The sequence below is a fragment of the Streptomyces sp. NEAU-W12 genome, from assembly GCF_026242095.1.
In the GTDB taxonomy this organism is placed as follows: Bacteria; Actinomycetota; Actinomycetes; order Streptomycetales; family Streptomycetaceae; genus Streptomyces.
The window spans coordinates 114,144-170,521 of sequence record NZ_JAPJDM010000020.1 but is presented as its reverse complement, the minus strand read 5'-3'; the positions used below and the strand labels follow the sequence as shown (position 1 = coordinate 170,521).

Annotated in this window: 53 protein-coding genes, 1 tRNA gene and 2 pseudogenes; 41 read left to right on the top strand and 15 right to left on the bottom strand. The window is 69.6% G+C overall.

Features of this window, described 5'->3' with window-relative positions; genetic code table 11:
* The 4 genes and pseudogenes from ORI94_RS24710 to ORI94_RS24695 all read left to right on the top strand — a co-directional run.
* Positions 1-114: pseudogene (locus tag ORI94_RS24710) on the top strand (IS5/IS1182 family transposase); the annotation flags it as partial.
* An 828-nt stretch (positions 115-942) separates the two neighbouring features.
* Complete coding sequence (locus ORI94_RS24705; RefSeq protein WP_266079431.1) at positions 943-1,635, top strand: hypothetical protein; 693 nt, start codon at positions 943-945, stop codon at positions 1,633-1,635.
* A 184-nt stretch (positions 1,636-1,819) separates the two neighbouring features.
* Positions 1,820-2,011, top strand: coding sequence for an excisionase family DNA-binding protein (locus ORI94_RS24700; protein WP_266079428.1), 192 nt, complete (start codon positions 1,820-1,822; stop codon positions 2,009-2,011).
* The gene (locus tag ORI94_RS24695; protein ID WP_266079426.1) at positions 2,011-3,144 is read left to right on the top strand and encodes a tyrosine-type recombinase/integrase; all 1,134 of its coding nucleotides are present in this window, start codon (positions 2,011-2,013) and stop codon (positions 3,142-3,144) included. Before ORI94_RS24700 ends, ORI94_RS24695 begins: the two co-directional genes overlap by 1 nt.
* Before the next feature lie 74 nt (positions 3,145-3,218).
* On the opposite strand, the gene ORI94_RS24690 is transcribed toward ORI94_RS24695, so the two are convergent.
* Positions 3,219-4,439 carry a lipase family protein gene (locus ORI94_RS24690; protein WP_266079424.1) on the bottom strand — a complete coding sequence of 407 codons (1,221 nt, stop codon included), beginning with the start codon at positions 4,437-4,439 and terminating at the stop codon, positions 3,219-3,221.
* A 597-nt stretch (positions 4,440-5,036) separates the two neighbouring features.
* On the opposite strand from ORI94_RS24690, the gene ORI94_RS24685 reads away from it, so the two are divergent.
* The 3 genes and pseudogenes from ORI94_RS24685 to ORI94_RS24675 form a co-directional block, all read left to right on the top strand.
* Positions 5,037-5,405: a type II toxin-antitoxin system RelE/ParE family toxin gene (locus tag ORI94_RS24685; protein WP_266079422.1), complete on the top strand. Its 369-nt coding sequence runs from the start codon at positions 5,037-5,039 to the stop codon at positions 5,403-5,405.
* Positions 5,405-5,728, top strand: coding sequence for a helix-turn-helix domain-containing protein (locus ORI94_RS24680; RefSeq protein ID WP_055593799.1), 324 nt, complete (start codon positions 5,405-5,407; stop codon positions 5,726-5,728). The genes ORI94_RS24685 and ORI94_RS24680 overlap by 1 nt, the downstream gene beginning before the upstream one ends.
* A gap of 75 nt (positions 5,729-5,803) precedes the next feature.
* Positions 5,804-6,636 (top strand): annotated as a pseudogene (locus ORI94_RS24675) (IS30 family transposase); the annotation flags it as partial.
* A gap of 887 nt (positions 6,637-7,523) precedes the next feature.
* Here ORI94_RS24675 and ORI94_RS24670 read toward each other — a convergent pair.
* Positions 7,524-8,315 (bottom strand): hypothetical protein, encoded by a 792-nt coding sequence (locus ORI94_RS24670; protein WP_266079418.1) that lies wholly within the window; start codon positions 8,313-8,315, stop codon positions 7,524-7,526.
* Positions 8,312-9,169: a hypothetical protein gene (locus tag ORI94_RS24665; protein ID WP_266079416.1), complete on the bottom strand. Its 858-nt coding sequence runs from the start codon at positions 9,167-9,169 to the stop codon at positions 8,312-8,314. Before ORI94_RS24665 ends, ORI94_RS24670 begins: the two co-directional genes overlap by 4 nt.
* Before the next feature lie 216 nt (positions 9,170-9,385).
* On the opposite strand from ORI94_RS24665, the gene ORI94_RS24660 reads away from it, so the two are divergent.
* The 3 genes from ORI94_RS24660 to ORI94_RS24650 all read left to right on the top strand — a co-directional run bounded on the left by ORI94_RS24660 (position 9,386) and on the right by ORI94_RS24650 (position 12,437).
* Entirely contained in the window at positions 9,386-9,571 is a 186-nt protein-coding gene (locus tag ORI94_RS24660) for a hypothetical protein (protein WP_266079414.1), read from the top strand.
* A 104-nt stretch (positions 9,572-9,675) separates the two neighbouring features.
* Positions 9,676-10,572: a hypothetical protein gene (locus tag ORI94_RS24655; protein WP_266079412.1), complete on the top strand. Its 897-nt coding sequence runs from the start codon at positions 9,676-9,678 to the stop codon at positions 10,570-10,572.
* Positions 10,569-12,437, top strand: a complete 1,869-nt coding sequence (locus ORI94_RS24650; RefSeq protein WP_266079410.1) for a sacsin N-terminal ATP-binding-like domain-containing protein — start codon at positions 10,569-10,571, stop codon at positions 12,435-12,437. The genes ORI94_RS24655 and ORI94_RS24650 overlap by 4 nt, the downstream gene beginning before the upstream one ends.
* Before the next feature lie 108 nt (positions 12,438-12,545).
* Here the strand turns inward: ORI94_RS24650 and ORI94_RS24645 are convergent, their stop codons facing one another.
* From ORI94_RS24645 to ORI94_RS24635, 3 genes are all read right to left on the bottom strand, one after another.
* A complete protein-coding gene (locus ORI94_RS24645; protein WP_266079408.1) occupies positions 12,546-12,992 on the bottom strand; it encodes a hypothetical protein in 447 nt (148 codons plus the stop codon).
* Entirely contained in the window at positions 12,989-13,255 is a 267-nt protein-coding gene (locus ORI94_RS24640; RefSeq protein WP_215213688.1) for a hypothetical protein, read from the bottom strand. Before ORI94_RS24640 ends, ORI94_RS24645 begins: the two co-directional genes overlap by 4 nt.
* A gap of 204 nt (positions 13,256-13,459) precedes the next feature.
* Positions 13,460-13,532, bottom strand: a tRNA-Arg gene (locus ORI94_RS24635).
* Positions 13,533-13,985: 453 nt separating this feature from the next.
* On the opposite strand from ORI94_RS24635, the gene ORI94_RS24630 reads away from it, so the two are divergent.
* A complete protein-coding gene (locus ORI94_RS24630) occupies positions 13,986-14,207 on the top strand; it encodes a transposase (RefSeq protein WP_266079402.1) in 222 nt (73 codons plus the stop codon).
* 58 nt (positions 14,208-14,265) lie between these two features.
* On the opposite strand, the gene ORI94_RS24625 is transcribed toward ORI94_RS24630, so the two are convergent.
* Positions 14,266-15,117, bottom strand: coding sequence for a helix-turn-helix transcriptional regulator (locus ORI94_RS24625; RefSeq protein WP_266079400.1), 852 nt, complete (start codon positions 15,115-15,117; stop codon positions 14,266-14,268).
* Positions 15,118-15,378: 261 nt separating this feature from the next.
* Here ORI94_RS24625 and ORI94_RS24620 point away from each other — a divergent pair, with 261 nt between their 5' ends.
* Positions 15,379-15,708, top strand: coding sequence for an EthD domain-containing protein (locus tag ORI94_RS24620; protein WP_266079398.1), 330 nt, complete (start codon positions 15,379-15,381; stop codon positions 15,706-15,708).
* Positions 15,709-16,148: 440 nt separating this feature from the next.
* On the opposite strand, the gene ORI94_RS24615 is transcribed toward ORI94_RS24620, so the two are convergent.
* Genes ORI94_RS24615 through ORI94_RS24605 form a run of 3 tightly spaced genes read right to left on the bottom strand, consistent with a single transcriptional unit; the run spans position 16,149 to position 18,974 of the window.
* The gene (locus ORI94_RS24615; RefSeq protein ID WP_266079396.1) at positions 16,149-17,378 is read right to left on the bottom strand and encodes an MFS transporter; all 1,230 of its coding nucleotides are present in this window, start codon (positions 17,376-17,378) and stop codon (positions 16,149-16,151) included.
* Positions 17,375-18,772, bottom strand: coding sequence for an NAD(P)-binding domain-containing protein (locus tag ORI94_RS24610; protein ID WP_266079394.1), 1,398 nt, complete (start codon positions 18,770-18,772; stop codon positions 17,375-17,377). Before ORI94_RS24610 ends, ORI94_RS24615 begins: the two co-directional genes overlap by 4 nt.
* 31 nt (positions 18,773-18,803) lie before the next feature.
* A complete protein-coding gene (locus tag ORI94_RS24605) occupies positions 18,804-18,974 on the bottom strand; it encodes a hypothetical protein (protein WP_266079392.1) in 171 nt (56 codons plus the stop codon).
* Positions 18,975-19,048: 74 nt separating this feature from the next.
* Between ORI94_RS24605 and ORI94_RS24600 the strand changes: the two genes are divergently transcribed.
* A complete protein-coding gene (locus ORI94_RS24600; protein ID WP_266079390.1) occupies positions 19,049-19,423 on the top strand; it encodes an ArsR/SmtB family transcription factor in 375 nt (124 codons plus the stop codon).
* 24 nt (positions 19,424-19,447) lie between these two features.
* Here the strand turns inward: ORI94_RS24600 and ORI94_RS24595 are convergent, their stop codons facing one another.
* Complete coding sequence (locus ORI94_RS24595; protein ID WP_266079388.1) at positions 19,448-19,756, bottom strand: ArsR/SmtB family transcription factor; 309 nt, start codon at positions 19,754-19,756, stop codon at positions 19,448-19,450.
* Between the two features lie 224 nt (positions 19,757-19,980).
* Here ORI94_RS24595 and ORI94_RS35600 point away from each other — a divergent pair, with 224 nt between their 5' ends.
* The 10 genes from ORI94_RS35600 (at position 19,981) to ORI94_RS24545 (ending at position 30,513) form a co-directional block, all read left to right on the top strand.
* Positions 19,981-20,316 (top strand): hypothetical protein, encoded by a 336-nt coding sequence (locus ORI94_RS35600; protein WP_416237885.1) that lies wholly within the window; start codon positions 19,981-19,983, stop codon positions 20,314-20,316.
* Positions 20,317-21,527: 1,211 nt separating this feature from the next.
* Positions 21,528-21,923 carry a peptidase inhibitor family I36 protein gene (locus ORI94_RS24585; protein WP_266079386.1) on the top strand — a complete coding sequence of 132 codons (396 nt, stop codon included), beginning with the start codon at positions 21,528-21,530 and terminating at the stop codon, positions 21,921-21,923.
* A 54-nt stretch (positions 21,924-21,977) separates the two neighbouring features.
* Entirely contained in the window at positions 21,978-23,240 is a 1,263-nt protein-coding gene (locus ORI94_RS24580; RefSeq protein WP_266079384.1) for an MFS transporter, read from the top strand.
* Positions 23,241-23,247: 7 nt separating this feature from the next.
* Positions 23,248-24,423 (top strand): radical SAM protein, encoded by a 1,176-nt coding sequence (locus ORI94_RS24575; protein ID WP_266079382.1) that lies wholly within the window; start codon positions 23,248-23,250, stop codon positions 24,421-24,423.
* A gap of 6 nt (positions 24,424-24,429) precedes the next feature.
* Positions 24,430-24,705, top strand: coding sequence for an acyl carrier protein (locus ORI94_RS24570; RefSeq protein ID WP_266079380.1), 276 nt, complete (start codon positions 24,430-24,432; stop codon positions 24,703-24,705).
* On the top strand, positions 24,702-26,009 hold the full coding sequence (locus tag ORI94_RS24565) for a hypothetical protein (protein ID WP_266079378.1): 1,308 nt from the start codon (positions 24,702-24,704) through the stop codon (positions 26,007-26,009). Before ORI94_RS24570 ends, ORI94_RS24565 begins: the two co-directional genes overlap by 4 nt.
* Positions 26,006-27,022 (top strand): Gfo/Idh/MocA family protein, encoded by a 1,017-nt coding sequence (locus ORI94_RS24560; RefSeq protein ID WP_266079376.1) that lies wholly within the window; start codon positions 26,006-26,008, stop codon positions 27,020-27,022. The genes ORI94_RS24565 and ORI94_RS24560 overlap by 4 nt, the downstream gene beginning before the upstream one ends.
* Positions 27,012-28,043 (top strand): phosphotransferase family protein, encoded by a 1,032-nt coding sequence (locus ORI94_RS24555; RefSeq protein ID WP_266079374.1) that lies wholly within the window; start codon positions 27,012-27,014, stop codon positions 28,041-28,043. The genes ORI94_RS24560 and ORI94_RS24555 overlap by 11 nt, the downstream gene beginning before the upstream one ends.
* On the top strand, positions 28,040-29,137 hold the full coding sequence (locus ORI94_RS24550; protein ID WP_266079372.1) for a hypothetical protein: 1,098 nt from the start codon (positions 28,040-28,042) through the stop codon (positions 29,135-29,137). Before ORI94_RS24555 ends, ORI94_RS24550 begins: the two co-directional genes overlap by 4 nt.
* Entirely contained in the window at positions 29,125-30,513 is a 1,389-nt protein-coding gene (locus tag ORI94_RS24545; RefSeq protein ID WP_266079370.1) for a condensation domain-containing protein, read from the top strand. The genes ORI94_RS24550 and ORI94_RS24545 overlap by 13 nt, the downstream gene beginning before the upstream one ends.
* Positions 30,514-30,697: 184 nt before the next feature.
* Here ORI94_RS24545 and ORI94_RS24540 read toward each other — a convergent pair whose 3' ends face one another.
* Entirely contained in the window at positions 30,698-31,837 is a 1,140-nt protein-coding gene (locus ORI94_RS24540) for an MFS transporter (protein WP_266079368.1), read from the bottom strand.
* Positions 31,838-32,439: 602 nt separating this feature from the next.
* Between ORI94_RS24540 and ORI94_RS24535 the strand changes: the two genes are divergently transcribed.
* The 10 genes from ORI94_RS24535 (at position 32,440) to ORI94_RS24490 (ending at position 44,221) form a co-directional block, all read left to right on the top strand.
* Positions 32,440-32,706: an acyl carrier protein gene (locus tag ORI94_RS24535; protein ID WP_266079366.1), complete on the top strand. Its 267-nt coding sequence runs from the start codon at positions 32,440-32,442 to the stop codon at positions 32,704-32,706.
* 49 nt (positions 32,707-32,755) lie between these two features.
* The gene (locus ORI94_RS24530) at positions 32,756-34,051 is read left to right on the top strand and encodes a DegT/DnrJ/EryC1/StrS family aminotransferase (protein ID WP_266079364.1); all 1,296 of its coding nucleotides are present in this window, start codon (positions 32,756-32,758) and stop codon (positions 34,049-34,051) included.
* A gap of 25 nt (positions 34,052-34,076) precedes the next feature.
* Positions 34,077-35,126 carry a Gfo/Idh/MocA family protein gene (locus ORI94_RS24525; protein ID WP_266079362.1) on the top strand — a complete coding sequence of 350 codons (1,050 nt, stop codon included), beginning with the start codon at positions 34,077-34,079 and terminating at the stop codon, positions 35,124-35,126.
* A gap of 27 nt (positions 35,127-35,153) precedes the next feature.
* Positions 35,154-36,278, top strand: coding sequence for a TauD/TfdA family dioxygenase (locus ORI94_RS24520; RefSeq protein ID WP_266079361.1), 1,125 nt, complete (start codon positions 35,154-35,156; stop codon positions 36,276-36,278).
* On the top strand, positions 36,232-37,521 hold the full coding sequence (locus ORI94_RS24515; protein ID WP_266079359.1) for an argininosuccinate synthase domain-containing protein: 1,290 nt from the start codon (positions 36,232-36,234) through the stop codon (positions 37,519-37,521). Before ORI94_RS24520 ends, ORI94_RS24515 begins: the two co-directional genes overlap by 47 nt.
* The gene (locus ORI94_RS24510; RefSeq protein ID WP_266079357.1) at positions 37,502-38,206 is read left to right on the top strand and encodes a cyclase family protein; all 705 of its coding nucleotides are present in this window, start codon (positions 37,502-37,504) and stop codon (positions 38,204-38,206) included. The genes ORI94_RS24515 and ORI94_RS24510 overlap by 20 nt, the downstream gene beginning before the upstream one ends.
* Before the next feature lie 65 nt (positions 38,207-38,271).
* Positions 38,272-39,714 (top strand): AMP-binding protein, encoded by a 1,443-nt coding sequence (locus ORI94_RS24505; protein WP_266079355.1) that lies wholly within the window; start codon positions 38,272-38,274, stop codon positions 39,712-39,714.
* 84 nt (positions 39,715-39,798) lie between these two features.
* On the top strand, positions 39,799-41,901 hold the full coding sequence (locus ORI94_RS24500) for a carbamoyltransferase (protein WP_266079353.1): 2,103 nt from the start codon (positions 39,799-39,801) through the stop codon (positions 41,899-41,901).
* Positions 41,902-41,950: 49 nt separating this feature from the next.
* Positions 41,951-43,354 (top strand): condensation domain-containing protein, encoded by a 1,404-nt coding sequence (locus ORI94_RS24495; protein WP_266079351.1) that lies wholly within the window; start codon positions 41,951-41,953, stop codon positions 43,352-43,354.
* A gap of 66 nt (positions 43,355-43,420) precedes the next feature.
* The gene (locus tag ORI94_RS24490) at positions 43,421-44,221 is read left to right on the top strand and encodes a glycosyltransferase family 2 protein (protein ID WP_266079349.1); all 801 of its coding nucleotides are present in this window, start codon (positions 43,421-43,423) and stop codon (positions 44,219-44,221) included.
* Positions 44,222-44,761: 540 nt separating this feature from the next.
* Here the strand turns inward: ORI94_RS24490 and ORI94_RS24485 are convergent.
* Entirely contained in the window at positions 44,762-46,120 is a 1,359-nt protein-coding gene (locus ORI94_RS24485) for a M6 family metalloprotease domain-containing protein (RefSeq protein WP_266079347.1), read from the bottom strand.
* Positions 46,121-46,457: 337 nt separating this feature from the next.
* On the opposite strand from ORI94_RS24485, the gene ORI94_RS24480 reads away from it, so the two are divergent.
* Together ORI94_RS24480 and ORI94_RS24475 are read left to right on the top strand one after the other, a co-directional pair.
* A complete protein-coding gene (locus tag ORI94_RS24480) occupies positions 46,458-47,102 on the top strand; it encodes a TetR/AcrR family transcriptional regulator (protein ID WP_266079345.1) in 645 nt (214 codons plus the stop codon).
* Positions 47,103-47,335: 233 nt separating this feature from the next.
* Positions 47,336-48,901, top strand: a complete 1,566-nt coding sequence (locus ORI94_RS24475) for an MFS transporter (RefSeq protein WP_266079343.1) — start codon at positions 47,336-47,338, stop codon at positions 48,899-48,901.
* 90 nt (positions 48,902-48,991) lie between these two features.
* Here the strand turns inward: ORI94_RS24475 and ORI94_RS24470 are convergent, their stop codons facing one another.
* Entirely contained in the window at positions 48,992-49,537 is a 546-nt protein-coding gene (locus tag ORI94_RS24470; RefSeq protein WP_266079341.1) for a MarR family winged helix-turn-helix transcriptional regulator, read from the bottom strand.
* A 187-nt stretch (positions 49,538-49,724) separates the two neighbouring features.
* On the opposite strand from ORI94_RS24470, the gene ORI94_RS24465 reads away from it, so the two are divergent.
* Positions 49,725-50,486, top strand: a complete 762-nt coding sequence (locus tag ORI94_RS24465; protein WP_416237887.1) for a dioxygenase — start codon at positions 49,725-49,727, stop codon at positions 50,484-50,486.
* 54 nt (positions 50,487-50,540) lie between these two features.
* On the opposite strand, the gene ORI94_RS24460 is transcribed toward ORI94_RS24465, so the two are convergent.
* Entirely contained in the window at positions 50,541-51,101 is a 561-nt protein-coding gene (locus ORI94_RS24460) for a GNAT family N-acetyltransferase (RefSeq protein ID WP_266079336.1), read from the bottom strand.
* 203 nt (positions 51,102-51,304) lie between these two features.
* Here ORI94_RS24460 and ORI94_RS24455 point away from each other — a divergent pair, with 203 nt between their 5' ends.
* The 5 genes from ORI94_RS24455 to ORI94_RS24435 all read left to right on the top strand — a co-directional run.
* On the top strand, positions 51,305-52,303 hold the full coding sequence (locus ORI94_RS24455) for a sigma-70 family RNA polymerase sigma factor (protein ID WP_266079334.1): 999 nt from the start codon (positions 51,305-51,307) through the stop codon (positions 52,301-52,303).
* 449 nt (positions 52,304-52,752) lie between these two features.
* The gene (locus tag ORI94_RS24450; protein ID WP_266079443.1) at positions 52,753-53,394 is read left to right on the top strand and encodes a TetR/AcrR family transcriptional regulator; all 642 of its coding nucleotides are present in this window, start codon (positions 52,753-52,755) and stop codon (positions 53,392-53,394) included.
* A gap of 439 nt (positions 53,395-53,833) precedes the next feature.
* Entirely contained in the window at positions 53,834-54,595 is a 762-nt protein-coding gene (locus ORI94_RS24445; RefSeq protein WP_266079332.1) for a DeoR/GlpR family DNA-binding transcription regulator, read from the top strand.
* Positions 54,592-55,539: a 1-phosphofructokinase gene (gene pfkB, locus ORI94_RS24440; RefSeq protein WP_266079330.1), complete on the top strand. Its 948-nt coding sequence runs from the start codon at positions 54,592-54,594 to the stop codon at positions 55,537-55,539. Before ORI94_RS24445 ends, pfkB begins: the two co-directional genes overlap by 4 nt.
* Positions 55,540-55,729: 190 nt before the next feature.
* Positions 55,730-56,378, top strand: a 649-nt coding sequence (locus ORI94_RS24435) for a PTS sugar transporter subunit IIA (protein WP_266079328.1), incomplete at its 3' end; no start/stop codon positions are given.

Sequence of the window (56,378 nt, the reverse complement as noted above, 5' to 3'; positions counted from 1 at the left end):
TGGCTGGGCGGCTGCCGCCGTTTGCACCGCCGCTACGAACGCAAGGCCGAGCACTTCCTGGCCTTCACCGCCATCGCCTGCAGCCTCATCTGCTACCGCAGACTCTCCAAATGAGACTACTTCTTAGGAGAGAGGCTGGGAAACGAGGGCGCTGACCTGCAGCTTCGATACCTGGGCAGGCTGTCGAGGACTCGACCACGAGGGGCCCCCGTTGTCCGTGGCTGCCCCCTGCATCTGGCACGGCAGTGGCACGAACCTCAGCCGACGACAGTCAGCCACGATGGCGGGTGCGCTGACCGACCACGCACGCGTGTGCCTCGCTGTACCCCCGCCGACCTCAGCCACGCTACCGGGGATATCGTCAACCACAGTCAATTTCAACGGCCGTCCCGTGACGACGAGATTCAGCCAACTTTGTGAGGCAGCTGTCTACTGGGTTTGCCTGCGAAAACGCAAGAAGACCCTCGTTAGTTGGAGCGGGCGTGAGGCTGGTTCAAAGCCTTTGCCTCCAACATGGTCAACTTGTCCAGTGGTTTAGTCACTGCTAGAACGATGCCTCACGATCCGTATCTCGTCGGGGGACATATGAGTAACCAACCGCCTCCATCGGTACCGCCTTCACCGGACACACCCGGGCCGCCGCCGACGCTTGAGCCGCCGCCGACGCCATCCTCTCCTCCGTGGTACCGGAACTCGACCATCATCGCTGCCCTAATCCCAACTTTACTTTTCGGTTCCATAGCGGTATATCAAACCTGGTGGCAGGGGAACTCGGCGGAGACTAGTGCTAATGCCGACCAGGCAGGAAAAGAGCGCGACGAGAGAGAAGATCAAGAAAAGCGGAAGATCGCTTCTGGCCCTCTGGTCTCCGTCACTCCCGGTGAGTCGCCCTCCGTCCCATCAAATTTTGCTTTCCCGGACCGCACCTACGATATTTCCCCCGTGGAGAACGTAACCACGTGGGATGAGAAATTCAATAGCTGGCTAAAAGACAGGGGGGCGCGGCCGATCGGTCTTTACTCCGTGCGGTTCACAGTGAAGGCTCTCAAAGATGAGACCACGATCATCCAAGACTTTCGTCTCAGGGATAGAAACTGCCCTGATGGGGTCGCGAACGCGATCGATGATATTAAGAGGAAAATGCATGGCACTCTAGTCCATCCGCCCGCTGTGGGTGGCCCTGGGGAGGACGTCAAGCGAGATGTTCTTGGCTTCCAGGTCAGCCAGTATGGCGAAACCAGGGCCCGGATTATTGAGCCTGGGTACCCGAAACTCGGAGTGGTTGCACAACGAACGGAAATGGAGGTACTTTTTCGTCACCGATTTTCCTCTAAAGCGGTCACCCTGGAACAGGGCGACGCGCGAACCTTTGATATGTATTTCGTCTCTGAACTCGACTGCACCTTCGGGCTCGAAATGAATGTCACGGCGGGAAATGAGGACACTTGGATTCCGGTCAACATTTCGCCTGCTTGGAGTGAAGGGGAAGGTGCGGCTATTGCGGGTCCTGAGTCAGAGTACGACACGCTGGCTCGTCCTAAAGCTGACGGACCGGGGATGGAGTTGGCGAGAAATGCCACCGGGCAAGGAGCTGTACCCCGTCTGAACATCACTGTTGACGACGTGACGACGTGACGACGTGACGACGTGACGACGTGACGACGTGACGACGTGACGACGTGACGACGTGACGCCATAGAGCCGACTGCCCTCGGTCGCGAGGTACCTCTTCTTTGGCCTCCGGCGGCTGTTTGCTGTCCGCGCGGCACGGGCGCCGGCCGGGCTGGAGCGGGGCGGAGACAGGAGCGCAGGCCCGGCCGTGGCGCAGGTGGCCGAACTCCTCGGCGCCACGGAACGCTTTCCGCGCCGCCTGATCGCCGAGCGACGCATCGTGTTCGTCAAGGTCGGCCGACACGTCCGCATCCCGGAGAGCGCGCTGAGCGCCTTCATCGACGCCAACACGGTGCAGCCGATCGGTGACCGCCGTTGCTCCCTGCGGAGGGCCGCCTGATGGCCAACAAGAGAGGGAAGCGGCGGAACTTCGGCTCGGTTCGGCAGCTTCCGTCCGGCCGCTGGCAGGTCCGCTATCGGGACCCGGAGACGGGGCAGCTGCGTCCGGCGGAGAAGACGTACGAGACCAAGACCGATGCCCAAGTCGCCCTCACGCACATCGAGTCGGACATCGTGCGAGGGCAGTGGTCGAACCCGGACGCCGGGGCGGTGAACTTCGAGGAGTACGCCACCGCCTGGCTGCGGGACCGGAAGCTCGCCGCCCGCACCCGTGAGCGGAACGAATCGGTGATACGGCTGCACATCCTGCCCACCTTCGGAACCGGGAGCGTGGCCGACGTGACGACGGCCCGGGTGCGAAGCTGGCGCGGCAAGCTCCTCGCGGCCGGCGTCGGTGAGCCGACGGTGGTCAAGGCGTACCAACTGCTTCGCGCCCTGATGAACACGGCCGTGGACGACGAGCTGATCCGACGAAACCCGTGCCGCATCAAGGGCGCGGACTGCTACGACGTGCCCGAGCGGCCGGTTCTCACGGTGGCGGAGGTCTTCGCCGTCGCCGACTCCATCGCGCAGCGCTACCGGCTCCTTGTGCTCCTGGCGGCCTTTACCACCCTGCGGTTCGGGGAGCTGGCGGCCCTGCGGCGCCGGGACATCGACCTGGAGGGGCTGACCGTCACCGTGCGCCGCGCTCAGGCCGAGTTGCAGGACGGTCGGCTCTTCGACAAGGCGCCGAGGTCCGCGGCCGGGGTGCGCTCCGTCTCCTTCCCGGCCGAACTGCTCGACGCGGTCGCGCACCACCTGGAGTACTTCGCCGCTCCCGGCCGTGACGGACACGTCTTTGTCGGGCCGCAGGGCGGGCAGTTGCGGCGGAGCAACTTCCGCGACGACTGGGTCAAGGCCCGGAAGACCGCGGGCGTCACGGCGGAGCTGCACTTCCACGACCTTCGGCACACGGGCAACACGCTGGCCTCGACGGCCGGGGCCAGCACGCGAGAGCTGATGACGAGGATGGGTCACAGCAGCTCCCGGGCCGCGTTGATCTACCAGCACATGACCAGCGACCGGGACCGGGCCATCGCTGATCGTCTTGGTGCCATGATTCGCGAGAGTGAGGATGAGGTGCCTCCGGACTAGGACATGTCCGACAGGCGACGAACGGCACGGTCGAGTGCACCCTTCGCTCGACCGGCCGTTGCCGGTGGCGCGCTTCAGCCGTTCTTCGCCGACTCGTCGAAGAACCTGACGATCCGGGGCAGGGCTTGCCGCACCGATCCGTTGTGGTCATATTCGCCGACGTCGGTCAGCCGGTGTGCGGCGCCGTTCCTCGTCAACTGGTCGGCACAGTAGGTCGCGTGACTGATGTCGACGTCCTTGTCGCCCCGGCCGTGGAAGATCTCCACTGGTACGTTCGGCCGCCAGTCGCAGGTGTTGTCCATCGGGCGCAGTTTGTCCTTCAGGACGCCGTCGGGCTTGCGGATCCTGTTCAGGAAGTCCTCGGTGAACAGGTCCTTGGCGAACGCCGGGAGTTTGCCGACGATCTCATCGGGGGTGTGATGGCCGTCGAAGAGACCCTCCACCTCGCTGTCGTAGGGGGAGCGGAAGACGTCGCCGGGTGACGTGTAGAGGCCGTACATCTTGTTCCAGGCGGTGACGAAGTAGGCGAGGTAGATGCCGGATTTGTCGATCTTGTCGTCGGCTGCGGCGGCCTCGAAGGCCGAGAGGTTGTAGGGGCCGCTGACCGGGGCGAGTGCCCCCAGCCGGAAGTAGCGGTCGGCGCCCTCCTGCTGAAGCGCCCGGCCTACCAGCATGGTCGCGGGGCCGCCCTGCGAGAACCCGCTGACCTGGACCTTCCGCTTCAGCTCCCGGCCGCTCCGGTGGGCGAAGGTCCGAGCTGCGCGCAGGCCGTCCACCGAGGCCGCGACGGTGGCCCGAGGGTCACCGTAGGGGTGGAAGCCTTCGCCCGAGCCGAGGCCCACGTAGTCGGGTGCCGAAACGGCCCGCCCGGTCGAAGCGAACAGCAGGGCGACGAGCCGGTCGTTCGACTTCGGATTCTCCGAGGCGACGTCCTTGCGGTAGACGGTGGTGCCGTGCAGCCAGGAGACGGTGGACAGGTGGCGCGCCCCGTTCTTGGGCAGGACGACGAGCTGGCTCGCCGTCGTGGGGGCGCCCGTGCTGTCGGTGGTGCGGTAGGTGACCCGATAGGCGGTCACGCCGTAGCGAACCTGGGAGGAGTCGATCTTTTCCCGGAGTTCCCCGGCCACTTCCTCCGCTGTGAGATCGGCCGCTTGTTCAACGGAGACGACGGCCCCGCCTTGTGCCCGCTCGCTGTGGGAGCCGGCCGCCGCCGAGACCGGAGCCACCAGGGCGGACACACTGCCGAGGGCCGCCGCACCAGCCAGAATCCGGATACTTCTTCGCCGTAAAGTCATGGATGGATCATGCCCGTCGGCCGCTCCGCTGGGACATGGAGCGACCTCCCCGGACCGCAAAGGGGGAAACCCCCTCGGGGCCCGTAGGGGATACCTGATGGTGCGGGGGAGTGGACCGTATTGTTCGGCAGCGGATGGGTCGGGCCGGGGGCGAGGGCCACCAGGGCTTCGTCCGGGGGACGTCGATGGGCGGTGGTGTGCCACGCGGTCCGTCGGACACGCCCTGAGGGATGGTGCCCCAGACCTGGTAGCGCGTAGTGGCACGCGTGTGGCACGACCCCGAACACGACGAAGGGCCAGCCCGGGAGGAAACCCCTCCTGAGCCGGCCCTTCTGGCTGTGCCCCCGGCAGGATTCGAACCTGCGACACCCGCTTTAGGAGTTTTCCCTAGGCGGGGCTGTGGCCTGCGGAAACAGCGGTCTCAGGGTGCCTGACCTGGGAAAACACCCCTCCGTAGTTCTCATGTGTTCGCGAGGCTTCCCGGCCTCATGTGTGCTGAATCCGTTCCGGGCCGACTGCAGGGAGGCCTCTTGTCGCAGGTCGCGGAGGGCCGTGGAGGCTTGCGCTATGCAATTGGAGGTATATACCGTTGATTGCATGACGGAGCGGTGGGAGATCGAGATCGAACCCGAGGTGCGGGATTGGCTGGAGCTGCTTTCGTTTCGCCTCTACCGGCGGGTGGAGGACAAGACGGACCGTCTGCTGGACGAGCCGACGACGCTCGGTGAGCCGTACTCGCGGCACCTGGGCGGCAAGCTGCGTGAGCTGCGCTTCGAGCTGGACGGCGAGGCCGTGCGCATCCCGTACTGGCTCGCTCCCGGGCAGCGGATCGTTCTGCTGACGGTGTTCCGCAAGACGCGGATGCGTGAGGCGGCGGAAGTCGAGCGTGCGCACCAGGCCCAGAAGGTCTGCGAGGCCGAGCATGGTCATGCCCAGTACACCTACGAGCGGCGCAAGGAGAGCTGATGAATCACAGCACGTGGAGGACGCGCCGGGCCCGGCAGCTTGCGGGTGAGGCGGTGGAGTACGACCAGGAGTACGTCGACGCGCGGCTGGCTGGCGACCTCGGGCAGGCGGTCTACGACCGTCGGATCGAGCTCGGCCTGTCCCAGGCCGAGCTGGCCGAGCGGGCTGGGATGACGCAGCCTCAGGTGTCTCGGATGGAGGGCGGCGACACCGTGCCGACGCTTCCGCTGCTGCGTCGCTTGGCCAAGGCCCTGGATGGCACCCTGAACCTGGCCATCGACGAGGGCGACTCCCGTGTCACCTTCACCCCGCACGCCGCTTGAAACCGAACTGCCAAAAGGCCCCGGACCAAGCTTGGGTTCTAGCGATCGTCGCAACACCCCAGTTCAAGGGGTGCGATGTTCGAGATCCGCCAGACCCGGTCGGTGGCTCAGGGGCGTAGGAAGTTGACCCGTGAGCGGGAGGAATACTTCCGGCTCGTGCAGCAAGGCGTGAGTTACACGGAGGCGGCCAGGGTCGTCGGCATCAACCTCCGCACGGGAAAGCGATGGCGCAACGGCCGGAACCCCTCCGGCCGGCAGAAGGCGGCGCCACCGGCCAGACCGGTTCTGCCGCCTTCTGGTGTGTCCCGGTACCTGCGGGAAGCCGACCGGATCTACATCGCCGACCGGCTCCTGGAAAAGGCGACGATCCGGGCGATCGCCGCCGAACTGGGCCGCAGTCCCTCCACCGTCAGCCGGGAGATCCGCCGCAACCGGCATCCCGTCAACGGCCAGTACCGTCCCTTCGCCGCCCAGGCCCGCGCGGATGACCGCCGTCCCCGCCCCAAGCCCCGGAAGATCAGCCAGGACCCCGAGCTGTGGGCCGCCGTCCAGGCAGGTCTTGACGAGCGGTGGAGCCCGGAACAGATCTGTCACGCTCTGCGCAGACAGTTCCCCGACCGGCCGGAGATGCACGTGGTCCACGAAACCGTCTACCAGGCGCTCTACGTGCAAGGACGCGGAGCACTGCGCCGGGAGCTGGCCGGCGCCCTGCGCACCGGACGCGCCCGCCGCAAGCCCCATCGCCGGGCCAACTGCCGACAGCCACGCTTCACCAATCCCATGGTGATGATCAGCGACCGTCCGGCCGAGGCGGACGACCGGGCCGTGCCCGGCCACTGGGAGGCGACCTCATCATCGGCAGGAACAGCGGCTCGGCGATCGGCACCCTCGTCGAACGCAGCACCCGCCAACGGAATATCGATCATGGGCTGTTGTCTGTGCCTGGCTGGGCATATTTTGGGAGCTTGCAGGCTCGCGCCGTGTGGTGGGTGGCGCGATCGGGAGCGGCCGGTGGGGCGTACGCGTCTCCGCTTCCTGGCCGTTAGGCGCCAAGACTCGGTCAAGACGCCCCGCCCCGGGGGCTGAACGCTCCCGGGGCGGTCTACGTTGAACGCAGGGAGGCCCCCACCGATATAGCCGGTGGGGGCCTCCCTGCTCGGGCCGGCCTCCCCGCCGGGCGCCGTGCAGGTAGCCGAGAGGCGCGTCTCAGGCGCGTGGGGAGACGTGCCTGCCCCTCTCGCGAACGCCACTCTACGTGCATGTAGAACGCAGTCCAGTCCCCCGAACGGGTGATCGCGGATCATGATCACGTGGGGATGTGGCATCCATGTGGTATTCGATCATGAAGAAGGCCCCCCGTTCGAATAGAACGAGGGGCCGTTAGCCCTCTGACCTGCTGTGCAGGTGGTGCCCCCGGCAGGATTCGAACCTGCGACACCCGCTTTAGGAGTGGGATCGAATCCTTGCCAGGTGGCGCCAGACACTGCCGCACGGTGCTGTTTTCCCTGGCCGGAACGGCACGACGAGCCACTTGATCCGGCTCATGCCGCCCTGTGTCGGACCGTCCGCTCACGCATCACTCACGCGTGAGGGGTGTTCTGACCAGTGGCGGAGTGGGCACGCGCGGGTCTGTAGCCAGTCTTGTTGGGCTCACGTTCGAGGCCGAGCCCTCTGACGGCCGTCTGGGTCTCACGGTCCGCCTGGGCTGTTGTCGGCCCGCGATCGGAGTGTCAGGTTCCGCCCGTGTCGACCTCGACCCTCCCGGCCGCCCGTTCAAAGGCCAAGACTTTTTGTCTCATGCTTCCGTCCGATGGACCTGGGCGGTCACGGTTGCGGCCTCGGCCACCTGATCGGTGTGGGCCGGCGCCTCCCGAAGAGAGCTGACGGTGGCTGTGGGGTGGATCAGGGAGGTAGCGCCCGCGAGTTCGTGGAGAAGCGCTGCACGGTCCTCCGGGAGAGGGGGCTCCTGCAGTGCCCGGCACAGGACGCGACGGGCAGTCTCCGGAGCGCCCGCGCGAAGGTGCTCACGGGCGGCTTCCCGTAGGCGCGCGACCACTTCGGGATCGCCTTCGCCGGGAACCTCCAACAAGTGTCGGGCAGCGGCAGTGGCGCCGAGACCCGCCGCATAGACGACCTCCGAGGCCCTGAAGTGCATGGCGATCCGCAGAGCTGGCGGGATGGTTCGGTAGATCGTCGTGGCGATGAGTGGATGGACGAATTCGAGGCCACCACCGGGTTCGTCGCTCTCGGTGAGAACGCGAGCGCCGCGCAGTGTTTCGGCCGCCTCGGCGGCCTCCTCGGCGCCCAGCGCAGCGATGGCGGCCACGAGCTCCGCCGAGTGGGACGCACCCATGACAGCGGCGGCCCACACGTAGCGGGCGGTGGCTGTGCCGAGTTGCTCCAGCCGCTCCATCAGTCCGGAGCCGGCAGCATGAGAGGGCCGACGGCTTACGTCTGCCGAGAGGGGAGGCGCTTCGGTACGTACGTGCGGGGCCCCCAGGCTGGAGGCTTCGAGCAGGGAGGTGAAGTCGTCGTGAGCGTCGGCCGCAGCGGAATTGTCACCGGTGTCGTTCTGCCGGACGGTCATAGCGCGCCTTCCTCCCACAGTTCGAGCTGCGGTTCAAGGATCGTGCGAACTCGGGCCCGAGTACGGCTGATTCGCCTTTCCAGGGCCTTCTCCGTCAGCCCGACCTGCTCGGCGGCCTCTGCTTGGGTGTAGCCCAGGGCACGCCAGTAGAAGCCAGCCCGGACTTGGGGGTCGGGGATGTACAGAAGCGTTCGCTTGAGTGCGTCGTGGGTGGCTGCGGCGTAGTAGGGATCAGCGACCCGCTGGGCAGGGATTGTCCTTCGCATCTCGATGTGCATGTCGTGATCAGCATGGTTGCCCAGTTCGGCTTCCCGGGTCTGCTGGTTCCCGAACCAGCGCAGATAGACAGGGCGGAAGGCGCGGATCGATGCTCCGACGAAATAGGTGCTCAGACTGGCGCCTTTGTCAGGGCTCCACCTGCCCTGGACCAATCCGTACTCATGGAACAGGGCATGGCCGTTGATCACTGCCTCCGTGGCAATGCCGTGACGGTCATCCAGGGTCCACGTCGTCGTGATCAGGTTCGGGGAGATGGGACGGTGGGCGCGAGAGCACTGGTGGAAGATCTCGCCACTATTGATCCACTTCATCACGGCACGCCAGCCGTAGTCCATCCAGCGGCTGACTGCCGTCTGGTACCGCGGCCCTTCGAAGCAGTCGTCGCGCAGGACTTCGAAGAGGCGCCGGTCATTCTTCAGCCGGGCGGCCCGGCATGTGTTGTCCTCCTGCACAGGCAGATAGCCGACCAGCGTGGCTTCCAGGCCAACCAGATCGGTTTCTGGTAGTTCCTCCTCCCGTTGATCATCGTGTGGGGCGCCCTCGGAGGCGGAGTCCTCGCTGCTCTCGTCCGGCACGTTCGCTCCTTGCGTCGCTGTGGTCCACGGCTCGCCGGTTACTGCCTGCCGCACGAGGTCCTAGACGTGGCGCGCACGCCTCCCCCCGGGCCCCACCGGGGTTTCTGCCGTCGTCACCTCGATTGAGCTCATGCCGGGGGATGTGGGCGGGGCGGCCGCTACAGCATCAACGACCCGGCCTGCGGACCGGCTTTCCCTTCACTTGAGGAGCTGACGTTGAACAACGAGAACAAGCCGCTACTCAGCTTGCGGACGGCCATCATCATGCTGCTCGGCGTGCTCAGCGGACTGGGTGCGGGCACCCTGACCGTGCTGGCCGGTGGGGTTGTCGCCAGCGGCATCCTCACGGGTGGGGCCGCTTTCACCGCCGCTGTCCTTTTCTTCCACACGATCATCGCGTGAGCGAGACGGGGTGACACGTGGCCGAGTTGAGCGTCTATCGTCTGCACGTCACCCGCATATCTAGGCTGACCTGTGAAGATGCACGTGGGAGGGGCGAGTCGTCGATGGGTAAGAAGATCGAGGAACTCGAAGTGGAGGTCGACGAGTTGGCTCTGTCACTCGTCGGATGGCAGGTCGAGAACGTGCGGGCGCGGCTTGTCACGGACAGCTTCGACGACGAGCACTTTCAGGAGATCGTCGTATCGGGCACGGCGCGGTTCCTGCGTGAGGACTGGTCCGACCGTTTCAAGCGGGGCGAGGACGACGACTACCCACCCACCCTTCTCCTGGGGCTGAGCCCGGTGGACCGCCCGGAGTTGGTCAGCTACACGCATGCCCTGCTGGAGACGATCAAGAAGGCCGGGAAGCGGCCGGTGCGGTTCTCCAAGTCCAGCAGCACTTGGGAGTGCTCCAAGCCAGTCAAGCCCGAGCAGATCAGGCTCCAGGTGACCTCCTTCGACCTGAGCGAGACCGACCTCGACCTGGTCTGGCCCTCGTCGAAGACGAAGCCGCTGCCCGTCGAGCTGATCGACGAGACGGTTCATGAGGCCGTGCTGCTGAAGCCCACAACCTGTGACGCGACGATCGTCGGCAAGAAGCGCGAGGGCTCCTTGCAGATACGCCTCGGTGGGTTCGCCGAGTTCGGATCGGCCAGAGAGCTGCTGGCTGACTTCTTCGCCATGGAGCCGTGGCGGGGCGAGCTCGGCGACGATGACGACGTCGAGGACGAGTGTCCCTTCGAGGTCTCCATGCCCGGGATCTCCGTCGAGGTGCTGGACGGTGCGGACTTCCTGCTCGACAAGTGGGAGACGGCGCTGTACGGGCGGGTTCCCGTGGGGGAGGGCGCCGCGCTGCCGTCGCGTCAGCCGCGCTGGATCACCCAGTGCTCGTTCGACCTGGACGACCTGTCCGGTGAGCCGACCCGCGTCGTGGTGCGGGTGCTGGACGCGGAGGACCTGTGACCGGCCTGATGGCGGCGGTCGCCGCCTTGCAGGAGACCCTCGTACGCGAGCATGCGCAGGCACCGGGGCTCTTCCGCGAGATCGCGCGGATGGAGGAGCTGCTCGCCGACACCTACCGTGACCGGGTGCCGTACGAACTGCTCCAGAACTCCGACGACGCCGGCTCCACGTTTGTGATCGTCGAGGACCTGGGGGAGGGCCGGTTCCGCTGGAGCAATGACGGCCGGTCCCTGGACGGGGCGGACGTGGAGGCGCTGTGTCGCAGCGCCAACTCAACCAAGTCGCGCGGCGGTGACTCGATCGGGTACCGGGGCATCGGTTTCAAGTCGCTCGCGGCGATCGCGTCCCGGATCGAAGTCCGTTCGGCGGGCGTGCGTTTCGCGTTCGACAGGACGGCCGCCGCGACGCTGCTCGGTGAGCCGGGCGAGAACGCGGTGCCGCTGATCCGGATACCCGCCGAGGTGCACACAGACGCGGCCGCCGAAGGCGTGGCCTTCACCGTCCTGTGCCGGCCGGATGCCATGGGAGCACCGAGAGCGATCGACCCGCTCAGCGCGCTTTTCCTGCGTAACGTGACACGGATCCGGACGTCGAGCGCGACCGCACAACAGGACATCGTCATCGAACGGGACACCTCGCGGGTCGTGCTGCGCGTCGATGGGGACGAGGCAGCGTTCGGTCTGCTGCGGCACGGTGCGGCGACGGTGGCGGTGCCGCTCGACGCACGCGCTCTCGCCCTGACGGGCGTACGCGGCCGTCTGGCGTGCTTCCTGCCGCTCCAGGACGAGGTGGGACTGCCCGTCATCGTCTCAGGCGACATCCTCACCGATCCATCCCGCACCCACGCGGTGACGGCGGACGAGTCGACCCGCCGCGTGCTCGTCGACGCGGCCCGGGCGATCACGGACCGGCTGCGCTCGCCCGGCGACCCGGCGTTCGAGCGGCTGTGGCAGTTGGTCCTGGATGGCGAGGACCTGCGCAGCGTGATGGTCTCGACCACCGCGTCCGTCGGCAAGTTGCTCGTGACCTCGCTGAGAGAGGAGATGACCGCACGGCGGCCGTCGTTCGCCCACTCGCCACTTCCGCTGGAGCTTCAGGACGTGGCCGTCGTCTTTCCCGGTGGCGCCCCCTCGGCGCTCTACGAGCCGCGCAACCAGACCGCGGCCCGGGCGCTGAAGGCAGTACTGGGCCTGCGCAGCATCGACCTCGCCGCTGCCCTGGCCGAGGTGGACCCGGCCGTGCTGTCCGACGCGCTGCGCTCGCGGCTCGGTGAGCATTTCAAGGAACTCGCCCGCGCGCACGGCCGCAAGCTCACCGAGGCGGAGAGCAGGCTCGTACACGAGGCCGCACCGCAGGAGGAGACGCCCGCCGTCCCGGACCCGGCCGACAAAATCCGTGTGACGAAGGCGGCCCCTCCCTCCGACGGCTCTCTGGCGTCCGTACTGAAGCGATGGAGGGTGGCGGAGCTCGCCGCGAAGGAATACCTCAACCAGCTCGGTTGGACGCTGCGCGATGTCAGTGGACAGAACGTCGGCTACGACCTTGAGGGAACGGATCCGCAGGGCGGGCCCGTACGGATCGAGGTCAAGAAGGTGGACCGGCCCGATGCACGGTTCGCCATGACCAACAACGAGATGTCTCTCATGCTGATGGAACCGGGTGGCTATCTGCTCGCCATCGTGGTCGGCGACGGCCGCCACGCCCGGCTGATGCTGCTCGATCCCTCGCGGGACGACCTTCCCAAGGAGCGTGTCTGCCGCCGCTGGGACTGGGAGTTCACCGACTGGTCACGGTTCGCCGAGACGGTCGCCAGCGGTGACGGCCGGAGGCCGGACAGGGGCTACCGGCCACCGGGTTGCGCCTGAATACGTGCGGTGAATGTTGTCCGACGAGGGCGACGAGAGCATGGGACGAGGGCATGGGCTGCTTGGGGAGCCGGCGAGTGGCCGGGGTGAGGCGCGGGCGGCGTCTCGTCAGACCTTCTCGACTCGTACGGAGTGTCCCGCGAGGAGTTGAGTCATGTCGTCAGTGTCGGAGGTGAAGACGGTTGCCTGGGCTCCCCGCGCGGATTCGCGCCCGGCCACAGCTGCCAGAATGGCGTCGATGGCGTACTTGTGCCCATGCAGGCCAGCTGACTTCAGCATGTCGCGCGCCAGGGTGATCCCCTGGTCGTCCGTATGCACGACGCGGATCCGGGACAGTGTCCAGTCCCACAGTGCCTGCCTCGGCGTTTCGCGAGGGTCCCACGCCTCCAAGGTCGTGAGCGCCGACGTGACGATCGGGATGTCGAGCCGCGGAGCGGTCTTGATCAGCGCAGTCATCTCCCGATCGCCTTGGACCGCCTTGGAGAGAGCCTCGGAGTCGAACACGAAGACGCGCTGCCGCGGCCGGTGCAGCTTCGCTCGGACGGTGCGGCTCACGCGGCCTCGTCCGAATGCGATCGCTGCTCGTCATGCCAGCTGTCGATAGCGGCGATGCGGTCCAGCGCTGCTTGCTGTTCGTCGTCCGTCACGGCGCCGTGCTCCTCTTCGAGGCGTTCGGCCAACTCGCGCAGTCGGTCCATGGCGTCCTGGTGAGCGGCGGCGGCGGCGATGTAGCCGGATACCCCGCGCGCGTCGACGCGCTCCTTGATCGATTCCACCAGCTCTTCCGGCACGGTGATGGTGATCTTCCGAGTTGCCATACTTTAAGTATGTCATGTGCTGTGTGGTGTGGCCGGCCCTTCGGAGCGCAGGGAGGGAGATACTCGCCCGACGCTGACCCGGTGGGTGGCATTTCGAGAGGCCGACTCCCCGCCCGCTCACGCAAACGGCCCCGGACGAGGAGTCCGAGGCCGGCCAAAGCCCTTCCTGGGGAAGAAACCCCAGGTCAGAGCGGTAACGCGTTGTGCCCCCGGCAGGATTCGAACCTGCGACACCCGCTTTAGGAGAGCGGTGCTCTATCCCCTGAGCTACGAAGGCGGGGATCTGTCGGAAAACGTGTCTGAGAGTCTGCCGAGGTAGGCGGACGCTCAGGCTTGCTCAATGACAGGTCGTGGTGGCGGCCCGTGAGGGCGTAGCCACCGCGGTCAGTGTAGCGGGTGGTGCCAGATCCGAGGACGGAGAGATGTGTGGACCGGCTCAGGCCGCCGGCGCGTGGGTGATCTTGGCTCGGGCGACGGAGTTGCCGAGCCAGGCGTGGCCGATGTGGATCAGCAGGGCCGCATTGGCTCCGTAGGCAGGGACTGAGCGACTCTGTCGGGGATCTTGAGGTTCTGCGGACAGGGGCGTTGATGGTTCGGGATGCTCCGGCTGGTGCGGTGCAGTCCTGTCCTTGTGAGGTGACCAGTGTCCGTTCGTCCTCGGTCCGGGGTGGTAGTGCCAGAGCTCACGGCTCGGACGGCTCGTGCGAGCAATCCTCGTGGGACCACCGCCATGTGGGTACGTGATCACCTCGACGGGCTGTGGAGTGACGAGGACTTTCCGTCCTGGTATCCACGTGACGGACGCCCCGGGCTGTCGCCGGCCCAACTGGCCACGGTCTGCGTGCTGCAGTTCCTGCTCAACCTCTCCGACCGGCAGGCGGCCGAGGCGGTGCGGTGCCGGATCGACCCTCAAGATTCCCGACAGAGTCACTCACTGAGCGCCAGGCGCTGAAGAACGAGGTTGCCTGCCCCTCCACCATGGCACACGAAGATCATTCCGCGAGGACTCCTCAGCCGGACACATCCATGCGCTGTGTGCCGATGACCGACAGCAGCCGCAGCGCCTCCTGCGCGGGAGAGCCGGGCTCGACCGTGAAGAGCACGATCTGCTGGTCCCGGCCGGCGATGTCGAGGAAGGTGCAGTTGAGGGCGATGGGACCGATCAGCGGGTGATCGACGGTCTTGAGCAGGGTGGGCTCGGGGCGCACGTCGTGCGCGGCCCACAGCCGGGCGAACTCCGCGCTGCCGGCGAGGAGGTCGCCCACCAGAGTGGCCACCTCGCGGTCGTCGGGGTAGCGAGCGGCGGCGGCGCGCAGGCGCCGGACCGCGGCGCGGGCGAACGCCTCCGCGTCGAACGGGTCGTACAGCGGCCGCTCCCGCGACCGCGGTGCGAGGTAGGCACGGCGCACGAGGTTGCGCTCGCGCCGGGGTAGGGGGGAAAAGTCCTCCAGGAGGGCGGCGGCCAGATCGTTCCAGGCGATCACCTCGTAGGTCGCGGAGAGCACGATCGCCGCGGTGTGCGGCAGCCGCCGCAACAGGTCGAGGATGCTTTGCGGCACTTCGTGTGAGGGCCCGGCTGGCGGGCTGGACGGCGCGCCGGCGAGGTGGTGCAGATGGTCGCGCTCGGCGTCCGACAGGCGCAGGGCTCGGGCCAGGCCAGCGAGTACCTCGCGCGAGGGGCGCGGACCGCGGGCCTGCTCGAGGCGCGTGTAGTACTCGGTCGAAATGAACGCCAGCTGCGCCACCTCCTCGCGGCGCAGCCCCGGTGTGCGGCGGCGCGGCCCGGCGGGCAGACCCACGTCGGCAGGGATGATGTGCTCGCGCCTGCCACGCAGAAAGCCGGCCAGCTCTTGTCTGTCCATACCTCCAGTGTGCGTGGGTGCTGCGGAGCCGATCCAGGCACCGGCGGTACCTGGATCGGCTCCGCAACCCGGGCGCAGACTTGCTGCCATGGACAACGCGCAGATCACCGATACCGCAGTCCCCGCCGCCGAGGGCCTGCCGCCAACGGTGGTGTGCACCCGACCGGTCCCGGCGCGCGTATCGGCGCATTCCCTGGCTGGTGATACCGGGTCGGCGAATCATCACTCATCGAACAGAAACGGACAGGCATCATGATCAAAATGGTCCTCACCTTGAAGCGTCGCGAGGGCATGACTCATGACGAGTTCACCCACTACCAGCGGAACATCCACAGGCCGCTCCTCATGTCCATCCCGGAGGCGCAGCAGTACATCCGCCGCTTCGTGGTGTCGTATCCCGTCCCCGCGCCGAACTATCCCGAACCGGACTACGACTCGGTGGTCGAGACATGGTTCGACACGATGGACGACCTCAACGCGCTCTTCTTCTGCGAGAACTGGCTGAAGACCGTCGACCCGGACCACAAAAACTTCGTCGACCTGAACAGCTTTGGAAGCATCATCTCCAAAGAGGAGGTCGTCGTCGGCTGAGAGCCCGGCACCGAGTTCGCCACGGCCTCCACCGAGAGCCGGGCAGGACCAGTAGGCCCGGCCTGGGTGGAGGCCCGGCCCGCTGCGCTCACCGCGTCTCGTGCACCGGCTCGCGCACATCCTTGTCCAGATCACCGCGCAAGGTCACGATGCGCACGCCGTCGGCCGTGAAGAAGATGGCTGTCGAGGGATCGGGCCGGGCTGGATGACAAGCATGCGAAGCCTCTGGTGGAGACGGTTCTCTTGGTCGAAGACCCATCTATCAGAGGCTTCGTTTGTCTGTCAGCCCAACTGACTGGCTTTCATGGGAGGTTGGAAAGGGCTCACTGTCTTGTGGGGGCAGCTCTGGTCGAAGCGGGAATGCTGGGACTCGCTTGCGCGTGCGTCCGGCCGCGGTGTTCGTCGTGCCGCGTCCGTTCGTATTCCGGGGCTCGGCCCGTTCAGCGAGCGGGGCGGGGGCGTACGACCGTGCCGAGGGCGATGACGGAGGCCAGCAGGGACAGGCCGGCCAGTACGCCGAACATCTGCGGGTATCCGCCCATGGGCAGGGTGAGGGCGGCTCCGGCGAACGGTGCCAGTGCGGCGGCCGCTGTGGCGGGGGCGGCGAGGAGGCCGGACAGCCGGCCGTAGTGGCTGGTACCCCAACGGTCGGTCACCGCGGTGGCCTGGAGCAGGGTGAGGTTGCCCCGGACCGTTCCGGCCGCGACCGACAGGACGACCAGCAGGGCGTACGGGCCGGGGGCGAGCGCCAGGGCGGCCGTGGTGACACCGCCGAGTGCGATCAGGGCGCTCGTGCGGGGGGTCGGGCGAGTGCGGCGGGCGAGGGCGGCGTACAGGGTGCGGCCCAGCGTCTGGCCGGCGCCGCCGAGGCCGAGGGCCCAGGCGGCCTGGGCGGTCGTGTAGCCCCGTTCGAGCAGCAGCGGGACCAGGGCGATGACGACGGCGTACATCGCGAACGCCGAGAGGGTCAGCGCTGCGGCCAGCATCCAGAAGGGGCGGGTGCGCTCCGCCGGGGCAGACCCCTGCTCGACGTGGGCGGGCGGCGGTGGCGCATCCGGCCAGGGTGCCTTCAGGGCCAAGGCGTGCGCCGGGATCGTGATCGCGGCCAGGACCGCGGCCAGTGCCACGTAGGTCATGCGCCAGGACAGGTGGCCGGCGAGGGCAGCGGTCACGGGGGCGAAGACGGTGGAGGCGAGGCCGCCGGCGAGGGTCACGATGGTCAGGGCGCGCAGGTGGTCGGGGGCCCACCAGCGGGTGAGGGCGGCAAAGGCGGGCTGGTAGAAGGTGGCCGCCATGGCGAGTCCGGCGAGTAGCCACCCGACGGCGAAGACAGCGATGCCGGGGGCGGCTGCCACGACCAGGAGGCTCAGGGTGCCGAGCACCGAGCCGGTGGTCATGAGGGCGCGCGGCCCGCGGTGATCGAGCAGGCGGCCCACACGGATGCCGGCGAAGGCCGAGACGAGGAGTGCCGCGGAGAACGCGGCTGTGGTCATACCCGTGGACCACCCGGTGTCGGCGGTGATCTGGGGGTTCAGGACGGGGAAGGCGTAGTAGACGATGCCCCAGCTGGTGATCTGTGTCACCCCGGGGGGGGGCTGGGCGGCGCGGGCCCGCCCCCGGCCCCCTGTGCGGGGCGCGGCCCCGCTGCCGCGGGTGTTGAGGTCGGTCACGAGCCGCAGCAGCCGCCCGCCGGAGCCTCCTCGACGGTCACCGTTGCCGCCGCGGGCGCGCCGAGCCGGACGAGCTGGGGTTCCGGCGCGGCGCAGCAGCCGCCGCCGTCGGCCTGCTGGGTGTCGGGGGCGTCGAACAGGCCCGCGCCGCCGCAGACTCCGGTTTCGGGAAGGGTGAGTTCGACGCGGTCGGCGGCGTCGAGGTCGCCGGCGATGGCCGCGGCGACGGAGCGGACCTGCTCGTAGCCGGTCATGGCGAGGAAGGTCGGGGCGCGGCCGTAGGACTTCATGCCGACCAGGTAGACGCCCTGCTCGGGGTGGGACAGTTCGCGGTGGCCGTGCGGGTAGACGGTGCCGCAGGAGTGCTGGTTGGGGTCGATCAGCGGGGCCAGCTCGGCCGGGGCCTGGAGTCGCTCGTCCAGGTTCAGGCGGACCTCGGACAGGAAGGACAGGTCGGGGCGGAACCCGGTCAGCACGATCACCTCGTCCACCGGCTCCAGCCGCCGCCCGTCCTCGTCCACCAGCACCAGGCGACCGTCGCCGTCGCGCTCGAACGCCTCGGTGCGGAAGCCCGTGACCGCGTCGGCGTGGCCGTCGTCGACGGCGGCCTTCGCCGCCAGGCCCAGCGCGCCGCGGGCGGGCAGCTGGTCGGCGGTGCCGCCGCCGAAGGTGGAGCCGGAGATGCCCCGGCGCAGGATCCACACCGCGTGCGTGCCCGTGCCGTCCTCGGACTCGGCCAGGTCGGCGAGGTAGGCCAGCGCGGTGAAGGCGGAGGCGCCGGAGCCGATCACGGCGGTGCGCCTGCCCGCGTAGCGGGCGCGGACGGCGGGGTCCTTCAGGTCGGGGACGCGGTAGGTGATTTGGTCGGCCGCCGCCTTCTCGCCGAGTGCGGGCAGCCCGCTGCCGCCCGCCGGGGACGGAGTGGTCCAGGTGCCGGAGGCGTCGAGCACCGCGCGGGCGAGGATCCGCTCCTCGCGGCCGTCGGCGCGGGCGACGTGCACGACGAAGGGCTGGGCCCCGCGGTCGGCGTCGACGATCCGGTCACGGCCGGCCCGGGAGACGCCGGTGACCGTGGCGCCGGTGCGGACCCGCTCGCCGAGGGCATCGGCGAGCGGCTGCAGGTACCGCTCCGCCCAGTCGCCGCCGGACGGGTACGTCGCCGGGTCGGGCCTGGTCCAGCCGGTCGGGGCGAGGAGCTTCTCGGCGGCCGGGTCGACGACCTCGCCCCAGGTGGAGAACAGGCGTACATGGCTCCATTCGCGGACGGCCGCGCCGGCACGGTCGCCCGCTTCCAGAACGAGGGGCTCGATGCCGCGCGCGACGAGGTGGGCGGCGGCGGCGAGTCCGGCGGGGCCGGCTCCGATGACGACGACGGGGAGCTGCTGGGTGCTCATGATGCTCGGTCTCCTCGAGGGGCGAAGGGGTTCAGTGCGCGCGGGTGAAGGCGGTCAGCTGGATGTGCTGCCGGAATTCTTCCGCTCGGGCGGCGCTGCCGCTGACCCGGGCACAGGTGTCACGGAACCTGACACCGGTCGGATGGCGGGCGGCGTGGCGGGCGCGGGCTGCGGTGAGCGCGGTACGGAGAGCGGCGGTCACGACGACTCCTTGCTTCGATGTCTGTCGATGCATTGGAGCTTGCCAGCTGTATTGACGAGTGTCAACATAGGTGCATGTCGAAGTCGGAGGTTGTGGAGCTGCCCGTCCTCCAGGAGGACGGTGCGGTGCCGTGCTGCCCGCCGCTCGCGGCCAGGGAGCCGGCCCCGGCGGACGCGGAGAAGACGGCCGCCATGTTCAAGGCCCTGTCGGACCCGGTGCGTCTGCGACTGTTCTCCGAGATCGCCTCCCACCCGGGCGGGGAGGCGTGCGTGTGCGACATCTCCGACGTCGGCGTCTCCCCGCCGACCGTCTCCCACCACCTGGGAAAGCTGCGTGAGGCGGGCCTGCTGACCTCCGAGCGGCGCGGCACCCGGGTCCACTACCAGGCCGCCCCGCCCGTGGTGGCCGCCATGTCCGCCATGTCCGCCATGTTCGATCTGCGCGGCTGACCACCGTCGCCGGGACGGCGGCGGTCAGTCACCGCAGTCGGGCGAGCGGCAGCGCAGCAAGTGCTCCTTGGGTGCGTCCAGGCGGCCCGCCATGGTGGCGCCGTCGGCTCGGCAGAAGACCTGCTTGCCCTCCTTGCGGGAGAGGACCAGGCCGCCGCGGCGCAACAGGCTCAGATGCCCGGAGGCGGTCGACGGCTTGAGGCCGCACCGCTCGGCGATCTCCCCGACGGCCAGCTCACCCCCGCCCGCGAACCGGCGCATGACCAGCTGGCGCGTCTCGCTTGCCGATGCCTCGAGGAAGTCGGCCGTCGCCGGACCGACCCCCTCGCCCACGCCACCGGGCTCACCCGGATGCCCCAGCGCCCGCCCCGCTTCCTCGCCGACGACATCGACGGCCGCGCCCTGTCCGACGCGGCCGCCGCCCGGCGCCGCGCCCCCGCCGCACCGGCGTCGGCGGCACCGACGTCGGCACCGGCGGAGTCGCCTCGCTGGGTGACATCGTCGCCGTACCGCCCGTCCGCGAAGCCCGGGACGCCGGGCTGCTCAAGGCATCCCCGGTGTTCGTACGCCTCGACCGCGACGGCGCCGTATGGGCCGACGGAACGCAAGCGTCGGTGGACGTGATCATCTGGTGCACGGGCTTCCACCCTGCCCTGGCGCCCCTGGCGCCCCTGGCGCCCCTGGGGCTGCGTGGTCGACGCGGCCACATCCCCACGGCAGGCACGCGGGCCGTGGACGAACCCCGCCTGCACCTGCTCGGCTACGGCGACTGGCCCGGCCCCGCCTCCGCCACCCTCGTCGGCGTCGGACGGCCGGCACGCGACGCTGCCCGGGAGATCGCCGAACTCCTCGAAGACGCAGGCCGATCCGCGGGCTCCGGTCCACGGGTGTGAAGCCGGCCGCAGCCGCGGCTGAGCTGGATCCGGCGCCCGGTGGGATGAAGAAGATGCTCTTCGGCCTCACCGTCACGACGGACGAAGGCGGCGGCCGACGCCCGGCGACGGAGCCTCGGCGCACCCTGCCGCTGGTTTCTTGACCGCCGGTTCCGCCACCGCGCAGGCCCCCCGGGGGATGCCTCGTGTCCGTCACCGGGTGACGGTTCGTGCCGGGCCGTCCTCGAAGGCCACGGTGGGCCGGCAGTCCGGCGCGGCGTAGATCCCGTCGGTCGTTTGTCCGTCGGACGACCGGCCGCGGGGCACCGGTGATGCGGGCCGACTGTTGGTACCGGCTCGCCGGCCGCGCTCCTGCCGGCTGCGGCGAACCGGCACCGCTGTTGCCTCTCGAATCCCTCTCGAGGAATGCGCACGCCGGGGTCAAGAGGATCCGGTAGGGGGTCTCGGTCGACCCTCGTGGAATTCATCAGGCGTAACCGGAAAGCAGGCGCGCGCCGCACAAAGGAACGGTCCAGCTCTTCTGTCTCTTCTGCGTCGAGGAGGTTGTGCGGGAGTTTCCTTCAAAGGGGGCACCTCAAGCGCGGTGGGGTCGGGTAAGCCGCCGCTCGTGATGATTCACATGGCTAAGAAAGTAGGTGTCCCAACAAAATTTCACAACATCTTTCACGCCACCTTTGTCGTGGGTGATTCGTCCCTTCGGTGCGGTTTTCGGGGGGTGCGCGTCGGGGTGATCTTCGGGGCCCCGCCCGGACATCGTCCACGGCGTTGCGAAAATATCTGCAGTTCGGAGGGGGAATGGTCATGTGTGCCTCCCTCTGTCGGCGGGCGTGCGGGGGGTGTTGGCGAAGTTGACCGAGCGGCGTCATGAGAGCGCTCCCTGAGCTGATGTCTGAACACATGCAATCAACTTGGGCGTATGGCGCTTTGTTGTTCCGGTGGCATGCCGAGAGTCCTCCCCTTTCCTCCTCGGGGGTGCGCTGTTGACATGAGGAAATCGGCACGCTTCACTTTCGTGAGGTGGGAAGAAGGCGCCCGCCCTTTCCGCCGGCGGGTCACGACGGGATCTGCAGCCGACCCCGCGTGCGCCCACTTCGCGGGATCGGACATCCGGCTGCCATCGACCACTCCACTCCATTCCGAAACGGCGCGCTGCGTTTCCGCGCCGACTCGGTCGAACCGGCGGACAAACCAACGGACGAGGGAGAATCAGTATGTTCACGAACAGCATGGGCAACGGGGCGCGCTCAGGTCGTGCCCTGGTCGGCGTCGCCACTTTGGCCGGACTTCTCTGGGCCGCGCCCGGAGTGGCACACGCCGACACCGAGGAAGACCCCGGGACGGCGTGTCCCTTCAGCCGCACACTGTGCCTGTTCGACGGCGCCGACTACTCGGGAGACCGGTTCACGGTGCAGTCCCTCGACCCGTCCGCGAGCGTCTGCGTCGACCTGGTGGAGCACGGTTGGGGCGACAGGGCCCGCTCGGCCGTGAACACGGCGACGCAACCCGCTTCTCTCTACCCCAATCCGGACTGCACCGGCAGGGGAGTGAGCGTCACGGGCGCGGCGCCCTCGCTGCCGTTCCAGCCGCAGAGCGTGCGGGTCTCCTGAGCCGACGTCCCGCCCGGCCCGCGGACCCCCGGAACGAAAGGCGAACGCCCCGTCATGAGGAGAGCTCCCGGGCGTGACTTCGGACTGCGCGGGTTCGTCGTCGCCCGAGCGCTCTCCCGGGCCGGCGACGCGGTCTTCCCCATCGGGCTCGCCGCCGCCATGGTCCAGCAGGATTTCGGCGCCTCCGGCATCGGCGTGGTGATGGGTGCCTCCCTGGCGCCCGTAGTACTGCTGCTGCCGTTCGGAGGAGTGATCCTCGACCACTTCGACACCAGGACCCCCATGGTCGTCGCCGACGTGGTCCGCACCGTGCTCCAAGGGCTGCTGGCGGTACTGCTCCTGACCGGGCGTCCGTCCCTGTGGCAGATCCTGGTGCTGTCGCTGGGCTCGGGGGCGGCGCAGGCGTTCTTCCAGCCGGGAGTCGCCGGCATGCTGCGACAGCTGGCGCCGGAGCGGCTGCGGCAGGCGAACGCGACGATCCGCACGGTGGAGTCAGTGGTGTCGCTCGCCGCGCCCGCCCTGGCCGGGGTGGTCATCGCCGTCACGGACGCCGCGGTCGTCATCGTCCTGGACGCCTGCACGTTCGCCGCGAGTGCCTGGCTGATAGCCCGCATCCGGTTGAAGAGCACCGACCCTGTCGAGACCATGCCGAGAGTCTGGAAGGAACTGCGCGAGGGATGGGACGAGTTCACGGCCCGGCCGTGGCTGTGGTCCGTGGTGTCGGTCTTCTCGCTGTTCGGCCTGGTGGTGTTCGGCCCGTTCGACGTGCTGAAGGCCATCGTGCTCATCGACCGGTTCGGCGCCGCGGCCTATGCCTGGCTGATGTCGGCCTTCAGCCTGGGCGCCGTCCTCGGCGGGCTGCTCGCCCTGTGGACCGCGCCCGGCCGGCCTCTACGGACAGGGCTGCTGGCACTGCTCGGCTTCGCCCCGCTCCCGGTGGTGATCAGTTTCGACCTGCCGGTGGCCACGGTGGCAGCGGCCATGGTGGCGGGCGGCGCCGCCAACGCCTACTGGGCGGTGGTGTGGGCGACCTCGGTGCAGTCGCACGCGCCGCCGCACGCGCTGAGCCGCATCCACGCCTACGACGTGATCGGCTCCATCGGCCTCATGCCCGCGGGCCGGGCGCTCACCGGAGCGGCCACGGCCTGGACGGGCGCGGCGACCGTGCTGCTCACGTCCTCCGCGGCCCTGCTCGTGGGCTGTGCGGCGCTGCTGCTGGTCCCCGCCGTACGCACCCTGCCGGCCGTGCAGCAGCCACGGGGACGGAGCGATCCGGTCAAACCGACCGCCGGCACCCGACAAGCCCGCGAGACCTAGGAGCAGCATGCACCCCCGGACGAGCCGTACTCTCACCGCCAAGGAGTTCTCCGACATCAAGCACACGGTGTCGATCCGGTCCCAGTCGCGGGCGCGACTGCGCCGGGACGCGGGGTACGCCTCGGACGTCCCCCGCGAGGTCAGCCTGCAGCTCACCTACAAGTGCAACCTCCGCTGCACGCACTGCTACCAGTGGAACGAGCAGGGCTTCTTCCGCGACTGGGGAATCGACAAACAGCGCACCGAACTCGACCTGTCCGTCGTCGAAGACGTGCTGGAAGCCACCGCGCCGGTGCGCGGCAAGCTCTTCCTGTGGGGCGGCGAGCCCCTGATGCACAGTCGGTTCACCGAGGTGTCGCGCCTGATCGAGCGCTTCCCCCGCACCGTCAACATGTGCACCAACGGGCTGCTGTTCCAGCGCCGGACGGACGACCTGCTGCGGATCGGGCAGGACCTCAACCTGCTGGTCAGCCTGGACGGTCTCGGTGCGGATCACGAGGAACTGCGCGGCAGGGGCACGTTCGAGCGCACCACGCGCAACATCGAGACGATGCTCGACCTCAAGCGCAAGGGTGAGTTCCGTGGCGAACTCTCCCTGTCCTGCATGGTCTCGCACGTGACGGTGCACCGGATGTACGAGTTCATGGAGTGGGCCGAGGAGCTGGACGTCAACACCGTCTACTTCCAGTTCCCCTGGTACATCAGTCCCGAGGTCGCGCAGGCGATGGACTCCGTCTACCGCGAGCACTTCGCGTGGCTGTCGCCCGAGACCGGCACCGCGCGCCCCACCTGGCACTCGTACACGTACCAGCTGCCTCCCGAACTGCTGCCCGCGCTGCGCGACTCCATGGCGCGGCTGGCCGGCCGGGTCTGGCGCCCCCGGGTGCGCTACCAACCGCAGCTGGAGCCGGACGAGGTCGAGTCGTTCATCCTCGGCACCTCCCGGCCGGCGCAGCGACGCACCCGCTGCCTCGCCGTGACCAACCGGATGGAGGTGCACGCCGACGGCAACGTCAGTTCCTGCAAGTTCTTTCCGGAGTTCGTGGTGGGCAACCTCTACGAGTCCTCGACGGTGGGCCTGTGGCAGAGCGAGCGGTTCCGCCGGGTCCGGTCCGTCCTCGCCGAGACCGGCATGATGCCGGTCTGCTCCAAGTGCATCCTTCTCTACCTGAACGGAGTGTGACGCCCCATGAGCAGTGCTGCCCAGGTCACCGAGCTGGAATCCCGCGTGCGGAGCGTGCTCGCGGAGGTCCTGGCGGGCAAGGCCCTGCCGGAGCAGATCACGACGGACGCGGACATGGTCCGGGACCTCGGCCTGGACTCCCTGCAGGCCATCCAGTTCCTGCTGCGCGTCGAGGACGAGTTCGACGTCGAGCTGGACTACGAGACGCTGCGCCTTGACCACCTGAGGTCGGTGCGGTTCTTCACCACCGAGGTCCTCACGCGGCTGGTGCGCGAGCAGTGAGCCGCGCGTGCCCCTCCAGTGGCGGGGCCGTCCACTTCGGGTCCTTCGATGCCGAACGTCGCTGGCGCCCGGACGGCCTCGCGTCCCTGCCGATGCTCGCCGATCCGGCGTCCGACCGTCTCGTGGCCCACATGGACGAGGCGCTGTTCGCCGCCGCCGTCCCGGGTGATCTGCTGATCACCCGGGGGGTGGTCGGCGAGGCTCACCGCCGGGCCCTGGAAGCCGCGGGGTTCGGATGCGCGTATCGCCACGCGGGTGACCCGGACGGTACCGCCGACGTGGAGAACCGGCTCCTCACCAGCCCCGAACTCCTGCGCACCATAAGCGAGTACCGGCACCTGCGTCCCTACGCGGTCCTTCCCGCGACCGCCGAACTCGCCGCACTCACCGGGCACGCGGACGCCGCAGCGCGCGAGGAGACCGTGGTCCGGGTCAACGGCAAGGCGTGGTCCAGCCGCCTGTCCGCCCGCCATGGGATGGCGGGCGCCGGACACGTCGTCCGCTCGGCGGCGGAGCTGGACGCCGCAGTGCGGTCCGCCGCCGGCCGGGGCCATCCGGCCGTCCTCGTCAAGGACACCTACGGGGTGGCCGGCCGGGGCACCCTCGAGGTGACCTCGGACAGGCGACTGGCCAGGCTGACCAAGTACCTGCGCGGTCAGGAGGAACGGGGGCTGCGCGTCGAGCTCGTGGTGCAGCCGCGCTACGACCGCGTCGCGGACTTCTCCAGCCACCTGTACCTCGACCGTGACGGCTCCTGGCGGCTGCTCGGTGTGCAGGGCCTGGTCAACGCCGGCTACCGCCACGAGATGTCCGGGCCGGCGCCCCGCGCCCTCACGAGTGCGCTGCGGCACCCCGCCCACCCGGACGTGCTGGAGACCGTGGCCCGCGAACTGGCGGGGGAAGGGTACTTCGGCCCCGTGTGCCTGGACTCCATGGTGCTCCGGGACGGGACCTGGATCCCCGTTCTGGAGGTGAACGCCCGTATGTCCATGGGCGGTCTGAACCTTCGGCTCGACGAGCGCGTACGGGAGCACGGGCTGCGCAGCCACCTGTGGCAGGAGGACGTGGCCGTGGTGGCCGGCTTCACCGTGGACCACTTCCTGGAGGCGCTGCGCGCGGAGGGACTGCTCTACGGGGGCGGGGGCGCACCCGGCGTCCTGCCCCTGGTGGGCGGTTCGCTCGTGGCCCCCCGAGGGCGTCTGGTCTGCGCGGCCTTCTGCCCGCCGGAGTCGTTCGCTCGCCTGCGGACGCGCACCCGGTCCGCCGCCGAGTCGGCCGGCGTCGTTCTCGCGGGGGCGGCATGACCTGGGGCATCGGCCTGATCGGCGCCACCGGCATCGCCGTGCGCGCGGTGATCGCCCCGAGCCGGGAACGACGCGACATCACCGTGCGGGCCGTGGCGGCGTCCGACGGGGACCGTGCTTCGGCGTTCGGACAACGGCACGGGGTCAGGGTGCTGCCGAGCTACGAGGACGTGGTGACGGCACCGGACGTCGACATCGTCTACGTCTCGCTGCACAATTCCGCACACGCCCACTGGGCCCGGCGGGCCGTCGCCGAGGGGAGGACGGTGCTCGTCGAGAAGCCCCTGTGCCTGGGCCTCGCGGAGTGCGACGCGTTGCGGGACGCCGAACGTCTCGGTGGCGGGCAGGTTCTGGAGGCGCTTCCCACCCTCCGCCACCCCTGGCACGACGTCGTACGGCACATGCTGGACGCGGGCCGGTTCGGCCGGCTCCACGGCGTGCACAGCCGTTTCGACTTCCGGCCACCCGCCTTCGGCGGCTACCGCCTGCGGCCCGAGCTGGGCGGCGGCATCTTCCTCGACTCGGCGAGCTACTGGCTCCAGGCGCTCCAGGACACCGTCGGACTGCCTCCGTCCGGCGGCACCGGCACGGCGCGGTGCGCAGAACCCCATGGCGTCGACCACGCCTTCGAGGCGGAGCTGCCCTTGCCGGATGCGGCGACGGCCACCCTGTCGTGCTCCTTCGCCGCACGTCACACCGCTGAGCACGTCTTCGAGTTCGCCGAGGCGCGCGTGCGCGTCCGCGGTGTTCTGCTGCCCGCCGCGGGTGCGGTGCCGCTGAACGTCGCCGTGCGCACCACGACGGGCCGCACGGAGGTCACGCGCACGGAGCCGGTTTCGTACTACGAACGGCAACTCGGCCGCGTCGCCGACCTGGTGAGCGGCCGGGCCGGGCACTGGGGCGCCCAGTCCGCGGTGGCCCGGCCCAGAATCGTCACGATGGAGCACCTTCACCGGACGGCACGGCGTGAGGTCGCGCCGGTACCTTCGACAGGGAGTGCACATGAGTCCTGAGGACCTCGCCCCGGAGGCCGCCGCCCTGCTCGCGTCGGTCTCGATCACACCGGCGGACGTTGCGGAGTGCGCGCCGCTGACCGGGGGCACGTACAACTCCCTGCTGCGCGTGGTCCTCCGGGACGGCCGCCGGTGGGTCGTGAAGCGGCCGCCGTCCGCGGGAAGCGGGCCGACGGGCAGCGGTCCGACGCTGCGGTACGAGCACAATCTGCTGCACGGTGAGACCGAGTACTACGGAGCGGTGCGGGACGTTCCGGGCATACCGGTGCCCCGGCTGATCCACGCGGAGTCCGACGGCGAGCCGCCCGTCGTGTCGGGCCTCGTCATGACCGAATGCCCCGGCGTCCCGTGGCACGAGGCCGACGCGTCCCTGACGCCCGGCGAACGGGCGCGGCTGCGTGAGGAGCTGGGTGGGGCCGTCGCCCGGCTGCACACCGTGACGGGACCGGAGTTCGGTTACCCCGCCCGGCCCTTCGGCCCGCCGGCCGCCGACTGGGGGCGCACCTTCACTGCCATGACCACCGCCGTCCTGGACGACGCGGTGCGCTACGGCGCACACCTGCCCCGGCCCGTGGCACGGGTGCGTGAGGTGCTCGCCGCGGCCGCGGACGTGCTGGCCGACGTGACCCGTCCCGTCCTGGTCCACTTCGACCTGTGGCAGGGGAACCTGCTGATCGACGGCGCCCCGGGAGCCAGGACCCTCAGCGGAGTGATCGACGCGGAGCGGATGTTCTGGGGCGACCCGGTCGCCGAGTTCGTCTCCCTCGCGCTGTTCGGCGACATCGAACAGGACGACGCCTTCCTGGCCGGGTACGCGGCAGCCGGGGGGAACGCGACGTTCACCGACTCCGTACGCCTGCGTCTGCACCTGTACCGCTGCTACCTGTACCTGATCATGCTGGTGGAGGTGGTGCCCCGGCGCTGTTCCCCCGAACAGCGGGCCTGGACCCGGCAGCACGTCGGAGGCCACCTGGTGGCGGGCCTCGACGCGGTGGCCTCCGCCCTGGCCGGCCGGCCGTGATCGCGATACTGACCTCGGGGGTCGCCCTCGGCGTCCACGTACCGGGTCTGCTGCTCGCCTCCCGCCTCGGGGAACGCGGAGCGGAGGCCGTCGTGGAGGTGATCGAGCGGCTGCTTCCCGACGACCGGCTCCGCATGATCGAGGCCTCCCGCAGCCTGTTCCACCGGGACTTCCGCGCCGCCAGGGCGGGACAGCGCCTCGCCACCGACCCGGCCCGGGCCGTCGACGACGCGGCGCTCGTAGCGCTGCACCGGCGCTGGACGGGACTCGGCGTGCGGCGCGTGGTGGTGTTCTCGGGTTTCTGGCTGGGGGTGCTGGACCGTCTGTCCGTGCTGGGGCTGCGGCTGTCGGAGGTGACCATCTGCCACGTCGACTCCGTGGAGTCCCCTTCCTTCCGCCGTGCCGGCCCCGCGGCGGCCGGCACGCAGGTGGTCCGGCTCGCATCGGCGGCCGGTGGTGATCTGCCCTGCACGATCCCGGTCACGCACCGGCCACCGGTGCCGTGGGACGAACGCGACGGGCGGCTCCTCGCCCACGGCGGCGGCTGGGGCATGGGCACCTACCGGCAGCGCGCGGCGGACCTCTCCGCCGAAGGGCACGCTCTCGACCTCGTCGTCCACGAGCCGCAGGAGGCCGAGTCCGCGCCCGCGGGAACGCGCGCGTACCTGATGGACCCGTCCTGGCACCCGTGGCACGACGACGGCTACCCGCCGCTGGGCCTCCTCGCACCGGGGCAGGACCCCGGCGCGGTGGAATTCCGGCGCGGCACCGCTCACCACTCCTCCTTCGACCTGGCCCGCGAGGCGACAGCCATGGTCAGCAAGCCCGGCGGCGGTACCCTCCTGGATTCCCTGTGGTCCGCCACGCCCCTCGTCCTGCTCGAACCCTCGGGGCAGCACGAGGAGCACAACGCCCGCCTCTGGTGCGACCTGGGCTTCGGCGTCCGTTACGAGCAGTGGCGGGACGCCGGTTTCGATCCCGAGTACCTGCGGCCACGGCACGAGGCTCTGCTCGCGGCCGTCGCGGGACCGGCGCGCCCGCTCGACGTGGTGGAGGCGCTCTGCGCCCGGAAGGGATCCTCATGTACGCGATGAAACTGGTCGAAGCCGATCGCGGGACGGCGTTGCGGGCGTCCTTCACCCAGGAGGAACGGCTGTCCGCCGGGCGGCACGTGCACCTCCAGAACAACGTCCTGACGTTCGGCTGTCTCGTCGAAGGCACGCTGGACACGGGACGGCTCCGGCAGGCGTATCTGGCGCTCCGGCAACGTCATGAGAGCTTGCGCCTCGTCTTCCCCCGGCGCCCCGGGGGAGGGGCGGACGCCGCGGAGCTGCGCGCACCCGGGGACGCGGGCTTCCACGTCGTCGACGCCGGGTCCGACGACCCCGCCGTCGGCCTCCGTCGGGCCCGGGCCCTGGTCGCCGAGGCCGCCGAGGTGCCGTTCGACCTGGCGAACGGCCCGCTCGTCCGGCTGCTCTGTGTCCGGATCTCTCCGGCTCTGCACGTCGTGGGATGCGTGGTCGACCACATCGTCGTCGACGGTGAGTCCTGCCGGATCATGGCCGAGGACCTGTTCAGGCTCTACGCGGCGGATACGGCGGACACCGCCGCTCTGCCCGCCGTCGGCACACAGTTCCTCGACTTCGCCCATTCCGAGCGCCTCCACCTGCGGGGGCCGACCCTCGACAGGCTTCTGTCGTACTGGCGCCGCAAACTCGACGGAGTCGGGGCGATTCCGTCCTCCCACCTGCGTGACCCCGCCGTGGGCGACGCGGCCCGGCCGGTATCGAGCCGTCGGCTCCTGGTGCGCCGCGCCACGATCGAACCGGCGTCGTGCGGCCGGCTGCGCCAGGCCGCGCGGGGACACCGCGTGACCCTGACGGCGGTGTTCGCCGCGGCTCTGAAGGACGCCGTGCGCCGGCGCCGGCTGGCCCTCGGCATGAACCCGGACCAGGCCGGCGACGTGGCCGTCATGGGCTCGATCGGCAACCGCCACCGCGACGGCCTGCGGCACTCGGTCGGCTACTTCGCCACGCCGTGCGTTCTGCGCACCGACCTGAGGGACGCGCCACCCTTCACCGAGCTCGTACGGCGCGAGACCGGAACGCTTCTCGGCACGCTGCGGCACCAAGAGCTGCCGCACGCCCTGATGACGCGGGAACTCGACCCGGAGCGCTACGGCGTGCGCCACCGGGGCGACCTTGGCGCGGTGCCGGAGTACGTCAACTTCGACGTGTCGGAGGCCGGATCCGGCTGGTCGTTCGCCGACGAGACCCTGCGGGTGACGATGATCCGGATCCCACGCAACGAGGTACCCCGGGGAGGGGTGCGGTTGCTCGTGCGGGACGAGAGGGACCGCCTCCTGGTGGAACTGCGCACGGACGACTCCCGGTTCGGGCCGCGCTGGGCGGACAGCTTCCTGGCCGACTGTCTGGCCCCGGTCAAGGAGTTCACGGAGAAGGCCGCGTGAGCCGGACCCGCCAGGTGACCTCCCGTACGTACCCGTCATGGGCACCCCGGCCCCCGGGGACAGCCGCGACGACCGCCGGCCCCGGCCCGCCCCCGCGTACCATCAGCCGGTCCCGCCGGACCGGTGAGGTCCTCACCCGTGATCGGCACCCGTGACCGGCGGGGCGGCAGACCTGCACCGCCGGTCACCGCGGTGACCCGACGACCTCACCGGGAGGCCGCCCCGCGGACCGGTCGACGTACCGGACCCGTCCGACCAGCGCGGCCAGCAGGATGGTGGCTATCACGATCGAGCCCAGCGCGGCGCGCAGACCGACCGCGCCGCTCATTACGCCGATCAACGCCGGTGCGGCCACCGTCGCTCCGGGCATCTGCCCTATCTCCACGACTGAGACCCCCTCGCTCGCGGTGAGGCCCTCCTGGTTTCCGGCGAAGGTGTAGACGTTCGGGTTGACGCAGGCCATCCCCACACTGAGCACGATGAATCCGATGATCGCTGCCACCGGGTTCGCGAGGACGAGGCAGAGCCCGAATCCGGCGGCGGCGAACAGCGTCGAGAGGCGGACGACGCGTACCGCGCCGAGGCGTGCCGTGGCGCGGTCGACGAAGAGCATCGCCACAGTCCCCGCCGTGGCGGCGGCCGTGTAGGTGGCTCCGCCGAGGACCGGCCCCCCTCCCATGGTGTCCGTCACGTAGATCGCGCTCCAGAGGATCGACGACTCGGTCACGTACCCCGTCAGGAAGGCCATCACGGCGATGGGCAGCATCCTTCGGTTGAACCGCCTGCGCAGGGGGACCCGGGCGGCCTTCGCCGAGTGGGGGGCCTCCTCGGGAAGCCACCGGACCACCGCGGCCAGGCACAGTCCGAGCAGTCCGCTGGAGACGGTGAACTGGACCCAGGGGGGAACGCCGAACGCCGCTGCCGCGGTGCCGGTCGCTCCGCCGGCCAGTGTTCCCAGCCCGAAGCAGGCGTCGAAGCTGCCCATGACCGGCCGTCCGTAACGACGTTGTACCTCCAGCGCCATGGCGCCCATGGGGATGTCCATGATGTGAGCGACCAGCGCCCAGGTGGTCAGCCCCAGCACCACCGCACCGAAGCTGGGCGATGCCGCCATCAGCGGCACGGTGAGCAGGACGAGACAGGCACCCGACGATGCGAGCACCACGTTGCTCACCCGGCCGACGAGCAGCACGATGGTGCAGAGGCCGACGATGTTCCCGATGCTCGGGACCGTGTTGGCGAGCCCCCACAGGGTTTCGTCGGCGCCCACCTGCCGGCGCACCTCCGGCACGCGAGCCGCCCAACCGCCGATGGGCACGCTCATGATGACGTAGAGCAGACCCACGGCCAGGCGCGAGCGTCGGTTCGCGCGCCGAGACCCGGTTTCCTCCGGATCGGCAAGGGCGCCTAATCGGCGCTTCGGAGCTTCATCGTGCTGGCCTGATTCCGACATGCTGAAAGAGCCCTCCGCGCCATTCCACCGGCGTTGCGTGAGGCGCAGTACCGTGAAAATCCGAGATCGTCGAGCGGTACGCTACGAACGGACCGAGCGTCCCGTCAAGAAGTGCTCCGGGAGTCCGCCAGGGTCTTCCTCACGCCACGTGAAATTCGGCAGGGGATGACGTTCCCGCTGGTCGGATCCGGTGCGGAAGCGCGTGAAGAGCGAGATGCTTGGCCGGAACCAAACTTCCTCCCTCCGGTGCCGGTGGGTACTGTTGGGGCGAGAGTTCCGATCGGTGCCCAACTGGCTTTTGTGAAGTCTGGCCAATGACGGGTGAACGGCCTTTGCGGCAGGCCTTCCGTGGCATCGCCCTCGACCGGAAGAGTGCCAACACCGTGTGCCCTGCGCGGGTTTCTCCGTGCGGACACCCCCGGGCAGCGGTTGAGTGCATGCCTCCTTTCCGGACATCAGAAAGCAGCGCACTTATGGATACTGCATCTTCACGTCTGGCCGAGATACGCGTGATCCTTGAGGAGGAGTTCGCCTGCGACCTCACGGACATCAGCCTGGAACCGTCCTTGCCGCTCGGTCACGACGGTGTCGGCCTGGACTCCCTGATGATTGTCGACCTGCTCGCCAGGCTGGAATCGAGATACTCCGTCGACGTGGACCTGACCGATCTTGTGAACGGTGCCTCCGGCGTTACCGTCCAGGATCTTCTCCGGATCACGGACGGCTTGCCGCAGCGGTAGGAACGCCCGATCGGATCGAGTCGTTCTCATCAGACCAGCAGGAGAAAAGTTGTCTGACCGTACTCTGCTCGCAGAATTTGGCGGGACCCCCGTAAGGACCTCCGAATGGCCGTTGTGGCCCAGACTCGACCTCGACACGAAAGCGATCCTCACGGATGTCCTTGAGTCGGGGCGGTGGGCGATCAGCGAGGACCACAACGGCCGGAAGCTGTACGAGCGGCAGTTCGCCGACGCCTTCGCCCAGTATCACGGTTTACCCCACTGCGTTCCCACGAGCAGTGGCACCGCGTCGTTGACCATCGCGTTCGAGGCGCTCGGCCTCTCGCACGGTGCCGAAGTGCTCGTGCCGGGTCTCACCTGGGTGGCGTGCGCGTCGGCGGCGGCGAACCTGGGGCTCGTGCCGGTTCTGGTCGACATCGACCCGGAAACACTCTGCATGGACCCGAAGGCGGCCGAGGCGGCCATCACGAGCAGGACCGAGGCCGTGCTCCTCGTCCACTACGGCAGCAGCGTCGCCGACATCGACGCGTTCGTGTCGCTGTGCGAGCGGCGCGGTCTGGCGCTCATCGAGGACTGTGCCCAAGCCCACGGCGCCATGTACCGGGACGCACGCGTGGGCACCTACGGAGCGGTGTCCGCCTACAGCATGCAGGAGTCGAAGCTACTGACCTCCGGGGAAGGAGGCGCGTGCCTGACCAAGGACGCGAACCTCTACGAGCGGCTCGTGGAATACCGCGCCGACGGCCGGCGGTACGCCGAAGACCCTGGCGTGCGGGAGCCCAATCTCCAGGATGTCGGCACGGTGCAGGGCCGCAATCTCTGTCTGACGGAAATCGGGTCCGCGCTGCTGCTCGGCGGTCTGCGACGCCTCGACGCGGAGAACGAACGGCGGGCGGCGAACGCGGCACACCTGTCCGCGCTCCTCGACGGGACGGGGTACGCGCACCCGGTCAGGGCTCTTCCAGGAGTCACCAAGAGGGCCTACTACCGGTACTGCGTCCGGCTCGACCCGGGCGTCCTCGAGGGCGTCTCCGTCGATCGGGTGCTGAGCGCCCTGAGCAGGGAACTGAGTCTGCACTGCGAGCCGCTGCACGAGCCGCTCAACGCCTGCCGCCTCTACGACCCGCGGCGGTCTTCGCACAAGTACGACCCCGTCCTGTTGCCCCTGCTGGACCCCACCCGGTTCGAACTGCCGAACGCGCACGAGGCTCGCTCACGGTTCCTGACCATTCCGCACCGGGCCCTCCTGGGCACCGCGGCAGACATGAACGACATCGCCCAGGCCATCGACAAGGTCATGACGAACGTCGACGCGCTCCGCTCCGAAGCGCTGATGGTGCCGTGAGGCGTGCAGAGGAGGGTGAGGTCGCATGAGAGCGCACAAGCCGACAGCGGTTGCCGTCGTGGGCTGCGGCGAAATAGCACAGATCATGCACCTACCGCATCTGCGCGAGATGGATGACCGGTTCCGGCTGCTCGCCGTGTGCGACACCGACGCCGAAGTCCTGAAGTCGGTCGCCCACCGGTTCGGTGTGGAGAACGCTCACACCGACTCGCGGTACATCCTCGAGGACAGGGCCGTCGAGGCCGTCGTCATCGCCACCCCCGGTGATCACGCCGGCCTCGTGGAACAGGCGTTGGACGCCGGGAAGCACGTCTTTGTCGAGAAGCCGCTCTGCTACTCGGTCGACGACGCCCACCGGATCGCCGAGCGTGCCCGGAGGACCGGCCTGACCGTCATGGCGGGGTACAGCAGGATCTTCGACACGGCCTTCGACGAGTTCCACCGGCTGGTGGACGAGCAACCGCCGGGACGGTTCATCGCGAGCACCGCCGTGCTGCCGGACGACTACTTCTACCGGGCCCATCACAGCGTCGCGCGCTGTGCGTCGCCCGCCGCGGACAACACGGCGGCGGCCGAACCGACCTGGCCGTACCTGTTCGAGGAAGTGCTCCACAACCTCGCCACACACGAGCTGTACTGCCTACGGCGTCTCTTCCGGTCCGGCTTCCAGCTGAGAAGCGCCACTCCTCTCCTCGGGCGCCGCGGTGTTCACGCGCTGTGGGAATCCGAGGACGGCGACACCGCGTCGATGACGCTGGTCGTGATGACCGGACTGTCGGGTGGTTACCGCGAGGAGTTCCACGTCTCCACACCCATGTCGCACACCACGCTCACGTACCCCTCGGTGTATCTCAAGAACACGCCGGCGACCGTGCGCCACTCGTTCTCAAAAGGGCCGCACGGACCGCTGCGCTCCCAGGAGTACGAGGGGTCGTACGCGGATCCGTTCAAACGCGAACTCGAGCATTTCGCCGACGTTCTGGAGGAGAGGTGTCCAAGCCGGTGCAGTGCGGAGGACGCAATCCATGACATCCAGATGATTGCGGAGATCTACGACCGGGCCAAGAAGGCGTAGACGAAACCTCTCCGGAAAGTTTGCAGAATGGTGAATCGCACCTCAGTTGATCAGTCCGACAACCTATTCCCTGAGCTCCTTCCGCCGTTCACCTTGAACGGACAGGAACGATCGACGCTGATGTCGGAATGCAGAACGATTGCCGAAGGGCATTCGTTCTCGGATCTGGACAGCAACGCGGAGCTCTCGTCCATGGTGTCCGGCGCCCGCCATCTTCCCACCCGCCTGATGGAAGAGCTCACCCACTTCCGCTGGACGAGTAATGAGCACGGAGCGTTACTGATACGCGGCCTGCCACTGGATCCGGTACTGCCGGACACCCCGGCCGGCGGAGAGCCGTCGAGGTCTGCCGACGTACCGATATGCACGACGGTGCAGTTGATGATCCTCAGCGCACTGGGCGATCTCATCTCCTACGCGGAGGAGAAGGCCGGAGCGCTGATCCAGGACGTCATTCCGCAGCCCGGAATGGAAACTCGGCAGGAAAACGTCGGCAGCTCGCTCCTGGAACTGCACACGGAGAACGGATTCCATCCCACCAGGCCCGACTTCATCACACTGCTGTGTCTCCGGCCGGACCGCGACGATCGCGCGCGGACGGTGGTCGCCGGCATGCGCCACGCTTTGCCCCTGGTCTCACGTGATGCCGTCGAGATCCTTCGGCAGCCGTACTTTCGCGTGGCCTACAGTTCGTCTTTCGTCGGACCCGACGAACGTGTGTACTGCGATCCGATCCCCGTTCTCAGCGACACGAACGGAGCCGAGAGCATGGTCGTGGACCTGCACGCGATGGAGGCCACGACGGACAGCGCCCAGGCGGCGCTGACCGAGCTGTTCGACGCTCTGCGGCAGTCCGTGGTGGGTGTGCGGCTGCGTCCTGGCGATTTGCTGGTGGTCGACAACCGCACCGCGGTCCACGGCCGGACGGCGTTCGTACCCCGCTTCGACGGGTGCGACCGCTGGTTGCGCCGCGCTTTCGCGATCACCGACCTTCGCCGATCCGAAGCCGGGCGACCGCCCTATTCCCGGGTGATCCGCCGTAGCACTCCTCCGCACGTTTCCCGCTTGTCCGGTGCCGACACCCCTCTCAGGGAAGGGAGCCGCGATGCTGCTCACGGCGAGTCTGGAGACCCTCTCGAAGAACGTGCCTGAACGCCCTCTCGTCCTCTACTCGGGTGGTGTCGACGGAACGTACCTCCTCAAGTGGCTGGTGGACCGTTCCGCGAACCCGCTGGCCCTGGTGATCGACCTTGGGGCCAATGCCGACCCGGCCGCGACGGCGCGGGCCGACACCCTCGGCGTGGAGGTGGAACGAGTCGATGCCACGGAGGAGTTCTTCCGGGAGTTCCTGCCGGCCGCGATCCATGCCGACGCGTACTACGAGGGCCTCTACCCGATCGGATCGAGCATCTCCCGGCCGTTGATGGGGCGACTGGCAGCGCAAGTCGCCCAAAACCGCGGCTGCGACATGATCTGCCACAGCGCGACAGCCATGCAGAACAGCGGCGTACGGCTGTCGGCCGCGATCGCCCACTTCCTCCCTGAGCTGCCCCTCGCGGCCCCCTTCCTGCAGTCGGCGGTGCCCCGGGAGCGCATGGTCCGCGAACTCGCCGCCATCGGAATCGAGTTCCCCTACGGCGTACACAGCATCGACACCAACCCTTGGGCCCGAGTCGTCGAATGCGGCAGCCTCGACAGTCCGGAGAACGAGCTGGACTCCGACGTCTTCCAGTGGTCCGCCGCGCCGGACGCCGCCTTCGAGGCCGGACCGGAGGTGATCGAGCTGGCGTTCGAGCGCGGCCTGCCGGTCTCGCTCAACGGCAAGGACATGCCCCTGGCGTCGTTGGTGCCGCAGCTGAACGAGCTGGCGGGCGCCCGCGGGGTCGGCCGGTTCTCCGGACTCGAGGACACCTTCCTGAGGGGAAAGAACCACGAGGTCAGGGAAGCGCCGGCGGCGTCGGTCATCACCACCGCGCATCGCGCTTTGGCCAATGCGGTCTTCGAGGGAAAGGAGTACGTCATCCGGAACTTCCTCGCGACGGCTTGGACGCACTCCGTCGTGGAGGGCGGCTGGTACCACCACACGACCCAGTGCGTGCGGGACGCGCTGGAGCAACTGGACCGCATCGTCACCGGAGTGGTGCGCCTGCGCGTCTTCGCGGGGAGCGTGGGCGTCGAGCGGCTGGAGTCGCCGCACGGTCTCTATCGCCACCGGCTCGCCGGCCCCGGGTGGCCCACCGGCCACACCGGCGCGCACGGATCCCTGATCGCGACGCTGGCGCACGTCGAGGAACTGCGGCGCGACGACACCGCAGACGCACCGGCCCCCGGCCGCGCGGCCGGGGACACGCATCCGACCGAGAGGAAGCCCAAGCATGACGGCGAGGCCCGCTGACATCGTGGACCTGAGTCACCCCGTCCACCACGGGATGGTGACCTACCCCGGGCTGCCCGGTCCGGAGATCACGACCCAGATGTCCCGCGAGGAGTCACGTACGCGGTATGTCGACGGCGTGGAGTTCCACATAGGCCGTATCAGCATGGTGGCCAACACGGGAACCTACCTGGACGCGCCGTTCCACCGGTACAGCGACGGCGCGGACACGTCCGGGGTCGCCCTCGGCCGGGTCGTCGATGTCGACGGTGTCGTCGTGCGTGCCGAAGCGACCGGTGAGATCGGCCCGGAAGTCATCGACAAAGCAGCCGTGACCGGCAAGGCCGTCCTCTTCCGCACCGGTTGGGACACACACTGGGGTACGGACCGGTACTTCTCGGACACGCATCCCTTTCTGGGACGTGCCGCAGCCGAGCTCCTCGTGGAACTGGAGCCCGCGGTCGTCGGGATCGACTCCGTCAACATCGACTCGATGGCCGACAGGTCGCGACCGGCGCACTCGCTGCTGCTGGAGAGGGGGATCCCGATCGTCGAACACCTGCATCACCTGGACGGGCTGCCGACCTCGGGGTTCCGGTTCTTCGCTCCGCCGCTTGCCGTAGTGGGACTCGGCACGTGCTCCGTGCGGGCGTTCGGGATCGTCGACCGGCACGGCGCCCCGCACGAGACCCCGGAAAACCGCTGAAGGGGAGGATCGTCATCACACTGCTCGACTCGATCCGGCGGGTCCTCGAGGACCACCCGGAAAGCGTGGCACTGGCGACGTCCGACATGACGATGAGCTACGCACGACTGCACCACCTGGCCGACCGGCACGCCGACGCGCTGATGTCGGCGCGAGGCCCGGCGGGGCCGGTCGCCGTCGTGTGCGACACCGACGGCGGTGCGATCCCCCTGGTGCTCGGGGCCCTGCGCACCGGTCGTCCGGTCGTACTGCTGCCCGGTGGGCCGACTGCTTCGGTCAGGGAGACGTCGCTGCGGTACACCGGGTGCTCCCGGATCGCGTGGCCCGGTGCCCGGCCCGAGGACGTGCGCGTCGAGTTGCTCGAACCGTCCGCAGAGGCGCCGTTGTCCGAGGCGTCCCTCGTGTTCTGCACCTCCGGCTCGACAGGGCATCCGAAGCTGGTGCCCCTGGGTGATCCCGCGCTGTGCCGGTTCGCGGACTGGGCGTCCGCTCGGTTCGGTATCGGAGAGGGCACCAAGGTACTCAGCTACGCCCCCCTCAACTTCGATCTGTCACTGCTCGAGGTGTGGACGACGCTGTCCCGCGGCGGCACGGTGATCGGGGCGACCGGACCGGCGCTGCGCGACGCCGAACGCCTGGCACGGCTCGTCGGGAAGTGGCAGCCGGAGGTGATCGAAGGCGTTCCGGTCCTGTACGAACGGCTCGCCCGCGGGCTGCCCGCACTGGCCGCCGATGGTGCGCCGACCGCACGGCACGTCATCATGACCGGCGACAACACGCCGCAGCCGACGCGCCGGGCCGTCAGGGAGATGTTCCCCTCGGCGACCTACTACAACGTGTACGGAAGCACCGAGACGAACGACTCACTCGTCGCCGTGCTGGACGGTGAGCAGATGGTGGCCGACCACGTTCCCCTCGGCGAGCCGCTACCGGGCGTCGACATCCGGCTCGTCGCCGACGACGGTGGCGAACTGGCAGGCCCGGGTGTTGCCGAACTGTACGTCGTCACACCGTTCCAGACCGCCGGGTACATCGACCCGGCGGGGAGATACGACGGCAGCTTCGTCGAAGGCGGACGCGACGGTCCCGGTGCGTTTGGCAGTACCTACTTCCGTTCCGGGGACCTCGTCGAGCGCCGGAGCGACGGATCACTGTGGTTCGTCGGCCGGCGCGACTTCCGGGTGAAGGTGCGAGGGGTCAGCGTCGACCTCGAGGACGTCGAGGACGTGCTCCTGCGGATGGACGCCGTGGTGGAGGCCGTGGCGCTGCCGTGGAACGGGAGCGGCGACACCAGCGTCGCCGCGGTGATCAGGACGGATCCGGATCGCACGGTGTCGAGCGTCGAGGTCCGGCGGTTCTGCGCATCCCGGGTCGAGCCCGCGGCCGTCCCGTTTCGGATCGTGTTCGCCGACCGGCCGCTCCCGAGAACGTCCACCGGGAAGATCGACCGGAACGCGGCCGTGCGGTTCCTGCCGGCGCCCAGCCGGACCACCGCACCAGCCGATTGAGTCCGCAGCAACACGTGTTCCTTCCGACCGATACGACGGATACCGCTTGCGGGCAGACTGCTGCCCAGAGCCGAAGGGTGCTCAATGCTTAGTCTCGGGGTGTACACCGGCCCGCATGACACGGGCGCTTGCCTCATCGCCGACGGGCGCGTGGTCACGGCGATAGAAGAAGAGCGGCTCACCAGGGTGAAGTACGGGGCCATCAGGAACTACCACGGTCTGTGGGAGGAGTTCGGAGAGCGGTTCGGGTACTACCCGTGGGCCTCGATCAGCTACTGCCTCCAGGCGCACTCGATCGGTCTGGACGATGTCGATCGGATAGTGATCGCCGACGACTACCTGGCGCCCATGGCCGGGCTGAACCTTCCGGTCCGCGACCCCGATCGCCTGGTGGTCGCGCGTGAGCCGAGTGGTGGCGTGCACCATTACGTGCACGCCCTGTCCGCGTTCTGGGCGAGCGGGTTCGAGGAAGCAGCGGTTCTGGTCGTCGACGGCGACGGCACGTGGACGGACGAAGGGTACGAGGCCGAAACGGCGTACACGTTCACCCGGAGCGGACGTCACTCGACCGTTCTGAAGAACCGGTATGTCCCCGTCAGGGCCGGCCACGGTGCCGACAACCTGTTCAATCCCGGCCTCGGCTGGATGTACGAGTACGTGACGACGTTCCTCGGCTTCTACAACACCAGGGCCGGAGTGCCGGACGCGGGGAAGACCATGGGCCTCGCGCCCTACGGCGGTCCCCGGCCCGAACTGTCCGGCGAATGGTTCCACCTCAACGAGGGCCGCTTCGACTTCCGGCCCTTCCTCGACTGGATCGTCGGCATGGGGTACGCCGAATCCCTGAACGACCAGAGCTTCAGTCTCGTACCGGACCCGGCGAATATCAGTTCCTTCGCGAGGGACCTGGCGTGGAAGGTGCAGAGCGAGCTCGAGCGCGGCATGCTCGGGCTGTGCGCGCAGGTGCAGCGCCGGACCGGACAACGCAATCTGTGCATCGCCGGCGGAGTGGGCCTGAACGCGGTGGCGAACGGAGTCCTCGCCCGTTCCGGGATGTTCGACCGGATCTTCGTCCAGCCGGCCGCCGGTGACAACGGCCAGGCGGTCGGGCTCGCGTACTACGGTTATGTGAGCGCGGGGAAGGCACGCGACCTCAAGCCGATCTCGCATTCCTACACCGGGCAGGGGTACGACACCGCCGCCGTCGTCGAATACCTGGACGCCGTCGGTGTCTCCTTCGAAGTGATCGACGACGAGGACCTCACGGAACGGGCGGCCGCCGAACTGGCGGAGGGGTCGGTGATCGGCTGGTTCCAGGGAGGCAGCGAATACGGACCGCGTGCCCTCGGCCACCGGAGCATCCTCGCCGATCCGCGGCCCGAGGACATGCGTGACCGAATCAACCAGCAGGTCAAAATGCGTGAGATGTTCCGGCCCTTCGCGCCGAGCGTGCTCGAAAGTCACGTGAACAAGGTCTTCGACACCAGCACGGCCGCCGACACCCGGTTCATGCTGTCCTGCTGCCCCGTACGCGAGGAGTGGCAGCAGATGGTGCCCGCGATCTGCCACGTCGACGGGACCGCCCGCATACAGATCGTCGCCCCGGACGTCGACGAGCAGTACCACCGGCTCATCACGAGCTTCTTCGAGACGAGCGGTGTCCCCCTGGTGCTCAACACGTCGCTGAACATCCGCGGCATGCCGCTCGTGGAGACGCCGGCGGACGCGGTCCAGTGCCTCCTGTCCTCGGATCTCGATGCCCTGTACATCCACAATATCCGGTTGGTGTACCCGAAGCACGAACGGATCCGTCCCGAACTCGCCCCGGGCTGGGCCGTCGTGGAGAACGAAGGCGGGACCGTCCTCACCGACGGCGAGCGGACGCTGACCGTGACGGAGGAGGAGGCCCGCCTGCTGTCCTGCTTCGACGGTGCGCGGAGTCTGCGGGAGGTCGTCGACGCCGCCGGACTCCAGCCGGTTCCGGAACGGCCCGGGCGCATCGCCGAACGCCTCGTCAAGCACGCCTACCGGGCTGGAGCGGTGACTCTGCGGGCCGGCCGCCTGCCGCTCGACACGCGGTGGACGTTCGGGCGGCTTCCGTTGGCCGAGGGGGCCCGGCGGCACACCCCGTACCCCGGCCCGGTCGGCCCGGACAAGCTCGTACTGCCGCGCTCGGTGGGGCGCTGAACCTCCGGATCGGGGAACGCACCGGCTGACAGGATTGGGGACTTACAGCATGTCGTTCACAGGTGTGGTCGGGCCGCTGCCTCGAGGATACGAGCTGCTCTGGGAGCGGATGCACGAGATGTCACCGGGGGATCCCGGCAGGTCCCGGTTCACGGCTCTGCTGACGCGGGGCCTCGGTGGGCAGCTCGACCCGGACGCGTTGAAGGGGGCTCTCGCGGATGTGACGCGACGGCACGAGATGCTCCGGATGCGCTTCAAGACCACCGACCTCGATCCGCTGGTGGAGATCGTCGAGGACGTCGAGGCGGAACTGCACGTCGAAGATCTCCGGCACCATCCGCCGGCGGAGCGGCAGGCAGTGCTGGCGCATGTCCTGTACCTGGAGAGCGTGCGCGCCTTCGACCTGGGAACGGCGCCGGTGTGGCGTGCGCGTCTCCTCCGGTTGTCGGCGGACTACAGCATCCTGTGCGTCAGCTTCCCGGACTTCCTGTTCGACGCCTGGTCGGACCGGATCCTGGTGCGTGACCTGATGGCGTGCTACAGCGCGCGCCTCGGCCTGTTCCACCTGCCCGCGCCGGTGCCCTACGGCTATCGGGACCTGCTGGATCTGCACGAGCGACAGTACGGGGGCCGCGGGCCGGGCGTCCGGGAGCAGGCGCACCGGCTCCAGCCGCTGTTGCCCCGGCCCCTGTCCGTCGAGCCCCGGCAGGCGGCCGCCTCCGACCTGCTGGTGGACCCGGCCGCCATCGAGTTCAGCGTGCCCTCGGAGGTTTCGGCGCGCCTGGACGACTGTGCGACGAGACTTCGCACGACGCAGTACGTCGTCCTGATGGCTGCCTACTACCTTGTGATCGCCGGCGTCTCGGGGTCGTCCGAGGTGGTGGTGAGCACGGTGACGCTGGGCCGTCACAGCAAGGCCGAGCGGGCGATCGTCGGACAGTTCGGCCAGGACGTGTTCGTCCCCGTGGACATCGACTGGAAGGGGTCGTTGGAGACCTTCGTCCGGCAGGTGCACCGGGCACTGGTCGAGGCCAGGCTGGCGCGGACGGGTTACCGCAACCTGGTGGAGCTACTGGGCGAGACCGGTCGCCCCAGGCCGTGGTCGGACCTCCATCTCTTCGACTCCTACTTCCAGTCCGTCGTCCCCGAGTCCAGTGAGTCGTTTCCCGGTCCGCTGCGGGTCGACCACGAGCTGGAGGTCGTGCCGACACCGCTGCCGGGTGGGGATGCGTACCCCCGGCTGGGTGAGGTTCCGAGCGAGGCGATGCCGGCCTGGTGCCGACAGGCGCAGCCCTGGATGCTGGTGGACAGCAGCCGTCGGGGCGGGGCCCTGAACTTCAACCGATCCTTCTACGACGAGTCGCAGGTGAAGGGGCGTGTCACCAGCTTCCTCGAGATTCTGCGGGCGATGGCCGACGACAGCGGGCAGCCCGTGTGGAAAGCGGTCGGCTGATTGACCGGCCGGCCGGAACGCACCGGCACACTCGGGTCGGCGAACCGACGAGGCGAAGGAGAGACGGTGGGGGAACGCGCATCCGAGCTGGACGGCGTGGTGACGGTCGTCACACCGACGAGAAGGCGGCCGGCCCTGCTGAACCGGGCGATCGCGTCCGTCCAGCGGCAGTGCTGCCGGCACGTGCGAGCGCACATCGTCATGGTGGACGACTGCCCCGACACCTGGCTGGCCCTCGGGCGGGACCTGCCCGCCACCGTGTGGCCGCGCTGGGCGCAACGGGGCCCGGGCGACAGGAACGGGCCGCGGCGCATCGCGTCCGTCCGGGACCTCGGGACGGATCTGGTCCAGACGCGCTGGGTCGCCTATCTCGACGACGACAACCAATGGGAGGAATCGCATCTGCACCGCCTCCTGGAGAAGGCTCGTGAATCCGGTAGTCCGGCGGTGCACTCGTGGGCGCGTGTGGTCCATCCGGACGGAGAGCCGTATCTCGAGCAGCGTGACCCATGGGCGTTCGGTGAGGAGAACGGACGCCGGGAGTATCTGCGGATGAGGGAACTCGGGGTGGTCGAGCCGGGTTCGAACGTGTACAAGGACCGCGTCGACGCGCACGACGGGCCGACGTCAGTCCGGTCGGTGGACCAGAGCGCGTGGCTTCTGGAAACGGAGTTGGTGCGGGGCATCCGCTTCAGCAACATGAGCAGACCGCCGGACCGGACGACGTCCTTGGGCGAGGACGACCTCTTCAACGAGAACCTGCTGGCCAAGGGCATCAGTATCTGCTCCACGGAACAGGCGACACTGATCTATCAGCTCGGCGGATACTCGACTGCCCCGGAGATGAACGAGCCGGCGGATTGGTGACACGGCTGTGACAGCGGACGTGCGCCTGTCCGGAGGTCCGATGGCGGGAACCGGTCGTCCGGCGCCCCGGGCGCGTGGACGAGCGGCATTCCCGGCGTGAGGAGCCGGCTGGGAGGCAGCGGTCGTACGAGCCCTCGGCGAGCTCCCGGTCATCGGGGGCCGCCCCGGCCCTGAGTCCGGATCCGTGTCCGCGTCGGGGCCCGCGGGCTGTGCCGTACGACCTCCACGCCGCCCCCCCGGGGCCGGGTCCCGTCGAACCCGGCCGCACGGCGGGGCGGTGAGACGGTGGGCCCCGTCGGCGACGGCCGTGCCGCCCCCTCCGTCGTGGGTGTCGGCGGCTTCACGCCGGGTCTGCGGGCCGCCTGTCGGGCGGCCGGCGGCATTCCGGGCCCCGGCTCGGCCGGGTGGTCCACGGGGTGCTGCACCACTCCGTCTGCCCGGCCGTCATCGTGCCCGAGCCGACGCGCACCGCGGCAGCCGCCTGACCGGCACCGGCCGCCGACTCCGCCGGCCGGGCTCTGCCGGTCGGCGGGTCCCGGCTCAGGTCCGGGTGATCCGCACCCGGTACACCGGCGGGTCCGTGTCCGGGTCCGGGCCCGGCCCCGCGGCCAGGTCCGTGTCCGCATCGGGCTCCGAGCCCGAATTCGGGCCCTTCGCCCCCAGGACCGTCACCCGGATACCCGCCTCGCGGTCGACGAAGGTCTCACCGGGAGAGAAGGGGGCGTCGGAGAGTTCCGCGTGGACGTTGGGGCTGCGAGTGCAACCGCCGCTCTCCTGGCGGGAGTCGAAGACCGTGATCGGGCCCATGCCGGTGTCGACGTCCGCGTCGACCCTGTAGACGAGGATGCCGGGCCGGCACACCGCCTCGTCGTTGCCGGCGCGGGTGCGGAACTCGACGGCGTATCCGGAGCGCCCGTCCAGCGGGAGGAAGACGAGCTTGGGACCGCCCCGTTCGGCCAGCGGCGTCAGGGCGTACTCCTGCGTGCCCGTGCCCGCCGCGCAGTGCACCTGGGGGGCGTCCAGCCAACCCAGTTTCCACTTGTGCCAGCCGAGCAGGTCGTTGTTGGCGCCCCAGTCCTCGCTCATGATGTCCCAGTGGCCCACGGCCCCGCCGCCCTCGGCGGTGTAGAGGTCGGGCAGGCCGAAGACGTGGCCGTTCTCGTGCGGGAGGACGCGGTAGCCGGTGCGGTCCAGGGAGCCGGAGCCGTCGTCCTGGCGGGAGTAGACGAACGACGCGTTGGAGACGGGGACGCCGTCCGCGGTCGGGGCTTCCGCGTTGCCGGCGAAGGTGACGGACAGGACCGTGTCCAGGGCGGAGGGGCCCGCGTTCGGGGTCACCAGTACGTTCACCAGGTCGTACGCACGGAAGTCCACCTTCGGGTCCGCCGCGGCCACGATGTCGTCGACCAGCTCACGGTAGCCGGGGTCGAAGGGGGCGCCGCGCTCTATGCCGTACTCCTGGAACGACTTGGGCATCCGCAGCCAGTCCGGGACCGGGACCTCGGGGCGGTAGTCGAGGCGGCCGTACGAGCTGGTGCGGAACCACTGCTGGGTCTGCGGGAAGAACTCCCGGTAACGGTCGAGGGCCCTGCCCTCGCCGGGGGCGTCCGAGAAGTCGACCATGAGGGTGAGGGCGCGGACGGTGCCGGTGGAGCGGGCGTACCCGACGATCGTGGGGATGCCCTCCGACATCTGGACCTCGCGGGTGCTGCTGATCATGCAGGGACCGTGCGCGGAGGAGCGGGACAGGGCGCTCGGTCCGGCACCGGGGGCCGAGAGGTACGGGGAGAGGTGGCCGTTGCCGGCCGAGGGGGCGACGGCGAGGGTCAGGGCGGTCACGGAGGCCAGGGCGGCCAGGCGGCGCGGGGATATCCGGCTGCTGGTCGACTGCGGCTGCATGCGGGGAACCTCCGCTCCACGGCAGCCCCCGGTCTCCGGCTGCACCCTCTTGATCACCTTCCGTCGAGGGGTGCGCGGGCGCGCGTTGAAGGGGCCGATCGTGCGAGGGCTCCGACGGACACACGGGGAATGTGACGCAGGTCACCGTGAAAGCTGCCGTTGGAGGGAAATAACCGGGGACTGCTTCCCCGTTTGGATCTGTGTTCGCGCGAAACGGGGACTTCTTCCCCGGATCGCGACAGCGGTGCCCGCAGTGGGACCAGCAGCAGCATCAGCAGCATTAGCAGCAGGACCAGCAGCAGGACCGGTAGTAACGACAGTGACCCAGGAGTGCATCGTGCAGACCGCCGCTTCCGCGCCGCGCAAGGTGTCCCGGCCCCGCGCCGACGCCCTGCGCAACCGGGAGCGGATCGTCACCGCCGCCCGTGAGATGTTCGTCGAGTGCGGCGCCGACGTGCCGTTCGACGAGGTCGCCCGCCGGGCCGGCGTGGGCAATGCCACGGTGTACCGCAACTTCCCCGACCGTGAAGCGCTGGTGCGTGAGGTCGTGTGCTCCGTGATGGACCGTACGTCGGAGGCGGCCGAGCAGCTGCTCGCCGGGGCCGGGGATGCCTTCGAGGCGCTGGAGCGATTCGCGCACACCGCCGCCGAGCAGCGGCTCGGCGCGCTGTGCCCGATGCTCTCCACCGCCTTCGACCAGCACCACCCCGATCTGGAGGCCGCGCGCGTACGTCTCGAGGCGCTCGTCGCACGGATGATGGGCCGCGCCAAGGCGGCCGGTCAGCTCCGTGACGACGTGGACCTCGGGGATCTGCTGATCGGCATCGCCCAGCTCGGCCGGCCGCCGGCCGGCACGGGATGCGTGAACGTCGACCGGTTCGTCCACCGCCATCTTCAGCTGTTCCTGGACGGGATGCGGGCCCCGGCCCGCGGTTTCCTGCCGGGCGCGGCCGTCACCGTGGAGGACCTGCGCGCGAACTGAACGATCCGTTGACCGCCCGGGCCCTCCGGATCACCTTGATCATCCGGGTGATCCGGGTGGTCCGAACATTCTGAACGATCCGACCGATCCCTTACCAAGTTCTGACCACCTCGACAGGCACCTCAGCCCAGCGGCCGTCCCGTGGACGAGTCGTTCCCTGACGACACCGTTTTTCGTCACGAACCCCTAACTCTTCCGTCATGAAGTCCCGAAGTCCCGAAGTGGGTACCCCCATGTCTGAAACAGCCTCAAAAGCTCCCGGTGCACCGGGTATACCGGATGCCGACGGCGTACCGGATGCCAACCGCTGGAAGGCGCTCGTCTTCATCGCGCTCGCCCAGCTGATGGTCGTCCTGGACGCCACCATCGTGAACATCGCCCTGCCCTCCGCCCAGCAGGACCTGGGCATCTCCGACGGCAACCGGCAGTGGGTCGTCACCGCCTACGCCCTCGCCTTCGGCGGACTGCTGCTCTTCGGCGGGCGGATAGCCGACCTGTGGGGCCGCAAGCGGGCCTTCGTGCTCGGTCTGGGCGGCTTCGCGGCGGCCTCCGCGCTGGGCGGCGCCGCCACCAACGAGGCGATGATGTTCGGCGCCCGTGCCCTGCAGGGCGTGTTCGGCGCGCTGCTCGCGCCGGCCGCGCTGTCCCTGCTCGCGGTGATGTTCACCGACGGCAAGGAGCGCGCCAAGGCGTTCGGCATCTACGGTGCGATCGCCGGTGGCGGTGGCGCCGTCGGCCTGATCCTCGGCGGCTTCCTCACCGAGTACCTGAACTGGCGCTGGACGTTCTTCGTGAACATCCCGTTCGCCGTCGTCGCCGCGATCGGCGCGTACTTCGTCATCCGTGAGCCGCAGGGCAGCCGCAACCGCTCGCCGCTGGACATCCCCGGCGTGGTGCTGTCCACCCTCGGTCTGGTCGCGCTCGTCTACGGCTTCACCCGGGCCGAGTCCGGGGGTTGGAGCGACTCGCTGACGATCGGCATGTTCGTCGCGTCGGCCGTCCTGCTCCTGGCGTTCGTCGTGGTCGAGTCCAGGGTCAAGGCGCCGCTGCTGCCGCTGCGCGTGGTCACCGAACGCAACCGCGGCGGGGTCTACCTCTCGCTGGGGCTGGCGATCATCGCGATGTTCGGCCTGTTCCTCTTCCTCACGTACTACCTGCAGATCGTGCAGAACTACTCGCCGGTGAAGACCGGGTTCGCGTTCCTGCCGATGATCGTGGGCATGATCACGGGTTCCACCCAGATCGGCGCCCGGCTGATGACCCGGGTCGCGCCCCGGCTGCTGATGGGCCCCGGGTTCCTGGTCGCCGCGCTCGGCATGCTGATGCTGACCCGGCTGGAGGTCGGCACCTCCTACGCCTCCGTGCTGCTGCCCGGCATGCTGCTGCTCGGCCTCGGCATGGGTACGGCGTTCATGCCGGCCATGTCGCTGGCCACCCTGGGCGTCGAGCCCCGGGACTCCGGTGTCGCCTCCGCGATGGTCAACACCTCGCAGCAGGTGGGCGGCGCGATCGGTACGGCCCTGCTGAACACGATCGCGGCCTCGGCCACCACGTCCTACGTCGCCGACCACATCGGTGGCGCCTCGAGCCGGTCCCAGCAGCAGCTGGTGCAGCTCGAGGGCATGGTCCAGGGCTACACCAGCGCGATCTGGTTCGCCGTCGGGATCCTCGTCGTGGCCGCGGCCATCGCCCTGACCCTCGTCAACGCCGGCCGCCCGGGGACCACGGTCACCGGGTCCTCCGGCGAGGGCGCGGGGACCGCCGGGAAGGACATGGCGGTGCCGGTCATCGCCCACTGACCGTCACCCCTTCGGGGCACCGGCCACCCGTACGGAGGGGGAGGGGACGCCTCGTCCGTACGGCTTCCAGGACCTGCCCCGGTTCCGCGCTCAGCGGAGCCAGGGCAGGTCCGCACCCGCTTCGCTGGGCTGGAGTCCCTCGGCGACGATCCGCATGATCTCGCCGAGGGACTTCTGCTGTTCGGGGGTGAGCCGGTCGAGGAGCGCCTGCCGTACGGCCTCCACGTGACCCGGTGCGTTACGGCGCAGCACCTCGAAACCGCCGTCCGTCAGGACGGCGAACTGGCCCCGCTTGTCGGACGGACACTCCTCGCGGCGCACCCAGCCGTTCTTCTCCAGGCGGGCCACGGCGTGCGAGAGCCGGGAGCGGGTGATCTTCGCCAGCATCGCGAGCTCGGTCATCCGCAGCCGCTGCTCCGGTGCCTCGGCGAGCTTGACCAGCAGGCCGTAGTAGAGGTGCGGCATGCCCGCGTCCCGCTGGAGCTGGCGGTCGAGGTGGTCCTCCAGGAGGGTGCTGGCCTCGATGTACGAGCGCCAGACGCGCTGCTCCTCGGCGCTGAGCCAACGGGGTTCGTCGGTGCCTGCCGGGCCGGGTTCCGAGCCCGGTGCCGCTGCGGAAGTGGGTGCCGTCGTCATACGGTCCACTCTACGACCCTTCTTCTTGAAAGTTAAACAAAAGCGCGGTAGGGTCCGGGGTGGAAATTGAGGATTCAAGCAAAAGATCCGGCCGCCCCGTCGGCTGCCCCTCCGGCCGCCCCGCCGGCCGGGCCCGTACCGATCGCCGGAAGGAGTCGCAGTCATGACCGCCGCCCTTCAGGAACGCATGCCCGCGCTGTACCTCAGCCATGGCGCCCCGCCCCTGGCCGACGACCCCGTCTGGCCCGGCGAACTGGCCGCCTGGTCCGCCGGACTGCCCCGCCCGAAGGCGATCCTCGTCGTCTCCGCCCACTGGGAGGAGGCCCCGCTCGCCCTCGGCGCCACCGAGACGGTTCCGCTCGTCTACGACTTCTGGGGCTTCCCCGAGCACTACTACCAGGTGAAGTACGGCGCCCCCGGCGCCCCCGCGCTCGCCGACTCCGTACGCAAGCTGCTGCGCGCCCCCGGCGTCCCGGTGCAGGACGTCCCCGACCGGGGGCTGGACCACGGCGCCTACGTCCCGCTGGTCGAGATGTTCCCCGGGGCCGACATCCCGGTGCTCCAGGTTTCCATGCCGACCCTGGACCCGGTGAAGCTGATGGACATCGGGCGCAGGCTCGCGCCGCTGCGCGACGAGGGCGTGCTGATCATCGGCTCCGGGTTCTTCACCCACAACCTGGCCGCGCTGCGGCAGGGCGGCATCCCCGGGTGGTCGGCCGAGTTCGACGACTGGGGGCACCGCGCGCTGAACGCCGGTGACGTGGACGGGCTGCTCGACTTCGCCCGCAAGTCCCCGGCGGGCATGCTCGCCCACCCGCGCACCGAACACTTCGCACCGCTCTTCGTCACCCTGGGCGCGGCCGACGCCGCCGGCGACCTGGCCGCGCAGCGGTCGGTGATCGACGGGTTCTGGCTGGGGCTGGCCAAGCGGTCGGTGCAGTTCGGCTGAGCTCTCCGAGGAGCGCAGGCTCCCGGCTCCATGCCCGGGGCCCGGAGCCTGTGCCTACAGGTCCTTCTCGTACCAGGCCACGTCCCAGTAGCGGTCGAACTTGCGGCCCACCTCACGAAACGTGCCCGTGTGCCGGAAGCCGAAGCGCCGGTGCAGCCGCGTGGAGGCCTCGTTCGGCTGGGCGATGCCCGCGTAGGCGCGGTGCAGGTCCTCGCCCGCCAGGGCCTCGAACAGGGCTGTGTAGAGCAGGCTGCCGATTCCGCGGCCCCCGGCGTCCGGGGCGACGTAGACCGTCGTCTCCACCGACGTCGCGTAGGCGGGCTTCGCCCGGAAGGGGCTGGAGGTGGCGTAGCCGAGGATCCGCCCGGTGTCCGCGGCGGTGGTCGCCGCCGCGGCTTCGGGCGCGGGTGCGGGCGCGGTTGTGGCAACCATCAGGCGGTACGGGCCGTCTACAGGGTGGGAGAGCAGCCACGGGCGGCGCTCGTCAGGGGTGAGGACCGCGGTGTCGAAGGTGATGGGCGTCTCGCGCACGTACTGGTTGTACAGATCGGTGAGCGCCGGCAGATCGCCCTCGGCCCCTGGCCTGACCTGGGCCTTCGCGTAACCCGACGACATCGTGACCCCCCTGTGACCGGACAGGGTACTGCATGATCAGAAAATTCGGGGGTCGGGTGGGGAATTCTGTCCGGATTCCAGTCGTTGTTTCCAACAGATGCCGGGCACCCGAGCAGAGTCCGAGACGAGAGACCGAGACCCTGACGCGTGTGCCAGGCATTCGCAGAACCGCCCGCTGACCTCATCATCGTAAGGGAGCAAGCATGGCAACCCGTGCCGTCGCCCGTCGTAAGTCCGCCTCCGGCGAGACGGCCGACTCGGCAAGCAGTGTTCGCGCCCATCGTGGCGAGATCGCCGACCGCGACCTGGTCGGCATGTACCTCGACGAGATCGCGCGCACGCCGCTGCTCGACGCCGCCAAGGAGGTCGAGCTGTCCCAGATCATCGAAGCGGGTGTGTTCGCGCGGCAGATCCTCGACGGCACCGAGGAGAACAAGGTGGGCGCCACCACCGAGGAACTCCAGGCGCTGTACGACGCGAGCGAGCGGGCCAAGGACGTCTTCATCCGTTCCAACCTCCGCCTGGTCGTCGCGGTGGCCCGCCGCTACCCGCGCAGTGGTCTGCCCCTGCTCGACCTCATCCAGGAGGGCAACGCGGGCCTGGTGCGCGCGGTCGAGAAGTTCGACTACCGCAAGGGCTTCAAGTTCTCGACCTACGCCACCTGGTGGATCCGTCAGGCCATCACGCGGTCGATAGCCGACCAGTCCCGCACCATCCGCCTGCCCGTCCACCTGGTGGAGGAGCTGGGCCGGATCCGGCGCGTGCAGCGCGAGTTCAACCGTGAGCACGGGCGGGACCCGGAGCCCGGGGAGATCGCCACCGAGCTCGGTTCCACACCGGAGCGGGTGACGGACGTGCTCGACTGGGCCCGTGACCCGGTCTCGCTGAACATGTCGGTGGACGACGAGGGCGAGACCCAGTTCGGCGACCTCCTCGAGGACACCTCCGCGGTGTCGCCGGAGCAGTCGGTACTGACGCTGCTGCGCAGCGAGGAACTGGACGACCTCATCGGCCGCCTCGACCAGCGCACGGCCTCGATCATCAAGATGCGCTACGGCATCGAGGACGGCAGGGAGCGCACCCTGACGGAGGTCGGCAAGCAGCACGGTCTGACCCGCGAGCGGATCCGCCAGATAGAGAAGCACGCGCTGATGGAACTGAAGAAGCTGGCCCGCGACACCGGGTTCGACGCGGCGGCGTAGAACCGCCACGGAACCGGTGCGGGCCGAGTGCGGGTCCCTTGAGGGCGCCAGGTGGTGAAATACGGCGCAAACATGACGTCCTGACACTGCTTCGATCCGCTGGACCAGGGAACAAGAATGCAGAGCCCGGAAGTTACGGGGCCAGAGGATCCGGAAGTCCGCAGATCCCGGCCCCTTCCTCCCGGACGACTCTCCCGAGCCACGTCCCGTCGCACCACCCCCCCGGCGCCGGGACTTCCCAAGCCGGGTCCGGCACTCTCCCCCCGGGTGCCGGACCCGGTTTCCCCATGTGCGGACGGGAAAGCGGGCCACCCCGAACCTGAACCCCGGGGTGGCCCGCCGGATGGCAGATTGTGTCACATGGGCATAGCCTGCCGGGCGTGAGCAGCAACATCGTTCCGCCGCCTCCTCCGATCTCGCTGATCGAGCGGCGCAAAGCCGAGACCCGTATGGAGATCGCCCGCGTGGCGGCCGACCTCTTCGTCCGCCAGGGTCTGAAGGCCACCCGTGCCGAGGACGTCGCACAGGCGGCGGGCATCGCCCCGCGCACCTTCTACCGGTACTTCGCAGCCAAGGAAGAAGCCGTCGCCCCGCTCTACGAGGCCGGCGCCCGGCGCTGGGTGGAGGCGGTGCGCACGGCGCCGCCCGGAACGTCCGTACCGCAGGCCCTGGAGGACGCCGCGCGCTCCATGCCGAGTCCGGGCGCGGGAGTCTCGTCGGATTCCTGGGGGTGGGTGCGCACCCTGGTCCGCCTGGCCGACGCGCATCCCTCCCTGCGCAGGGTGTGGGCGGAGGTCTGCCAGACATCGGAGCGCGCACTGGCGGAGGTGCTGGCGTCGCGGATGCCGGCCGGCCCGGCGGCCGACAACGATGCCGGGCGTGCCGGGCACGCCGTCGGTGTCCCCGGCGCTGCCGCGGACGCGCGACTGCGTTTCGCCGCCGCCGTCGCGAGTGCCGCCGTCCGCGCGGCCGTGGAGGGCTGGGCGGCGGGTGACGGTCCGGGCGACGGTCCGCAGGGGCCGGCGGAGCTGGCCGTGGCCAACCTCGCGGCCCTGCGGCACTTCCCGTGGGACGACCTGACGGCCTCCTGACGGCGGCCCGGCGTCCGCTCCGGGGCCGTGCCTGGTTTCGCCCTTCCCGCCCTTCCCGCCCTTCCCGTCTTCTCCCGCGCTGCCCGCGCTGCCCGCGCTGCCCGCGCTGCCCGCGCTGCCCGCGCTGCCCGCGCTGCCCGCGCTGCCCGCGCTGCCCGCGCTGCCCGAGTCGCCGGAGGGGGCGGACTCGCCGATGGTGGGGAGGGGCGATCCGCACCCACGCCCTGCCCGAACTCCGGCCGTCCTGACCGAAGAGCCGAAGAGCCGAAGAGCCGAAGAGTGGAAGGGCGGAGGAGCGGAGGAGCGGAGCGGGCGCACCGCATGCCCGTTCATGCCCGTTCGTGCCTGGTTGGGTCCGTTCCCGTTTACTTCTCGCATAACCCGGCGTAATCTTCGAGGCGAAACCACACGTTCGGGCATGGTTCGGAGGTGAGTCGGCATGTACGCACCAGAGAGGCAGCAGGAGATCCTGCGGCTGGCCCGGGACAGTGGCCGGGTGGACGTGGTCTCGCTGGCCGAGCAGTTCCAGGTGACGGCGGAGACGATCCGCCGGGATCTGAAGTCCCTCGATCGAGCGGGTGTCGTCCGCAGGGTGCACGGCGGGGCGATCCCGGTCGGGCGCCTCGACTTCGAGCCCGACCTCGCCGAGCGCGAGACCACGGCCGCCGGCGAGAAGGACCGCATCGCCAGGGCCGCCCTCGCGGAACTTCCCGACGACGGCACGATGATCGTCGACGCCGGTTCGACGGTGGCTCTGCTCGCCGCCGCCCTGCCGGCGAAGTCCTCGCTCACCGTCGTCACCCACAGCCTGCCCATCGCGGCCCGGCTCGCGGACCATCCCGGTGTCCAGCTGCACCTGGTCGGCGGTCGCGTACGGCACCGCACCCGGGCCGCCGTGGACGCCTGGGCGCTGCGCGCGTACGGAGAGATCCGCGCGGACGTGCTGTTCGTCGCGGCCAACGGCTTCTCCGTCGAACACGGTCTGACCACTCCCGACCTCGCCGAGGCGGCGGTGAAGCGCGCGGCCATGGCGGCCGCCCGCCGTGTGGTGCTGCTCGCCGATTCCTCCAAGCACGGCCAGGAGCACTTCGCCCGCTTCGGCACCCTGAACAACGTGGACCTGCTGATCACCGACAGCGGACTGAGCCCTGAAGACGCCCTCGCGATCGAGCGCGGCGGCACGGAAGTAGTGCGTGCATGATCCTCACCGTCACTCCCAACCCGTCACTGGACCGCACGTACGAGATTCCCGCGCTGGAGCGCGGCGAGGTCAACCGGGCCACCGGTGAGCGCGTGGACCCGGGCGGCAAGGGCGTCAACGTCTCCCGTGCCGTCGCCGCGGCCGGCCGGCGCACCGTCGCCGTGCTGCCGCTGGGCGGCGCGCCGGGCGCCGTGGTCGCCGGACTGCTGGACGCGCAGGGCATCGAGGTCGCTCCGGTGCCGGTGGCCGGAGCCACCCGTTCCAACATCGCGCTCGCCGAGGCGGACGGCGTCCTGACGAAGATCAACGCGCCCGGCCCGGAGCTGACCGCGGCCGAGCAGGAACTGCTCCTGGAAACGGTCCGCAGACAGTCGCGGGGCGCCGACTGGATCGCCTGCTGCGGAAGCCTGCCGCGGGGCCTCGCACCCTCCTGGTACGCCGATCTGGTCGCACGGGCGCACTCCGCGGGCGCACGCATCGCCCTGGACACCTCCGGGCCGGCGCTGGCCGCGGCGCTGCGCGAGCGGCCCGACGTGGTGAAACCCAACGCCGAGGAACTCGCCGAGGCCGTCGGACGCCGGCTGACCACCGTGGGCGACGCGGTGAAGGCGGCCGAGGAACTGCGCGGGATGGGCGCCCGTGCCGTGCTCGCCAGCCTGGGCGCCGACGGGCAGGTACTCGTCGACGAGCACGGCGCCTGGTTCGGCTCCGCCCGGGTGGACGTCGTCCGCAGCAACGTCGGCGCGGGCGACTCCTCGCTCGCCGGCTTCCTCATCGCCGGCGGGCACGGACCGGAGGCGCTCGCCTCGGCGCTCGCCCACGGAGCGGCTGCCGTCCAGACCCCCGGCAGCGTGATGCCCACGCCGGGTGACCTGGACCCGGCCGCGGTCACGGTCACGGCAACGGTGCCGGTGGACCGCGCGTTGAAGGAGCCGGTGACGTGAACACCGATGTTCATGAGGCCCCGTCAGCCCTCACCGCCCCCTCAGCCACCACTGCTCCCCACGCCCCCGCTGCCTCCAGTACCCCCACTACCGCCGCCACCGTCCTCACAGCCCCCCACCGAACCACCACCCCCGTTCACCCTTCCGCCCATTTCACGTCAAGGGCGATACGCGTGCGAAGGAGCCCGCGATGAGCGAGATGATCACCGCGGATCTGGTCGACCTCGACCTGTCCGCAGACACCAAGGAAGCGGCGGCGCGAGCCCTCGCCGAGCGGATGGTGGCCCTGGGCCGGGTGACCGACCTGGAGGGTTTCCTCGCCGACGTGGCCGCCCGTGAGGCCCAGATGCCCACCGGCCTCGACGGCGGTATCGGCATCCCGCACTGCCGCAGTGAGCACGTCACCGAGCCGACGCTGGGCTTCGGGCGCAGCGCGGCCGGGATCGACTTCGGTGCGGCGGACGGGCCCGCAGACCTGATCTTCCTGATCGCCGCTCCTGCGGGTGCGGACGACGCCCATCTGACGATCCTCTCCTCGCTGGCCCGGAAGCTGATGAACGCCGAGTTCACCGACGGGCTCCGCGCGGTCGGCGACACCGAGGGAGCCGCGGCGCTCATCCGCGGGGACGATCAGCCCGCCCCCGCCGGGGCCCCGGCCGCCCCGGCGGGCACGGCGGGCACGGCCGCCACGGTTGACGCGTCCGGCCCCGGGGCTTCCGACAGCCCCGCAGGCTCCACGGGCTCCACGGGCTCCACGGACTCCGTGGTGGGGCCGGGGGGGGGCGCCACCCGCGCCCCCCCCGGCCCCGCCGCCGCCCGCGGCACCGGGGCCGGCGGCC

Coding starts and splice junctions, on each gene's coding strand:
- ORI94_RS24695 (WP_266079426.1), top strand. CDS start 2,011: ATGGCCAACAAGAGAGGGAAGCGGCGGAACTTCGGCTCGGTTCGGCAG.
- ORI94_RS24690 (WP_266079424.1), bottom strand. CDS start 4,439: ATGACTTTACGGCGAAGAAGTATCCGGATTCTGGCTGGTGCGGCGGCC.
- ORI94_RS24685 (WP_266079422.1), top strand. CDS start 5,037: ATGACGGAGCGGTGGGAGATCGAGATCGAACCCGAGGTGCGGGATTGG.
- ORI94_RS24680 (WP_055593799.1), top strand. CDS start 5,405: ATGAATCACAGCACGTGGAGGACGCGCCGGGCCCGGCAGCTTGCGGGT.
- ORI94_RS24670 (WP_266079418.1), bottom strand. CDS start 8,315: ATGACCGTCCGGCAGAACGACACCGGTGACAATTCCGCTGCGGCCGAC.
- ORI94_RS24655 (WP_266079412.1), top strand. CDS start 9,676: ATGGGTAAGAAGATCGAGGAACTCGAAGTGGAGGTCGACGAGTTGGCT.
- ORI94_RS24640 (WP_215213688.1), bottom strand. CDS start 13,255: ATGGCAACTCGGAAGATCACCATCACCGTGCCGGAAGAGCTGGTGGAA.
- ORI94_RS24630 (WP_266079402.1), top strand. CDS start 13,986: ATGTGGGTACGTGATCACCTCGACGGGCTGTGGAGTGACGAGGACTTT.
- ORI94_RS24625 (WP_266079400.1), bottom strand. CDS start 15,117: ATGGACAGACAAGAGCTGGCCGGCTTTCTGCGTGGCAGGCGCGAGCAC.
- ORI94_RS24620 (WP_266079398.1), top strand. CDS start 15,379: ATGGTCCTCACCTTGAAGCGTCGCGAGGGCATGACTCATGACGAGTTC.
- ORI94_RS24610 (WP_266079394.1), bottom strand. CDS start 18,772: ATGAGCACCCAGCAGCTCCCCGTCGTCGTCATCGGAGCCGGCCCCGCC.
- ORI94_RS24600 (WP_266079390.1), top strand. CDS start 19,049: ATGTCGAAGTCGGAGGTTGTGGAGCTGCCCGTCCTCCAGGAGGACGGT.
- ORI94_RS24585 (WP_266079386.1), top strand. CDS start 21,528: ATGTTCACGAACAGCATGGGCAACGGGGCGCGCTCAGGTCGTGCCCTG.
- ORI94_RS24580 (WP_266079384.1), top strand. CDS start 21,978: ATGAGGAGAGCTCCCGGGCGTGACTTCGGACTGCGCGGGTTCGTCGTC.
- ORI94_RS24575 (WP_266079382.1), top strand. CDS start 23,248: ATGCACCCCCGGACGAGCCGTACTCTCACCGCCAAGGAGTTCTCCGAC.
- ORI94_RS24570 (WP_266079380.1), top strand. CDS start 24,430: ATGAGCAGTGCTGCCCAGGTCACCGAGCTGGAATCCCGCGTGCGGAGC.
- ORI94_RS24560 (WP_266079376.1), top strand. CDS start 26,006: ATGACCTGGGGCATCGGCCTGATCGGCGCCACCGGCATCGCCGTGCGC.
- ORI94_RS24555 (WP_266079374.1), top strand. CDS start 27,012: ATGAGTCCTGAGGACCTCGCCCCGGAGGCCGCCGCCCTGCTCGCGTCG.
- ORI94_RS24545 (WP_266079370.1), top strand. CDS start 29,125: ATGTACGCGATGAAACTGGTCGAAGCCGATCGCGGGACGGCGTTGCGG.
- ORI94_RS24540 (WP_266079368.1), bottom strand. CDS start 31,837: ATGAGCGTGCCCATCGGCGGTTGGGCGGCTCGCGTGCCGGAGGTGCGC.
- ORI94_RS24535 (WP_266079366.1), top strand. CDS start 32,440: ATGGATACTGCATCTTCACGTCTGGCCGAGATACGCGTGATCCTTGAG.
- ORI94_RS24525 (WP_266079362.1), top strand. CDS start 34,077: ATGAGAGCGCACAAGCCGACAGCGGTTGCCGTCGTGGGCTGCGGCGAA.
- ORI94_RS24520 (WP_266079361.1), top strand. CDS start 35,154: ATGGTGAATCGCACCTCAGTTGATCAGTCCGACAACCTATTCCCTGAG.
- ORI94_RS24515 (WP_266079359.1), top strand. CDS start 36,232: ATGCTGCTCACGGCGAGTCTGGAGACCCTCTCGAAGAACGTGCCTGAA.
- ORI94_RS24510 (WP_266079357.1), top strand. CDS start 37,502: ATGACGGCGAGGCCCGCTGACATCGTGGACCTGAGTCACCCCGTCCAC.
- ORI94_RS24500 (WP_266079353.1), top strand. CDS start 39,799: ATGCTTAGTCTCGGGGTGTACACCGGCCCGCATGACACGGGCGCTTGC.
- ORI94_RS24495 (WP_266079351.1), top strand. CDS start 41,951: ATGTCGTTCACAGGTGTGGTCGGGCCGCTGCCTCGAGGATACGAGCTG.
- ORI94_RS24485 (WP_266079347.1), bottom strand. CDS start 46,120: ATGCAGCCGCAGTCGACCAGCAGCCGGATATCCCCGCGCCGCCTGGCC.
- ORI94_RS24475 (WP_266079343.1), top strand. CDS start 47,336: ATGTCTGAAACAGCCTCAAAAGCTCCCGGTGCACCGGGTATACCGGAT.
- ORI94_RS24470 (WP_266079341.1), bottom strand. CDS start 49,537: ATGACGACGGCACCCACTTCCGCAGCGGCACCGGGCTCGGAACCCGGC.
- ORI94_RS24465 (WP_416237887.1), top strand. CDS start 49,725: ATGCCCGCGCTGTACCTCAGCCATGGCGCCCCGCCCCTGGCCGACGAC.
- ORI94_RS24460 (WP_266079336.1), bottom strand. CDS start 51,101: ATGTCGTCGGGTTACGCGAAGGCCCAGGTCAGGCCAGGGGCCGAGGGC.
- ORI94_RS24455 (WP_266079334.1), top strand. CDS start 51,305: ATGGCAACCCGTGCCGTCGCCCGTCGTAAGTCCGCCTCCGGCGAGACG.
- ORI94_RS24450 (WP_266079443.1), top strand. CDS start 52,753: ATGGAGATCGCCCGCGTGGCGGCCGACCTCTTCGTCCGCCAGGGTCTG.
- ORI94_RS24445 (WP_266079332.1), top strand. CDS start 53,834: ATGTACGCACCAGAGAGGCAGCAGGAGATCCTGCGGCTGGCCCGGGAC.
- pfkB (WP_266079330.1), top strand. CDS start 54,592: ATGATCCTCACCGTCACTCCCAACCCGTCACTGGACCGCACGTACGAG.